The sequence below is a fragment of the Streptomyces chryseus genome, from assembly GCF_014650755.1.
GTDB lineage: Bacteria > Actinomycetota > Actinomycetes > Streptomycetales > Streptomycetaceae > Streptomyces > Streptomyces chryseus.
This window is the reverse complement of record NZ_BMVO01000019.1, coordinates 1-56,241: the sequence shown is the minus strand read 5'-3', so window position 1 is coordinate 56,241 and position 56,241 is coordinate 1. Positions and strand designations below refer to the sequence as shown.

At 72.1% G+C, this 56,241-nt stretch carries 50 protein-coding genes, 2 tRNA genes and 1 riboswitch (1 of these 53 only partly in view); of the genes, 34 read left to right on the top strand and 18 right to left on the bottom strand.

The features are described from left to right. The 7 genes from IE185_RS24190 to IE185_RS24160 all read left to right on the top strand — a co-directional run. Window positions 1-786: the 3' portion of an extracellular solute-binding protein gene (locus IE185_RS24190; RefSeq protein WP_138895474.1), read on the top strand. Its footprint begins 519 nt before the window's first position; 786 of the gene's 1,305 nt are visible here — the last part of the coding sequence; its start codon lies off the left edge, out of view; it ends in the stop codon at window positions 784-786. Then, window positions 783-1,685, top strand: coding sequence for a carbohydrate ABC transporter permease (locus IE185_RS24185; RefSeq protein ID WP_229843668.1), 903 nt, complete (start codon window positions 783-785; stop codon window positions 1,683-1,685). The genes IE185_RS24190 and IE185_RS24185 overlap by 4 nt, the downstream gene beginning before the upstream one ends. Beyond that, window positions 1,682-2,515: a carbohydrate ABC transporter permease gene (locus IE185_RS24180; RefSeq protein WP_138895475.1), complete on the top strand. Its 834-nt coding sequence runs from the start codon at window positions 1,682-1,684 to the stop codon at window positions 2,513-2,515. Before IE185_RS24185 ends, IE185_RS24180 begins: the two co-directional genes overlap by 4 nt. Window positions 2,516-2,519: 4 nt before the next feature. Beyond that, window positions 2,520-4,181: a beta-N-acetylhexosaminidase gene (locus IE185_RS24175; RefSeq protein ID WP_138895476.1), complete on the top strand. Its 1,662-nt coding sequence runs from the start codon at window positions 2,520-2,522 to the stop codon at window positions 4,179-4,181. A 283-nt stretch (window positions 4,182-4,464) separates the two neighbouring features. Beyond that, window positions 4,465-5,358: an FAD binding domain-containing protein gene (locus IE185_RS24170; protein WP_167519005.1), complete on the top strand. Its 894-nt coding sequence runs from the start codon at window positions 4,465-4,467 to the stop codon at window positions 5,356-5,358. Beyond that, entirely contained in the window at window positions 5,355-6,797 is a 1,443-nt protein-coding gene (locus IE185_RS24165) for a 2Fe-2S iron-sulfur cluster-binding protein (protein WP_229843667.1), read from the top strand. Before IE185_RS24170 ends, IE185_RS24165 begins: the two co-directional genes overlap by 4 nt. Beyond that, window positions 6,794-9,121, top strand: coding sequence for a xanthine dehydrogenase family protein molybdopterin-binding subunit (locus tag IE185_RS24160; RefSeq protein ID WP_189715997.1), 2,328 nt, complete (start codon window positions 6,794-6,796; stop codon window positions 9,119-9,121). The genes IE185_RS24165 and IE185_RS24160 overlap by 4 nt, the downstream gene beginning before the upstream one ends. A gap of 25 nt (window positions 9,122-9,146) precedes the next feature. Here the strand turns inward: IE185_RS24160 and IE185_RS24155 are convergent, their stop codons facing one another. The 3 genes from IE185_RS24155 to IE185_RS24145 are packed head-to-tail and all read right to left on the bottom strand — an operon-like array spanning window position 9,147 to window position 14,383. Next, entirely contained in the window at window positions 9,147-11,225 is a 2,079-nt protein-coding gene (locus IE185_RS24155) for a protein kinase domain-containing protein (protein WP_189715995.1), read from the bottom strand. 13 nt (window positions 11,226-11,238) lie between these two features. Continuing rightward, window positions 11,239-13,455: an outer membrane protein assembly factor BamB family protein gene (locus IE185_RS24150; RefSeq protein WP_189715993.1), complete on the bottom strand. Its 2,217-nt coding sequence runs from the start codon at window positions 13,453-13,455 to the stop codon at window positions 11,239-11,241. Window positions 13,456-13,462: 7 nt separating this feature from the next. Further along, complete coding sequence (locus IE185_RS24145; protein ID WP_189715991.1) at window positions 13,463-14,383, bottom strand: protein kinase family protein; 921 nt, start codon at window positions 14,381-14,383, stop codon at window positions 13,463-13,465. Between the two features lie 229 nt (window positions 14,384-14,612). Here IE185_RS24145 and IE185_RS24140 point away from each other — a divergent pair, with 229 nt between their 5' ends. After that, window positions 14,613-15,878: a lactonase family protein gene (locus IE185_RS24140; protein WP_189715989.1), complete on the top strand. Its 1,266-nt coding sequence runs from the start codon at window positions 14,613-14,615 to the stop codon at window positions 15,876-15,878. A gap of 30 nt (window positions 15,879-15,908) precedes the next feature. Here IE185_RS24140 and IE185_RS24135 read toward each other — a convergent pair. Then, window positions 15,909-15,980, bottom strand: a tRNA-Cys gene (locus IE185_RS24135). 178 nt (window positions 15,981-16,158) lie between these two features. Here IE185_RS24135 and IE185_RS24130 point away from each other — a divergent pair. The 4 genes from IE185_RS24130 (at window position 16,159) to IE185_RS24115 (ending at window position 21,461) form a co-directional block, all read left to right on the top strand. Further along, a complete protein-coding gene (locus IE185_RS24130) occupies window positions 16,159-17,622 on the top strand; it encodes an MFS transporter (protein WP_138897283.1) in 1,464 nt (487 codons plus the stop codon). 145 nt (window positions 17,623-17,767) lie between these two features. Next, window positions 17,768-19,549 carry a DEAD/DEAH box helicase gene (locus IE185_RS24125; RefSeq protein ID WP_138897284.1) on the top strand — a complete coding sequence of 594 codons (1,782 nt, stop codon included), beginning with the start codon at window positions 17,768-17,770 and terminating at the stop codon, window positions 19,547-19,549. A 326-nt stretch (window positions 19,550-19,875) separates the two neighbouring features. Then, window positions 19,876-20,517, top strand: a complete 642-nt coding sequence (locus IE185_RS24120; protein WP_138897285.1) for an IclR family transcriptional regulator — start codon at window positions 19,876-19,878, stop codon at window positions 20,515-20,517. A gap of 152 nt (window positions 20,518-20,669) precedes the next feature. Continuing rightward, window positions 20,670-21,461, top strand: coding sequence for a S16 family serine protease (locus IE185_RS24115; protein WP_138897286.1), 792 nt, complete (start codon window positions 20,670-20,672; stop codon window positions 21,459-21,461). On the opposite strand, the gene IE185_RS24110 is transcribed toward IE185_RS24115, so the two are convergent. From IE185_RS24110 to IE185_RS24095, 4 genes are all read right to left on the bottom strand, one after another. After that, window positions 21,397-22,707, bottom strand: coding sequence for an MFS transporter (locus IE185_RS24110; protein WP_189715987.1), 1,311 nt, complete (start codon window positions 22,705-22,707; stop codon window positions 21,397-21,399). The two genes, IE185_RS24115 and IE185_RS24110, sit on opposite strands and share 65 nt — an antisense overlap. After that, window positions 22,704-22,904, bottom strand: coding sequence for a hypothetical protein (locus IE185_RS24105; protein ID WP_189715985.1), 201 nt, complete (start codon window positions 22,902-22,904; stop codon window positions 22,704-22,706). Before IE185_RS24105 ends, IE185_RS24110 begins: the two co-directional genes overlap by 4 nt. A gap of 15 nt (window positions 22,905-22,919) precedes the next feature. Next, a complete protein-coding gene (locus IE185_RS24100; protein WP_189715983.1) occupies window positions 22,920-23,522 on the bottom strand; it encodes an ArsR/SmtB family transcription factor in 603 nt (200 codons plus the stop codon). Window positions 23,523-23,646: 124 nt separating this feature from the next. Next, window positions 23,647-24,132, bottom strand: a complete 486-nt coding sequence (locus IE185_RS24095) for an Lrp/AsnC family transcriptional regulator (RefSeq protein ID WP_138897649.1) — start codon at window positions 24,130-24,132, stop codon at window positions 23,647-23,649. A 144-nt stretch (window positions 24,133-24,276) separates the two neighbouring features. On the opposite strand from IE185_RS24095, the gene hppD reads away from it, so the two are divergent. Both hppD and IE185_RS24085 read left to right on the top strand, forming a co-directional pair. Next, entirely contained in the window at window positions 24,277-25,425 is a 1,149-nt protein-coding gene (gene hppD, locus IE185_RS24090) for a 4-hydroxyphenylpyruvate dioxygenase (protein ID WP_138897650.1), read from the top strand. 138 nt (window positions 25,426-25,563) lie between these two features. Beyond that, a complete protein-coding gene (locus IE185_RS24085; RefSeq protein ID WP_229843666.1) occupies window positions 25,564-26,445 on the top strand; it encodes a phage baseplate protein in 882 nt (293 codons plus the stop codon). Window positions 26,446-26,500: 55 nt separating this feature from the next. On the opposite strand, the gene IE185_RS24080 is transcribed toward IE185_RS24085, so the two are convergent. Then, complete coding sequence (locus IE185_RS24080) at window positions 26,501-27,892, bottom strand: tetratricopeptide repeat protein (RefSeq protein ID WP_138897652.1); 1,392 nt, start codon at window positions 27,890-27,892, stop codon at window positions 26,501-26,503. A gap of 97 nt (window positions 27,893-27,989) precedes the next feature. Here IE185_RS24080 and IE185_RS24075 point away from each other — a divergent pair, with 97 nt between their 5' ends. Then, a complete protein-coding gene (locus IE185_RS24075; RefSeq protein ID WP_138897653.1) occupies window positions 27,990-29,357 on the top strand; it encodes an FAD-binding oxidoreductase in 1,368 nt (455 codons plus the stop codon). 14 nt (window positions 29,358-29,371) lie between these two features. Here the strand turns inward: IE185_RS24075 and IE185_RS24070 are convergent, their stop codons facing one another. Further along, window positions 29,372-29,848, bottom strand: coding sequence for an SsgA family sporulation/cell division regulator (locus IE185_RS24070; RefSeq protein WP_138897654.1), 477 nt, complete (start codon window positions 29,846-29,848; stop codon window positions 29,372-29,374). Between the two features lie 304 nt (window positions 29,849-30,152). On the opposite strand from IE185_RS24070, the gene IE185_RS24065 reads away from it, so the two are divergent. Further along, window positions 30,153-31,955, top strand: a complete 1,803-nt coding sequence (locus IE185_RS24065; RefSeq protein ID WP_189715981.1) for an RDD family protein — start codon at window positions 30,153-30,155, stop codon at window positions 31,953-31,955. A 70-nt stretch (window positions 31,956-32,025) separates the two neighbouring features. After that, a complete protein-coding gene (locus IE185_RS24060; protein WP_189715979.1) occupies window positions 32,026-32,802 on the top strand; it encodes an RDD family protein in 777 nt (258 codons plus the stop codon). Here IE185_RS24060 and IE185_RS24055 read toward each other — a convergent pair. After that, complete coding sequence (locus tag IE185_RS24055) at window positions 32,791-33,138, bottom strand: hypothetical protein (RefSeq protein ID WP_138898349.1); 348 nt, start codon at window positions 33,136-33,138, stop codon at window positions 32,791-32,793. The genes IE185_RS24060 and IE185_RS24055 overlap by 12 nt on opposite strands. 431 nt (window positions 33,139-33,569) lie before the next feature. Between IE185_RS24055 and IE185_RS24050 the strand changes: the two genes are divergently transcribed. Then, window positions 33,570-35,927, top strand: coding sequence for an immune inhibitor A domain-containing protein (locus IE185_RS24050; RefSeq protein WP_138898352.1), 2,358 nt, complete (start codon window positions 33,570-33,572; stop codon window positions 35,925-35,927). 144 nt (window positions 35,928-36,071) lie between these two features. Next, complete coding sequence (locus tag IE185_RS24045; protein WP_138898350.1) at window positions 36,072-36,386, top strand: hypothetical protein; 315 nt, start codon at window positions 36,072-36,074, stop codon at window positions 36,384-36,386. 43 nt (window positions 36,387-36,429) lie between these two features. Here IE185_RS24045 and IE185_RS24040 read toward each other — a convergent pair whose 3' ends face one another. Then, window positions 36,430-37,014 carry an isochorismatase family protein gene (locus IE185_RS24040; protein ID WP_138898351.1) on the bottom strand — a complete coding sequence of 195 codons (585 nt, stop codon included), beginning with the start codon at window positions 37,012-37,014 and terminating at the stop codon, window positions 36,430-36,432. Between the two features lie 174 nt (window positions 37,015-37,188). Continuing rightward, on the bottom strand, window positions 37,189-38,517 hold the full coding sequence (locus tag IE185_RS24035; RefSeq protein WP_138896766.1) for a nicotinate phosphoribosyltransferase: 1,329 nt from the start codon (window positions 38,515-38,517) through the stop codon (window positions 37,189-37,191). A gap of 81 nt (window positions 38,518-38,598) precedes the next feature. Here IE185_RS24035 and clpS point away from each other — a divergent pair, with 81 nt between their 5' ends. From clpS to IE185_RS23990, 10 genes are all read left to right on the top strand, one after another. Next, entirely contained in the window at window positions 38,599-38,913 is a 315-nt protein-coding gene (gene clpS, locus IE185_RS24030; protein WP_138896765.1) for an ATP-dependent Clp protease adapter ClpS, read from the top strand. Next, a complete protein-coding gene (locus IE185_RS24025) occupies window positions 38,913-39,524 on the top strand; it encodes a DUF2017 domain-containing protein (RefSeq protein WP_138896764.1) in 612 nt (203 codons plus the stop codon). The genes clpS and IE185_RS24025 overlap by 1 nt, the downstream gene beginning before the upstream one ends. A gap of 336 nt (window positions 39,525-39,860) precedes the next feature. Further along, entirely contained in the window at window positions 39,861-41,312 is a 1,452-nt protein-coding gene (locus tag IE185_RS24020; RefSeq protein ID WP_138896763.1) for an amino acid permease, read from the top strand. Between the two features lie 89 nt (window positions 41,313-41,401). Further along, window positions 41,402-41,818 (top strand): M67 family metallopeptidase, encoded by a 417-nt coding sequence (locus IE185_RS24015; protein ID WP_138896762.1) that lies wholly within the window; start codon window positions 41,402-41,404, stop codon window positions 41,816-41,818. A 115-nt stretch (window positions 41,819-41,933) separates the two neighbouring features. After that, a riboswitch (cobalamin riboswitch) is annotated at window positions 41,934-42,057 on the top strand. Between the two features lie 41 nt (window positions 42,058-42,098). After that, on the top strand, window positions 42,099-43,082 hold the full coding sequence (locus IE185_RS24010) for an ABC transporter substrate-binding protein (RefSeq protein WP_138896761.1): 984 nt from the start codon (window positions 42,099-42,101) through the stop codon (window positions 43,080-43,082). A gap of 8 nt (window positions 43,083-43,090) precedes the next feature. Beyond that, complete coding sequence (locus IE185_RS24005) at window positions 43,091-44,149, top strand: FecCD family ABC transporter permease (protein ID WP_138896760.1); 1,059 nt, start codon at window positions 43,091-43,093, stop codon at window positions 44,147-44,149. Beyond that, window positions 44,146-44,919 (top strand): ABC transporter ATP-binding protein, encoded by a 774-nt coding sequence (locus IE185_RS24000; protein WP_138896759.1) that lies wholly within the window; start codon window positions 44,146-44,148, stop codon window positions 44,917-44,919. The genes IE185_RS24005 and IE185_RS24000 overlap by 4 nt, the downstream gene beginning before the upstream one ends. A gap of 69 nt (window positions 44,920-44,988) precedes the next feature. Beyond that, window positions 44,989-45,099 (top strand): putative leader peptide, encoded by a 111-nt coding sequence (locus tag IE185_RS34030; RefSeq protein WP_341870216.1) that lies wholly within the window; start codon window positions 44,989-44,991, stop codon window positions 45,097-45,099. A gap of 103 nt (window positions 45,100-45,202) precedes the next feature. Continuing rightward, window positions 45,203-45,490: a MoaD/ThiS family protein gene (locus tag IE185_RS23995; protein WP_138896758.1), complete on the top strand. Its 288-nt coding sequence runs from the start codon at window positions 45,203-45,205 to the stop codon at window positions 45,488-45,490. Beyond that, a complete protein-coding gene (locus IE185_RS23990) occupies window positions 45,490-46,440 on the top strand; it encodes a PLP-dependent cysteine synthase family protein (RefSeq protein WP_138896757.1) in 951 nt (316 codons plus the stop codon). Before IE185_RS23995 ends, IE185_RS23990 begins: the two co-directional genes overlap by 1 nt. Before the next feature lie 157 nt (window positions 46,441-46,597). On the opposite strand, the gene IE185_RS23985 is transcribed toward IE185_RS23990, so the two are convergent. After that, window positions 46,598-47,116: a type II toxin-antitoxin system PemK/MazF family toxin gene (locus IE185_RS23985; RefSeq protein WP_189715977.1), complete on the bottom strand. Its 519-nt coding sequence runs from the start codon at window positions 47,114-47,116 to the stop codon at window positions 46,598-46,600. Window positions 47,117-47,289: 173 nt separating this feature from the next. On the opposite strand from IE185_RS23985, the gene IE185_RS23980 reads away from it, so the two are divergent. After that, complete coding sequence (locus IE185_RS23980) at window positions 47,290-48,042, top strand: MBL fold metallo-hydrolase (protein ID WP_138897416.1); 753 nt, start codon at window positions 47,290-47,292, stop codon at window positions 48,040-48,042. Between the two features lie 72 nt (window positions 48,043-48,114). Here the strand turns inward: IE185_RS23980 and IE185_RS23975 are convergent, their stop codons facing one another. Beyond that, entirely contained in the window at window positions 48,115-49,380 is a 1,266-nt protein-coding gene (locus tag IE185_RS23975) for a PTS transporter subunit EIIC (RefSeq protein ID WP_138897417.1), read from the bottom strand. A gap of 236 nt (window positions 49,381-49,616) precedes the next feature. Further along, window positions 49,617-50,888: a PTS transporter subunit EIIC gene (locus IE185_RS23970; protein WP_138897415.1), complete on the bottom strand. Its 1,272-nt coding sequence runs from the start codon at window positions 50,886-50,888 to the stop codon at window positions 49,617-49,619. Between the two features lie 163 nt (window positions 50,889-51,051). Here IE185_RS23970 and IE185_RS23965 point away from each other — a divergent pair, with 163 nt between their 5' ends. The 4 genes from IE185_RS23965 (at window position 51,052) to rdgB (ending at window position 53,341) form a co-directional block, all read left to right on the top strand. Further along, window positions 51,052-51,342, top strand: a complete 291-nt coding sequence (locus IE185_RS23965) for a PTS sugar transporter subunit IIB (protein WP_268245854.1) — start codon at window positions 51,052-51,054, stop codon at window positions 51,340-51,342. A gap of 123 nt (window positions 51,343-51,465) precedes the next feature. Further along, on the top strand, window positions 51,466-52,197 hold the full coding sequence (gene rph, locus IE185_RS23960) for a ribonuclease PH (RefSeq protein ID WP_138897414.1): 732 nt from the start codon (window positions 51,466-51,468) through the stop codon (window positions 52,195-52,197). Window positions 52,198-52,328: 131 nt separating this feature from the next. After that, entirely contained in the window at window positions 52,329-52,727 is a 399-nt protein-coding gene (locus tag IE185_RS23955) for a hypothetical protein (RefSeq protein WP_138897413.1), read from the top strand. An 11-nt stretch (window positions 52,728-52,738) separates the two neighbouring features. Then, on the top strand, window positions 52,739-53,341 hold the full coding sequence (gene rdgB, locus IE185_RS23950) for an RdgB/HAM1 family non-canonical purine NTP pyrophosphatase (protein WP_138897412.1): 603 nt from the start codon (window positions 52,739-52,741) through the stop codon (window positions 53,339-53,341). 39 nt (window positions 53,342-53,380) lie between these two features. Here rdgB and IE185_RS23945 read toward each other — a convergent pair. Then, window positions 53,381-53,464 (bottom strand) — tRNA-Leu (locus IE185_RS23945). 48 nt (window positions 53,465-53,512) lie between these two features. Next, complete coding sequence (locus IE185_RS23940; RefSeq protein WP_138897411.1) at window positions 53,513-54,511, bottom strand: HNH endonuclease; 999 nt, start codon at window positions 54,509-54,511, stop codon at window positions 53,513-53,515. Window positions 54,512-56,241: the final 1,730 nt, after the last annotated feature.

Below are 56,241 nucleotides of genomic sequence, written 5' to 3'. Positions count from 1 at the left end.
AAGCCGCCGAAGACGCAGGCCGAACTCGTCGCCACCGCGAAGCGGATCCGCGCGGAGAAGCCCGAGCTGTACGGGCTGGCGGTCGGCGGCGCGTACACGTACGGCGCGATGCCCTTCATCTGGGCCCACGGCGGCGAACTCGCCGAGGAGAGCGGCGGAACGTACACCTCCGCCATCGACAGCCCGGCCGCTCGCAAGGGCATCAAGGCGTACACCTCGCTCTTCGGTGACGACAACTGCCCGGCCGCCAAGTGCGCCGAGATGGGCGGCAACGACACCGTCACCGCCTTCGCGTCCGGCAAGGCGGGCATGGCGATCGGCGGCGACTTCAGCCATGCCGCCGTCGAGGCCGGCACGGTGAAGGGCAAGTACGCGGTGGTGCCGCTGCCGGGCGTCAGGGCCGGGGAGATCGCGCCCGCCTTCGCGGGCGGCAACAACCTCGGCGTGCTCAAGAGCAGTTCGCACCGCACGCTCGCCGTCGACCTGATGAAGGAACTGGCCGGCAAGAAGACGCAGGGAGAGCTCTTCGACGCGATGGGCTTCCTGCCGACGTACACCGACGTGCGCGAGACGGCGGCGGAGAAGGAGCCGTTCATCGAGCCGTTCATCAAGACGCTCGCGGCGGGCGCCAAGGCGGCTCCGGCCTCACCCGGCTGGGCGCAGATCGACTCCTCGCTGGTGCTGCCGACGATGTTCCAGGAGGTGGTCAGCGGCCGCAAGGACGTCGCGGCGGCCTCCGGCGACGCGGCGGAGAAGATGAACGACGCGTTCGGCGCGGCACGTTGAGCGGTACGACCGCGGCCGCACGGCGCACCGGCGGCTGGACGCCGTGGCTCTACCTCGCGCCCGCCCTCGTCGTGCTCGGCGGCCTCCTCGTCTACCCGATCTACCAGCTCGGCCTGATCTCCTTCCTGGAGTACACCCAGGCGCAGGTCAGCGGCGGCGAGCCGACCACCTTCAAGGGCCTGGGCAACTACGCGACCCTCTTCGAGGACCCGCAGTTCTGGCAGGTCCTCCTCGCGACCGTCGTCTTCGCGGCGGCCTGCGTCCTCGCCACGCTGTCGCTCGGCTGCGCGCTGGCCGTGCTGCTGACGCGCGTACGGGCCGTGCCCCGGCTCGCGCTGATGATGGCCGCGCTCGGCGCGTGGGCCACTCCGGCGATCACCGGTTCCACCGTCTGGGTGTTTCTCTTCGACCCGGACTTCGGACCCGTCAACCAGGTGCTGGGGCTCGGCGACCACTCGTGGACGTACGGCCGCTACAGCGCCTTCGCGCTCGTCCTCCTCGAAGTCGTGTGGTGCTCGTTCCCGTTCGTGATGGTGACCGTGTACGCGGGCATCCGGGCGATCCCGGGGGAGGTGCTGGAGGCGGCGTCGCTCGACGGCGCCTCGCAGTGGCGGATCTGGCGGTCGGTCATGGCGCCGATGCTGCGGCCGATCCTGGTGGTCGTCACCATCCAGTCGGTCATCTGGGACTTCAAGATCTTCACCCAGATCTACGTCATGACCAACGGCGGCGGCATCGCCGGCCAGAACCTCGTGCTCAACGTCTACGCCTACCAGAAGGCGTTCGCGTCCTCGCAGTACAGCCTGGGCTCGGCGATCGGCGTCGTCATGCTGGTGATCCTCCTCGCGGTCACGCTCGTGTACCTGCGGCTGCTGCGACGTCAGGGAGAAGAGATATGACCTTCGTACGCCGTCCCTGGCGGCTCGCGGCGGAGGCGTCGGCGCTGCTGATCGCGCTGATCGTGGCTTTCCCGCTGTACTGGATGGTGCTTTCCGCGTTCAAACCGGCGGGCGAGATCCAGTCGGCCGAGGCCAGGCCGTGGACGCTTTCCCCGTCGCTCGACTCCTTCCGGCGGGTCTTCGAACAGCAGGAATTCGGCCGCTATTTCCTCAACAGCCTGCTCGTGGCATCGGTCGTGGTGATCGCCTCGGCGCTCATCGCATTCCTGGCGGCCACGGCGGTCACCCGGTTCCGCTTCAGGTTCCGCACCACCCTCCTGATCATGTTCCTCGTCGCGCAGATGGTGCCGATCGAAGCGCTGACGATCCCGCTCTTCTTCCTCATGAGGGACTTCGGACAACTCAACACGCTCGGCTCGCTGATCCTGCCGCACATCGCCTTCTCGCTGCCCTTCGCCGTGTGGATGCTGCGCGGCTTCGTGAAAGCCGTACCCGAGGCGCTGGAGGAAGCGGCGTACATCGACGGCGCGAGCCGCTCCCGCTTCCTGTGGCAGATCCTTTTCCCGCTGGTCTTCCCGGGCCTCGTCGCGACGAGCGTCTTCTCCTTCATCTCCACCTGGAACGACTTCCTCTTCGCCAAGTCCTTCATCATCAGCGACACCTCGCAGTCGACACTTCCGATGGCGCTGCTGGTTTTCTTCAAGCCCGAGGAGAATGACTGGGGCGGGATCATGGCAGCGTCGACGGTGATGACCGTCCCGGTGCTGGTCTTCTTCGTACTCGTACAGCGACGCCTGGTCTCGGGGCTGGGCGGAGCGGTTAAGGACTGACGCCATGCTCGATCTGGTACCGGCTCCCGGAGCCGCTCCCTGGGCGCCTCCCGCCCAGGGCCACTACCCCCTCGGCCACGACACCGCCCTGTTCGCCCGGCCCGGCACCGAGGGCGTCGCCCGCTGGCTGCGCGCCACGGTGGGCGCCGCCACCGGACTGCCCCTGCCCGACGGCACCGGCGCCGACACCGAACGCGACAGCGGCGGCAACCGCATCGAACTGCGCGTCGACCCCGGGGTCGAGCAGGACCTCGGCCCGGAGGGCTACCGCCTCGTCGTGGACGGCTATCTGGTCCTCATCGAGGGCGGAGGCCCGGCGGGCGTCTTCTGGGGCGCGCAGACGCTGCGTCAGCTGCTCGGACCGGACGCCTTCCGGCGGGCGCCCCTCGACCCGGCCCGTCAGTGGTCCGTACCGATGGTGGCCATCGAGGACAGGCCGCGCTTCGCCTGGCGCGGCCTGATGCTCGACGTGGCACGCCACTTCATGCCCAAGGACGGCGTGCTGCGCTATCTGGACCTGCTCGCCGCGCACAAGCTCAACGTCTTCCACTTCCACCTCACCGACGACCAGGGCTGGCGCGTCGAGATCAAGCGCCATCCGAAACTGACCGGGACCGGCGCGTGGCGGGCGCGCACCAAATACGGCCACCGGGCATCGGACCTGTGGACCGAGACGCCGCACGGCGGTTACTACACGCAGGACGACATCCGCGAGATCGTCGCGTACGCCGGCGAGCGGCACATCACCGTCGTCCCCGAGATCGACATCCCGGGCCATTCGCAGGCGGCCATCGCCGCGTATCCGGAACTCGGCTGCGCGGACGCCCCCCTCTCCGTCTGGGACACCTGGGGGATCAGCCAGAACGTACTCGCCCCCACCGACCACACCCTGCGCTTCTTCGAGGGCGTCTTCGAGGAGGTCCTCGCGCTCTTCCCCTCCACCTTCGTCCACGTCGGCGGCGACGAGGCGCTGAAGGACCAGTGGAAGCGGTCCCCGGCCGTCCAGGCGCGGATGGAGGAACTGAGCCTGGCGGACGAGGAAGAACTCCAGTCCTGGTTCGTCCGGCACTTCGACACCTGGCTCACCGAGCGCGGCCGCCGCCTGATCGGCTGGGACGAGATCCTCGAAGGCGGCCTCGCGCCGGGGGCGGCCGTCTCCTCCTGGCGCGGTTACGCCGGCGGGATCGCCGCCGCCCGGGCCGGGCACGACGTCGTCATGTGCCCCGAGCAGCAGGTCTACCTCGACCACCGCCAGGACGGCGGCCCCGACGAGCCGATGCCCATCGGGTACGTACGCACGCTGGAGGACGTCTACCGCTTCGAGCCCGTGCCGCCGGAGCTGACGCCCGCGGAGGCCCGGCACATCCTGGGCACCCAGGCCAACGTCTGGACCGAGGTGATGGAGAACCAGAGCCGGGTCGACTACCAGACGTTCCCCCGTCTCGCCGCGTTCGCCGAGGTCGCCTGGGCGGACCTGCCGGCACCCGCCGAACGTGACTTCGCCGGGTTCGAGGCGCGCATGGCGGCCCATTACAAGCGGCTTGACGCGCTCGGAGTCGACTACCGGCCACCGGGCGGCCCGTTGCCCTGGCAGCAGCGGCCGGCGCCCAACGGCGATCCGGCGAGTCTCGGACGCCCGATCGAGGGGTCGCCCCCAAACGTGTGAGCCGGACGGCAAGGAGCGTGCCGCACCGTGCCGGGCCTGGGACCGTGGAGACGCCCCGGCTCGGCACACGTCGTAAGCAAACCAACTGAAGAGCAGCAATTCACCCTCACCGCCCATGGGGTGTGAAAGCGGACCTATGCCCTGGCCGGGGACGAGGGGTCCCCAGTGGACCCTCGCGTCGGTCGGTTCGCAAGATGTGCCAGAGTTGCCTCGTCCGGGCTGTGAGCACGTACCGTACGGCGCAACAGCGGGACAGCCGGGACACCGGGAAGGGGCAGCTGGGTTGACCACGCACGCACCGCAGGCGGCGCAGTTCGTGACGCTCCCGGCCTCGCTCGACGAGGCCGTGGCGGCACTCACCGCCATGCCTGCCGCCGTGCCCGTCGCGGGCGGCACGGATCTGATGGCATCCGTGAACTCCGGGCAGCTGCGGCCCGCCGCACTGGTCGGGCTCGGCCGGATCAGCGAGATCAGGGGCTGGCAGTACCAGGACGGAAACGCGCTGCTCGGCGCCGGTCTCACGCACGCCCGGATGGGACGGCCCGACTTCGCGGCCCTCATCCCGGCGCTCGCGGCGGCCGCGCGCGCCGCCGGCCCGCCCCAGATCCGCAACGCGGGCACCCTCGGCGGCAACATCGTCACCGCCGCGCCCACCGGCGACACCCTGCCCGTACTGGCCGCGATGGAAGCGACGCTGGTGATCGCGGGGCCCGGCGGCGTACGCCGTGAGACCCCCGTCTCGCACCTCCTCGCCGGCCGCGACCTGCTGGGCGCGGGCGAGCTGATCGGCTTCGTGCGCGTACCGCTGCTGCACGCCCCTCAGGTCTTCTTCAAGGCCACCGGCCGCACCGGCCCCGGCCGCGCCACCGCGTCCCTCGCCCTGGTCCTCGACCCGGCGCGGCGCGAGGTGCGGTGCGCCGTCGGCGCCATCGCGCCGATGCCGCTGCGGCCGCTGGAGGCGGAGCGCTGGATCGCCTCGCTGATCGACTGGGACGCGGACCGCAAGCTGGCCCCGGACGCCTGCGCCGCCTTCGGCGAGTACGTCGCCGCCGCCTGCATCCCGGACCCGGCGCCGGTGGACGGCGCCGAGGCCGCCGCTCTGCCACCCGCTGTACTGCACCTGCGGCGCACGGTCGCCGCACTGGCCCGACGAGCGCTGGGGAGGGCACTGGCGTGAGCGAGAACGAGACCCCCGGGGCGCCGGACCCCGGCGGCTGGCAGCCGACCCCGCAGGGCGGCGAGTACGACGCCGAGGCGACGGCGTTCGTCCACCTGCCCGAGGGCATGACGGACTTCGGCGCGTACGGCGACCCCCTGGCGGCGCCCGGCCACGACTACGTACCGCCGCGGATCCCGGCCGCGAGCGACCCCGCTGCGACCGGCGCCTGGTCCCCGGCGCCGGGCGAGACGCGCTGGCCGGAACCGCAGAGCGCGCAGCCGCACGACGCCGGGGCGACCGGCCAGTGGAACTTCGAGACGGCCCCCGAGCCGACACCGTCCGTGGCGTCCGAACTCACCGGCCAGTGGACGATCCCGGTGGCGCGGGGCGACCTCCCGGACGAGTCGGGCGAGTTCACGACCTCCGCCCTGGCGTCCCACTGGAACACCGGCCGGCCTCCCGCGACGCTGCCCGGCGGCGCGCCCGCCCCCTGGGCGGACACCGCCGAGGCGGCCCGGACGCTGCCCGGCGGGGCCGCCGCCCCCTGGGCGACGCAGCCCCCGGCGGAAGCCGACGCACCGCCGCACGACTTCCCCGCCCACCCCGCGCCCGGCTTCGAGCCGCAGCCGGAGCCCGCCCCGGTGCAGGACGCCCCCGAAGCCGCCCCGCAGCACCTCGCGGAGCCGGCGGGGGACGAGCCGGGGCGCCCCCCGCGGGACGCCGGACACGACCACCCCGAGGAGACCGGCGTACCCGAGGGGCCGGCCTCCGAGGAGAGGACCCGGCGCGTCGCCGGCCCGGAAGCCCCCGAGGCCGCGCCGCCCGGCGGCGACCCTCAGGCCGCCCCGCAGGACGACCACAGCGAGCACCCGCACGCCTCCTACGTCCTGCGGGTGAACGGCGCCGACCGCCCCGTCACCGACGCCTGGATCGGCGAGTCACTGCTCTACGTCCTCCGCGAGCGCCTCGGCCTGGCCGGCGCCAAGGACGGCTGCTCCCAGGGCGAGTGCGGGGCCTGCGCCGTCCAGGTCGACGGCCGCCTGGTCGCCTCCTGCCTGGTGCCCGCCGCCACCGCCGCCGGCAGTGAGGTCCGTACGGTCGAGGGCCTGGCCACCGACGGCGAACCGTCCGACGTACAGCGCGCCCTCGCGAACTGCGGCGCGGTCCAGTGCGGTTTCTGCGTACCCGGCATGGCGATGACGGTCCACGACCTGCTGGAGGGCAACCACGCCCCGAGCGACCTGGAGACCCGGCAGGCCCTCTGCGGCAACCTCTGCCGCTGCTCGGGCTACCGCGGCGTACTCGAAGCCGTCCGCGAGGTCGTCGCCGAGCGCGAGGCGACCTCCGCCGCCGAGGAAGCCCGCATCCCGCACCAGGCGCCCCCCGGCGCGGGCGGCGTCCACCCGCATCCCCACGGAAACCCGCACGAGCACCCGCACGACGGAGGGATGGCGTGAGCAACGACGCGGCCACCGCGACCAGCGCGACGGCGGTCGACGGCGCCCAGACCGAGCGCCACCCGGATGCGCCCGCCCACGGCCTCGGCGCGTCCCTCCCGCCGGCCGACGCGCGCGCGAAGACCGAGGGCACCTTCCCGTACGCCTCCGACCTCTGGGCGGAGGGCCTGCTCTGGGCCGCCGTGCTGCGCTCGCCGCACGCCCACGCCCGCATCGTCGCGATCGACACGTCCGCGGCGACCGGCATGCCCGGCGTACGGGCCGTGGTGACCCACCAGGACGTGCCCGGCGATCCCTCGCACGGCCGCAGCGTCGTCGACCGCCCGGTGTTCGCCTCCGACGTGGTGCGCCACCACGGCGAGGCGATCGCCGCCGTGGCCGCAGACCACCCCGACACGGCCCGGCTGGCCGCCGCCGCCATCGCCGTCGAGTTCGAGGTCCTCGAACCGGTCACCGACCCGGAGCAGGCCTTCGCCGCCGAGCCGCTGCACCCCGACGGCAACCTGATCCGTCACATCCCGCTGCGCTTCGGCGACCCCGATGCCGCCGGCGAAGTGATCGTCGAGGGCCTGTACCGCATCGGCCGCCAGGACCCGGCGCCCATCGGCGCCGAGGCCGGTCTCGCCGTGCCCCGCCCGGACGGCGGCGTGGAGATCTACACCGCCTCCACCGACCCGCACACCGACCGCGACCGCGCCGCCGCGTGCTTCGGCCTGGAGCAGGAGCGCGTGAAGGTCGTCGTCACCGGGGTCCCGGGCGCCACCGGCGACCGCGAGGACGGCAGCTTCCAGATCCCCCTCGGCCTGCTGGCCCTGAGGACCGGCTGCCCGGTCAAACTGGCCGCCACCCGCGAGGAGTCGTTCCTCGGCCACGCCCACCGCCACCCGACCCTCCTGCGCTACCGCCACCACGCGGACGCGGAGGGCCGCCTGGTCAAGGTCGAGGCGCAGATCCTCCTGGACGCGGGCGCGTACGCCGACGCCTCGTCCGAATCACTCGCGGCGGCCGTCTCCTTCGCCTGCGGCCCGTACGTGGTCCCGCACGCCTTCATCGAGGGCTGGGCGGTCCGTACGAACAACCCCCCGTCGGGCCACGTGCGCGGCGAGGGCGCCCTGCAGGTGTGCGCGGCGTACGAGGGCCAGATGGACAAGCTCGCGGCGAAGCTGGGCCTCGACCCGGCGGAGCTGCGCCTGCGCAACGTCCTGGCCACGGGCGACCTGCTGCCCACCGGCCAGACGGTGACCTGCCCCGCCCCCGTGGCCGAACTGCTGCGCGCCGTACGCGACTACCCGCTCCCCACCCTCCCCAAGGACACCCCGCAGGACGACTGGCTGCTGCCCGGCGGCCCCGAGGGCGCGGGCGAGCCGAGCGCCGTACGCCGCGGCGTCGGCTACGCGGTGGGCATGGTGCACATGCTGGGCGCGGAGGGCGCGGACGAGGTCTCCACGGCGACCGTGAAGGTCCACGACGGCGTGGCGACGGTGATCTGCGCGGCGGTCGAGACCGGCCAGGGCTTCACCACGCTCGCGCGCCAGATCGTGCAGGACGTCCTGGGCGTCGATGAGGTCCACGTGGCTCCGGTGGACACCGACCAGCCCCCGGCGGGCGCGGCGACGCACGGCCGCCACACCTGGGTCTCGGGCGGCGCGGTGGAACGCGCGGCGAAGATGGTCCGCACCCAGCTGCTCCAGCCCCTGGCGCACAAGTTCGGGATGTCGACCGAGCTGCTCCAGATCGCCGACGGCAAGATCACGTCGTACGACGGGGTGCTGTCCACCACGGTGACGGAGGCGATGGACGGCAAGGAACTCTGGGCCACCGCCCAGTGCCGCCCGCACCCGACCGAGCCCCTCGACGACGCCGGGCAGGGCGACGCGTTCGTGGGCCTGGCGTTCTGCGCGATCCGCGCCATCGTGGACGTCGACATCGAGCTGGGCTCGATCCGCGTGGTGGAGATGGCGGTGGCCCAGGACGTGGGCCGCGTCCTGAACCCGGCCCAGCTGGCGACCCGTATCGAGGCGGGTGTCACGCAGGGCGTGGGCGCCGCGCTGACGGAGAACCTGCGGACCCCCAGGGGCCTCGTCCGCCACCCCGACCTCACCCACTACGCGCTCCCGACGTCCCTGGACGCCCCGGACATCCGCATCGTGAGCCTGGTGGAGGAGCGCGACGTGGTCGCCCCCTTCGGCGCGAAGCCGGCCAGCGCGGTCCCGGTGGTCACCTCGCCCGCCGCGATCGCCTCGGCGGTCCGCGCGGCGACGGGCCGCCCGGTCAACCGGCTGCCGATCCGCCCGCAGGCGGCGGTGGCCACTCCCTCCGCGTAGCGGGTTCCGGGCGGGGCCGGGGGCGCTAGCGGCGCACGGGCAGGGCGACCACGGAGCCGTCGTGCGTGGCGAAGAAGCGGTTGCCGTCGCCCGCTGTCGTGTAGGCGGCCGTGTCGCCGAACCGGTACCCCTCGACGTCGTCGCCCGTGCGCGCACTGACGGCGGTGAGGCCGTAGCCCTTCGTCTCGGCGACCCACACGGTGCCGCCCTGGACGACGGGCAGCGACCGGGTGCCCTCGTAGCTCCGCAGGTAGGTCTTCCACTTCCGTTCGCCGTCGCCCGCCCCGTAGCGGTGGAGGTCCAGGTAGTCGACGGCGTACACCTCGTCGCCCCGGACCGCCGGGGGTCCCCAGCCGCCGGAGTCCTGCCCGACCTTGCTCTCCGCGTCCACGGACCAGAGCTCGTTGCCGGTGGCGAGCGAGAGCGCGCACAGGGTCCTGCCCCCGAAGAACACCGTGCCCTTGCTGATCGCCGGACGGAGGGCCGCCGTGCCCTGGTCGGGGATGTCCCACACCGTCCCGCCGGTGGTCGTGTCCACGACGACCACATGACCGTCCGAGGGGAAGAGGACCAGACGCCCCTGGCCGGTCGCCGCCGCGGGCGGCTCCAGCGCCGTCGTCCGCACGGGCGTCGACCGTGACCACAGCACCTTGCGCGTCGCCGTGCTGACCGCGCGCAGCTGCCGCTCCCGGGTCATCACGTAGACCGTGCGGGCGTCCGCCGCCAGGAGCTTCTCCGCGTCGGCGTCCGGAGCCGTCCAGGCGCGCCTGCCGCTGGAGGCGACGAACGCGTGCAGGGCGCCTTCCGCGTCCGCGGTCACGACCAGCCGGTCGGAGACCGTCACGTAACCGGCGGACGCCTTCACGCCGGAGGCCAGCCACTTCTGCCGGCCGTCCGTCACGTGGTGCGCCGCCAGGCCGCCGTTGGGTGCCTCCAGGAGTACGACGTCGCGCACCGGCAGCGGGGCCGGGGTGCGCGGACCGGCCAGCGACTCGGGCCCCCACAGCGGCGTCATGCCCGCCGTGGACGCCAGGAGCGCCGCCTCTGGCGTCCTGGCCGCGGGCGGCACCACCACGGGCTTCGGCGCGGCCTTCGGGCCGCCGCCCTTGAGCCACCAGGCGGTCGTGCCACCGCCGGCGGCCAGGACGGCGCCGCCCGCCGCGAGGGTGGTGACCAGACGGCGGCGGGAGGGGGAGGGCGCGGTGGGCTCGGCCGGGAACGTCGCCGCCAGTTGCCGGGCGGTGGCCTCCCGCCGGCCGATGTCGGCGGCCAGCGGGCCCTGCCGCCAGACCTTGCCGGCCCCCCGCGCGGGGGCGAACGCCTGCGCGATCCGCGCGGGTTCGGGGCGCTGCGCCGGATCCTTGGCTAGGCAGGGCAGGACAAGGGCCCGGACGTGCTCCGGCACGGCGCTCACGTCGGGCTCGCCGTGCACGACCTGGTACTGCACGCCGGCCACGTGCGGGCCGTCGTAGGCGCGGCGCCCGCCGGCGGCGTACGCGAGGACCGCGCCGAGCGAGAAGACGTCGGCGGGCGGGCCGACCCGCTGCCCGAGGACCTGCTCGGGTGCGCCGTATCCGGGGGTGACCGGGATCTGCCCGGTGGTGGTCAGCGTCAGACCGTGCTCGGGGCGGGCGATGCCGAAGTCGATGACGCGGGGGCCGCGCGACGTGAGCACGATGTTGGCCGGCTTGAGGTCGCGGTGGACGAGTCCCGCGGTGTGGATGTCCTGGAGGGTGCGGGCGAGGGCCGCCGCGAGGGCCCGCAGGGCGGCGTCGTCCAGCGGACCGTACGCCGTCACGGCGTCGTCGAGGGTGGGTCCCGCCAGGAACTCGGCCGCGATCCAGGGCCGTCCGCCCTCGGTCTGCGCGCCGAGCACGCGGGCGACGCCTTCACCGGTCACGGCCTGCGCGGTCTGCGCCTCGCGCACGAACCGCCGGGCCAGGTTCTCGTCGTGCGCGAGCTCCGGGCGCAGGACCTTGACCGCCGCCGCGTCGCCCGCGCCGTCCCGTCCGAAGTAGACCTTGCCCATACCTCCTTCGCCGAGCACGCCGAGGAGGCGGTACGGGCCGAGACGCAGGGGATCGCCGGTGCTGAGGGGGAGCATGGTGGAGGCTTTCTCACTCGAAGGGCAGGGCGGTCACGGTGGTGGTGTCGGCGGCGATGAGCTGCCCGGCCGCCGCGTGCGCCACGAACCGGATCGCGGGCGTCGAGTAGGTCCAGACGGATCGGTGGGTACGGCGGTCGACGGCGCTGATGCCGTCGGTGAGCGGGGCGTAGACGTGCTTCTCGCCGACGATCGGGGGCCTGTCGAGGCGCGGCGTGTCGTCCTTCGTCAGGTCCTCCTTCTCCTCCCACAGGAGCTTTCCCGTGTCCGCGTCCAGGGCGACCAGGCCCCGGCTGCCCTCGGCGGCGTACACGACCGAGTCCCGGACGGCCGGGGGGCCGTAGCGCCGCCCGTTCTGCTCGATGTCACCCGTATTGCGGTCGTCCCCGAACACCCACGCCACCTTGCCGTCGGAGAGCCGCAGGGCCCAGACGCGTCCGCTGCTGACGTAGACGTGCTTGCGGTCGGCGGCCAGCTGGCCCGGGATGAGGAACGAGGTGTCGAGACGCTCCCGGGGGATGTCCATGCTCCAGAGGCGTTCGCCGGTGCCGAGGTCCATGGCTCCGACGCTGTAGTCGGGCGTGGCGGCCCCCTTCCCGGCGGCGATCAGGCGCTTGCCGACGGCCTTGGCGCTGATGGCCAATGAGCCGTTGGCCGGGTAGACGACGCCGGTGGACCGCTGCCACAGCTTCTTCCCGGTCCGCAGGTCCACCGCCAGCAGGCGCCAGTCCTTGGCCTGGGCGGTGTAGTCGGTGGACGAGGCGCCTTTCTGCCGGGCGGCCAGGTACAGCACGCCCCCGGCGGCGGCGATCATCTCCGCGTCGTTCACCGTGCCGTTGAAGTCGGCGAGCCGGGCGACGCGGCGGCGCATGGTGCCGTCGTCGGGCGAGAAGGCGTGCAGCGACAGGCCCTTCCCCTCGTCGTAGTCGGGGAGGAAGCCGTAGACCGCCTTCCCGTCCGTGGTGATCTGCTGCCCGCTGGACAGCAGCGGGTACGACCACACCTCATTGCCCGTCTTGGCGTCCAGGCCCAGCAGCGCGTCGTCCGACAGCGTGGCGACCACCTTGCCCAGGGGCATCGGGAGTTGGCGCTGCCACTTGTCGGCGACATCGGCGCGCCACAGCGGCTCGGGCCCGTCGGCGGCGGACGCGGGGGGCTTGCCGCGCCTGCCGCCCGTGCTCCTCCCGTCGAGCCACGCCCACGTACCCGCCCCCGCCGCAGCCAGGCCCAGCACCGAACCGCCGCCCACCGCGAGCAGCGTGCGGCGCGACAGGCCACCGGGGGCGGGCGCGCCGGTGGCCGGGGTGGGGGGTTCGTGGGTCTCGGGCGGGGCCGGCAGCCGGGGCGGGGCGGGCTGCCAGACCTCCGCCGCCCGGCGGGAGATCTCGCCGAGCAGCGGCGGCGGCAGGTGGTCGGCGAACTCCCCGTGCCCGTCGTGGAGTTCGGCCGCCAGCTCGCCGGTGGTGGGGCGCCGCGCCGGGTCCTTGTCCAGGCAGCGGGCGAGGACCGGGGCGAGGGACGCCGGTACGCCCGACAGGTCGGGGTCCGCGTAGCGGACGCGGTAGAGCAGGTCCGCGGGCCGGCCGCTGCCGAACGGTCCGTGGCCCGCCGCCGCGAAGACCAGGACGCCGGCCAGCGCGAACACGTCGCCCGCCGGGGAGTGTTCCCTCCCGGTGGCCTGCTCGGGCGACATGTAGGCGGGGGTGCCGGCCGCCGTGCCCGTGCGGGTCAGGCGGTCGTCCCCGAGGGCGCGGGCGATACCGAAGTCGATGATCTTGGGGCCGTACGCCGTGATCATCACGTTGGACGGCTTGAGGTCACGGTGCACGACGTCGGAGCGGTGCAGCTGGGACAGGGCGCCGCACAGCGCCGCGCCCAGGGCGCGGACGGACGGTTCGGGCAGGGGGCCGCAGAGGGAGACCGCGTCGTCCAGGGGCGGGCCCAGGACGTACTCCGTCGCCATCCAGGGGGTTTCGGCGAGCGGGTCGGCGTCGAAGACCGCCGCGCCGTGCAGGCCGCCGATGACGCGTGCGGCGTCCGTCTCCAGGCGGAAACGGGTGCGGAAGGCGGGGTCGGACGCGATGCGGGCGTGCACCGTCTTCAGCGCGACCCTGCGGCCGCCGGCGGTGCGCGCCAGGTAGACCGTACCCATGCCGCCGCTGCCCAGCCGGGCGATCAGTCGGTACGCGCCCAGGGTCTGCGGGTCGTCGTGCGTGAGGGGCGTCGGCATCGCTCAGTCAGTGGTTTCCGTGGGCAGGGACGGGGAGTTCGGCGGCGAGAACGACGGCCGACTGACGGGCGACGGCGGCCACCAGGCGGCCCGGCAGCCAGCCCGCGGGGAGGTACGGGGCGGTGGCGGGGGAGTCGAGCACCGTCGCGCCCGGGCCGGGGGCCGGGGCGCTGGGCGCGAGCTGCTCCAGGAGCCGGACCGCCTGGGGGCGGGCGGCCGGGTCCCTGGACAGGCACGCCGTGACCAGCGGGCGCAGGGACGCGGGGAGTTCGTCGCGGTCCGGCACGGTGTGACCGGTGCTCGCGTACGAGAGCACCGCTCCGAGGCCGTAGATGTCACCCGGGGGGCGCGGGCGTCCGCCGCTCGCCTGCTCGGGTGCGAGCGAGCCCGGGTCGAGGCCGGGGAGGCCACCGCGGTGTTCGCCGTCCGGTCCCGCCGCACGCACCGCTCCGAAGCAGGTGAGGCGCGGCCCGTCGCCGGCCAGCAGTACGGCGGCGGGGGACACGCCGGCGTGGGTCGTGCCCGCCGCGTGCGCGATCGCCAGCGTCTCGGCGAGCGCCGCGCCCAGCGCGCGCACGGTGTGCTCCGGCAACGGCCCGCCGTACACCGCGAGCGCCGTCGCGAGCGGCAGCGCGGGAAGGTACGGACGGGCGTGCCAGGGGAAGGGGGAGGGGCCGGAGCACTCGGTCACGGGAGCCGCCCACGGGCCCAGCAGATAACGGGCGGCCTGGGCCTCGACCACGAAACGCCCCGGGTCCACGCCGTCCAGCGGCGCGCTCACCAGCACCGTACGGTCGCCGTCCGCGCTCCGGGCGATGAAGCGGTGCTCCGGGACGGGCGGGGCGCCGGACCCGCCGGCCGAGTCGAGGCGGGTGATCAGGGTGTACGGGCCGATGCGCCGCCCGTTGCCCGGGCGTGGCCGTTCCATCTGAAAGATCCCCCTTGGTGTGGCATGAGCAGGACGAGCCTACTCACCCTCCGCGTGGACGGTGCTGGTCGGTGCCCGACGACGGCGCCGGCCGCTACGCCGGGCGACGGGAGCGGGAGCGCCCCGGAGCGCGGCCCCTTGTCCCGGCGCACCGGTCCGCGCCACCATGCGACGCGACGACTGCCGCACGACCGGCCGGCGCCGGCCGGCCAGAAGCACGAGGGGCTCCATGGGCGACACGCGTACGGCGACGGGCGGGAACCCGGGCACGGGCACGGACGCCGACGAGGGCGCGGTGGCGCGCGCCCGCACGCCCCCCGCCCACACGGCCCCAGCCGCACCCGGCCTGACCCGCCGTCGGTTCGGCGCGCTGGCCGGCGCCGGGGCCGCGGCGGCCACCCTGGCGGTGCCCGGCAGCGCGCGGGCCGCACCAGGGCCGCGCCGCGCCTACGTGGGCACGTACACCACCCAGCCCGGCGGCGGCACCGGCATCGGCCTCGCCTCGTACCGGCCGCGCACGGGACACCTGGCCTCCACCGGTGTGCTGGCCGGCGTGCGCAACCCCTCCTACCTCGCGCTCGCGCCGGACCGCCGCACCCTGTACGCCGTCGACGAGCGGCCCGACGGCGCGGTCACCGCCGTGCGGGTCGGGACCGGGGCGCCGCCCGGGGTGCTGGGGCGGCCCCGCGCCACCGGCGGCGCGGACCCCTGCCACCTCTCGGTGCACCCCGGCGGACGGTTCCTGCTGACGGCGAACTACACCGGCGGCAGCGTCTCGGTGCACCCCGTCGGGCGCGACGGGGCACTCGGCGAAGCCACCGACGTCGTACGGCACACCGGCTCGGGACCCGACCCCGAGCGGCAGGAGGGCCCGCACGCGCACATGGTGGTCACGGACCCCGGCGGGCGGTACGTCGTCGCCGTCGACCTGGGGACGGACACCCTCCACACCTACCGGCTCGACCCGCGCACCGGGACCCTGCGGGAGCACGCCCGCGCCGCGACGAGGCCCGGCGCGGGACCGCGGCACCTCGCCTTCCACCCCTCCGGGCGGCACGCGTACGTGGTCAACGAGCTGGACAGCACCCTGGTCGCCTGCGGTTACGACGCGCGCGAGGGCATCCTGACCCCCGGCACCCCGCACCCGACCGTGCCGCGCACCGGGCTGGCCGCGCCCACGGAGCGCAACTACCCGGCGGGCGTGGTGGTCTCGCCCGACGGGCGCTTCGTGTACGTCTCCAACCGGGGCCAAGACAGCATCGCGCTCTTCGCCGCCGAGTGCGGCGGCGCGGCGCTGCGGCCGGTGTCCGTCACCCCGTCCGGCGGCTCGTACCCCCGGCACATCGCCCTCGATCCCTCCGGCGGGCTGCTGTTCGCCGCCAACCAGAAGTCGGGCACGGTGACGGCGTTCCGGGTGAACAGGCGCACGGGCCGCCTCACCCCGGCGGGCGCGGCGCTCGCGGCGCCGGTCCCGGTGTGCGTACTGCCGGTGTAGCGCGGGCCGGGAACGTGTCCCGGACGAGGGAGGCCGTGGCGGGAATCGAACCCGCGTAACTCGCTTTGCAGGCGAGTCCCTGAACCACTCGGGCACACGGCCGTGTGCTGATGTCATGACCGTAGGGCGGCGGGGAAAGGCCCTACAAGGGGTCGGCCCGTGCCGCAACGCGACTGCCACACGGCGTTCATGAACCGCCCTCGGTCGTAGGACCAAAGGCCCACCGCCTTCCCGCCGAACGACAGGGTCCATCCAGCGTTTCGCCCCTTACTCTGGGCGAATGACCGCCCTGGAGCCACGCGACGCCGAGGTCGCGCCCGCAGCAGACGAGATACCCGGCGTACCCGAGGAACAGAGCGGCGTTCTCGGCAGGAGCCACCGCGCGCTGAGCGTCGGCATCATCGCCGTCGTCCTGCTGATCGCGTTCGAGGCGACCGCCGTCGGTACGGCCATGCCCGTCGCCGCCCGCGAGCTGAACGGCGTCTCCCTCTACGCCTTCGCCTTCTCCTCGTACTTCACCACCAGCCTCTTCGCCATGGTCCTGTCCGGGCAGTGGGCCGACCGCCGGGGGCCGCTCGCCCCGCTCGCCACCGGCATCAGCGCCTTCGGGGCCGGGCTGCTGCTCTCCGGCACGGCGGACGCGATGTGGCTGTTCATCCTCGGCCGCGCGGTCCAGGGCCTCGGCGGCGGACTCGTGATCGTCGCGCTGTACGTCGTCGTCAGCCGCGCCTACCCGTCCCGGCTGCAGCCCGCGATCCTGGCCGCCTTCGCCGCGAGCTGGGTGGTGCCGTCCGTCGTCGGCCCGCTGGTGTCCGGGACGGTGACCGAGCACCTCGGCTGGCGGTGGGTGTTCGTCGGCATCCCCGCCCTGGTCGTCTTCCCGCTCGCCATCGCCCTGCCCGCGATACGCCGCACGGCCTCCGGCCCCGCCGACCCGGGCGCACCCGTCCCCGCCTTCGACCGCCGCCGCATCCGGCTCGCGCTCGGCATCTCGCTGGGCGCCGGGCTGCTCCAGTACGCGGGCCAGGACCTGCGGTGGCTCTCCCTGCTCCCGGCGGCGGTGGGCGGCGCGCTGCTGGTGCCCGCCGTGCTCGGACTGCTGCCGCGCGGCACGTACGTCGCGGCGCGCGGGCTGCCGTCGGTGGTGCTGCTGCGGGGGATCGCCGCGGGGTCGTTCATCGCGGCGGAGTCCTTCGTCCCGCTGATGCTGGTCACCCAGCGCGGGCTGTCGCCGACGCTGGCCGGGTTCTCGCTCGCGGCCGGCGGGGCGACCTGGGCGCTGGGTTCGTTCGTACAGTCCCGGCCGCGCGTGGAGCCGTACCGCGAGCGGCTGGTGCCCGCCGGGATGGTGCTGGTCGCGGCGGCCATCGCGGCGGCGCCCAGCGTCCTGATCGCCGCCGTGCCGGTGTGGGTGGTCGCGGTCGCGTGGGGCGTCGGCTGCTTCGGCATGGGTTTGGTCATCGCCTCGACGAGCGTGCTGCTGCTCAAGCTGTCGGCCCCGCACGAAGCGGGGTCGAACTCCGCCGCCCTGCAGATCTCCGACGGCCTGTCCAACGTCATGCTCCTGGCCGTCGGCGGCGCGGTCTTCGCGGCCCTGGGCGGCGGCACGGTCGGCGCGGCGCACACGGCGGCCGCCACGTCCGCGTCCCACCCCGCGGCCTTCGCGGCGGTGTTCCTGCCGATGGCGGGGGTCGCGCTGGCCGGAGCGTGGGTGGCGACCAGACTGCGGACGCGGGACGGGTGAAACGCCTCCCGCACGCGTGTGAGGTAGGTCCCACCGGCGGGTCGCCCGGCGGCGTTCGTGGGAGCAGCCGGGCGGGCCGCCGGTAGGGTGGCCCGGTTGCCGTACGTGCCCCCTGTGACCCCGAGAGCCCCGCGAACCGGAGACCGTGACTACTACCGCCTCCCACCACCTCTCACCCGCCTTCCCCGGCCGCGCCCCCTGGGGCACCGCCAACAAGCTGCGCGCCTGGCAGCAGGGGGCGCTGGAGAAGTACATCCAGGACCAGCCGCGCGACTTCCTCGCCGTCGCGACGCCCGGCGCCGGAAAGACGACCTTCGCGCTGACGCTCGCCTCGTGGCTGCTGCACCACCACGTCGTGCAGCAGATCACCGTCGTCGCGCCCACCGAGCACCTCAAGAAGCAGTGGGCGGAGGCAGCGGCCCGTATAGGCATCAAGCTCGACCCGGACTACAGCGCCGGTCCGCTCAGCAAGGAGTACCACGGCGTCGCCGTCACCTACGCGGGTGTCGGCGTGCGCCCGATGCTGCACCGCAACCGGTGCGAGCAGCGCAAGACGCTGGTGATCCTCGACGAGATCCACCACGCCGGTGACTCGAAGTCCTGGGGCGAGGCATGCCAGGAGGCGTTCGACCCGGCGACCCGGCGCCTCGCGCTCACGGGTACGCCGTTCCGGTCCGACACCAACCCCATCCCCTTCGTCGCGTACGAGGAGGGGAACGACGGAATCCGGCGGTCCTCCGCCGACTACACCTACGGCTACGGCAACGCCCTGGCCGACGGCGTCGTGCGGCCCGTCATATTCCTCTCCTACAGCGGCAACATGCGGTGGCGCACCAAGGCCGGCGACGAGATCGCCGCCCGGCTCGGCGAGCCGATGACCAAGGACGCCATCGGGCAGGCCTGGCGCACGGCCCTCGCGCCGACGGGCGAGTGGATCCCGAACGTGCTCGCCGCCGCCGACACCCGGCTGACCGAAGTACGCAAGGGCATCCCGGACGCCGGCGGCCTCGTCATCGCGTCGGACCAGGACACCGCCCGCGAGTACGCCAAGATCCTCAAGAAGATCACCGGCGACCGGCCGACCGTCGTCCTGTCCGACGAGAAGGCCGCCTCGAAGAAGATCGACCAGTTCAGCGCGGACGACTCCCGGTGGATGGTCGCGGTCCGGATGGTGTCCGAAGGCGTCGACGTGCCGAGGCTCGCCGTCGGGGTGTACGCCACGACCATCTCCACGCCGCTGTTCTTCGCCCAGGCCGTCGGGCGCTTCGTACGATCGCGCAGACGCGGCGAGACCGCGTCGGTGTTCGTTCCCACCATTCCGATGCTCCTCGAATTCGCCAACGAGATGGAGGTCGAGCGGGACCACGTCCTCGACAAGCCCAAGAAGGGCAGTGACGAGGAGAACCCGTTCGCGGAGGAGGACAAGCTCCTCGCCGACGCCGAGAAGCTGGAGGACGAGGAGACCGAGGACCAGCTGCCCTTCGAGGCGCTGGAGTCCGACGCCGTCTTCGACCGCGTGCTCTACGACGGCGCCGAGTTCGGCATGCAGGCCCACCCGGGGAGCGAGGAGGAGCAGGACTACCTCGGCATCCCCGGCCTGCTGGAGCCGGACCAGGTGCAGCTCCTGCTCCAGAAGCGCCAGACCCGGCAGATCGCGCACAGCCGCCAGAAGCCGGCCGCCGATGCGGATCTGCTGGAGAAGCCGGCCGAGGCGCGGCCCGTCGTCACGCACAAGCAGCTGCTGGAACTGCGCAAGTCGCTCAACACCATGGTCGGCGCGTACGTCCACCAGACCGGCAAGCCGCACGGCGTGATCCACACCGAGCTGCGGCGCGTCTGCGGCGGCCCGCCGAGCGCCGAGGCCACGGCCGGGCAGCTCCAGGAGCGGATCAAGAAGGTCCAGGAGTGGGCCACCCGGATGCGGTGACGTCCGTACGAACGACGCGAGCGGGGCCCGGAGGATCGTCTCCGGGCCCCGCTCGCGCGTACGGGGCGGAACCTCCAGATCCACCGCCGCCCGCCTCCCGTGCCCCTGTGGATCAACTCCGCGATGCGCGCCCGGATTCTGGACGAGGTCTTCCGCTGAGCGGAGTCCGTCGCTACCTTTCCCGCAACGCATACGCCCCGTGGCAGAGCCGCCCCGGAGCGCAGCCGGTGCCATGGCCTGCCGGCGGCCTCTGCGCGCGACGCCGAAGGGACCGGCGGCGCACAGCGTGAGAGAGCCGCCGCACTCACCACAGAGGAGTGGGCGTCGTGACCGCGGAAACCTCCCAGACGCTCGACCGGGGACTTCGTGTCCTCAAGCTGCTTTCCGACACGGACCACGGTCTGACCGTCACCGAGCTCTCCAACAAGCTCGGCGTGAACCGCACCGTCGTCTACCGGCTGCTCGCCACCCTGGAGCAGCACGCGCTCGTACGCCGCGACCTGGGCGGACGTGCCCGCGTCGGCCTCGGCGTGCTGCGCCTGGGCCGTCAGGTCCATCCGCTCGTACGGGAGGCCGCCCTGCCCGCGCTGCGCTCGCTCGCCGAGGACATAGGCGCCACCGCGCACCTGACCCTGGTCGACGGCACGGAGGCGCTCGCGGTCGCGGTCGTCGAGCCGACGTGGACGGACTACCACGTGGCCTACCGCACCGGCTTCCGCCACCCCCTGGACCGGGGCGCGGCCGGCAAGGCCATACTCGCCGCCCGCCAGGGCGCGCTCGCGGTCGACGGTTTCACCCTCACCCACGGCGAACTGGAGGCGGGCGCGAGCGGCGCGGCGGCTCCGCTGGTCGGCATCACCGGCCTCGAAGGCAGTGTCGGCGTGGTCATGCTGGCCGATTCGGTGCCCGAGCGCGTCGGCCCGCGCGTGGTCGACGCGGCCCGCGAGGTCGCCGACGCCCTGCGGTGAGCCCCGCCGCCCGCCGGCCGGAGACCACCGCAACGGCTCGCGGCCCGCGCGGTGGTGCCGGCGGCGTACGCGGGAGACTCCGCCCCACGGTGGGGGCGGCGGTGCGAGAGGTGCACGCGGGGAGAAGAGCACGCGCCCACTAGATTGGGGGCGTGCTCTCACGTCTCTCCCGTCCCCGTGCCCTCGCCGTCTGCGCGGCCCCCGTGCTCGCGCTCCTCGCCGTGGCCGTCTTCGCGCCGCTGCCGTACGTCCTGGCGCAGCCCGGCAGTACCGCGAACGTCCTGGGTGACGACAAGGGCAAGCCGGTGATCACCATTTCCGGGGCCCCGGTCCGCGAGACCACCGGGCAGCTGCGGATGACCACGATCGTGGCGACCGGCCCGTCCGTCGACATCGACCTGGGGCAGGTCGTCGACGCCTGGTTCAGGACCGACCGGGCCGTGCTGCCCAAGGAGGCGGTCTACCCCACCGGCGGCACCGACGCCGAGATCGAGAAGCACAACGTGGCGGAGATGGAGCAGTCGCAGGAGACCGCCGTCGACGCGGCACTCGGCTACCTCGACAAGAGTCCCGACCGGGTGAAGGTCGATCTCAACCTCGCCGACATCGGCGGTCCGAGCGCCGGCCTCCTCTTCTCCCTCGGCATCGTGAACAAGCTGGACGGAAACGGCGCGGGCGGTGACCTCACCGGCGGACGCACCATCGCCGGTACGGGCACGATCACCTCCGGCGGGGACGTGGGCCCGGTCGGCGGCGTACCGCTCAAGACGCAGGCGGCCGGGCGCGACGGGGCCACGGTCTTCCTCGTACCGAAGGACGAGTGCGCGCAGGCCGAGGCCGAGAAGCCCGCGGGGCTGCGGCTGGTGCCGGTGACGACCCTCAAGGACGCGGTGCGGGCGCTGGTCGCCCTGGAGACGAAGGGCGCGAAGGTTCCGAGCTGCTGAGCGGCCCGCCGGCCGGTACGGCGTCCATCGCCCGCCAGGACGGGAAGAGCGCCGGGCTCAGCGTGGCCAGGAAGTACGCCCCGCCCACGACCAGCAGCGCCGTGACCAGCCCTGCTTCCTCGACCAGCAGGCCCGCCGCGAGACCGCCCAGCGGCATCGTCAGCTCGCAGCCGGCCGTGGTCACGCCGCCGACGCGGCTGCGCAGCTCCTGGGGGACGCGTTCGTACGTCACCGTCGTCAGGATGGGGTTGAGCATCCCGGCGGCCAGACCGCCCGCCGCCATCGTGACGGCCAGCGCGGCCGTCCCGTCCACCAGTGCGGCGACGACGAAGCGCGGCAGCCCGCAGACCAGGAACGCGACGGTGAAGACGGCCCGGCGCGGGAAGCGCTCGCCGACCGCGCCGTAGAGCAGGGCGCCGAGCAGCGCGCAGCCGCCGAAGATCGCGGTGAGCATGCCGAGGTCGCTCGCGCCGCCCAGGTTCTCCTTGGCGTGGACGGGCAGGAGCACCGAACTCCAGCCCTGGTCGAGGCCGTTGGTGAGCATCACCATCAGGACCACGGCCAGCAGGAGGCGGTGGCGCAGCAGGAAGACGTACCCCTCGCGCAGTTCCGTGCGGTACGTCGTGAACGACACCGGCGCCGCGGCTTTTTGCGGCTCGGCCGCCCGTACGCCCCGCACTCCGCCCGCGACCAGCAGCGCCGACACGGCGAACGTCACCGCGTCGAGCAGCAGTACCGCCTCCGCCCCGAGCACCGCGATCAGTACGCCGGCGAGCGCGGCGCCGATCATGCGGGCCCCGCGCGAGACGCCCTCGAAGAGACTGGCGGCGCGGGCGAGGGTGGTGCCGGCGTGGGCGGCGAGGTCGGGGACCAGGACGTAACGGGCGGTCATGCCGGGTGTGTGGGCGAGGCCGCCCAGCGCCATCAGGGCGCACAGCATCCAGAACTCCAGCGCCCCGGCCCAGTGCAGCAGTGGGATCGCGCCGACGGCGAGCCCGCACACCAGGTCGGAGGCGACGGAGACCCGGCGGCGGCCGATCCGGTCGATGAACGGTCCGCCGACGAGCGCGGAGACGACGACCGGCAGCGTCGCGCAGAAGGCGACGACGCCCGCGCGGCCGGCGCTGCCCGTGGTGTCGAGGACGAACCACGGGACGCCGATCATCGTGAGCGAAGTGCCGGCGATGGAGACCGTGTTGGCGGCCAGTACGGCCGCGAATGGTTTTCGTCCCCCCTGAGCGGTCATGCGATACGGGCGGGCCGGGCGGGCGGGTGCTGGGCGAGGCGCAGGCCCAGCTCGACCATGGTCCAGCCGAGGCGGGTGCGCAGGGTGCGCAGGGCGCGGCGGGACTCGGGGCGGGAAGCGCGGGCGTACTCGGCGGCCTGGGCGTGCAGTTCGCCGGCGCGCTGGTGGTGGAGGCGCAGGTGCGTGTCGGGGTGCATGGCGGGCGGTTCCTCTCAGTCCGTGGGGCGGCGGGGGAACGAGTGGGTGTGCAGGCGGACTTGGGCGGAGCCCTCGTCGGACAGTCCGTGGTAGCTGACGATGAGCGCGTGCATCTTCTCGTTCAGCTCCCTCAGCTGCTCGGGGGTGAGCTGGAGCGTGAAGTCGCTCATGTCCGAGCTGCCGGCCCATTCCTCGGGCCATTCGCGCGAGGTGGCGAGCCAGGTGCCGAGCTCCTGGGTGTGGATGTTCGCGATCTCGTGCAGGAAGAGGTCGGCGGCGCCGCGCACCGCCGGATCGGGGCTGTTGTGCAGTTCCCTGCTGAAGGTGGTCCCCTCCTGCGCCGCCTTCCACCACCGCTCGCGGCCCTTGCCGCGCTGCGGGTCGTCCTCGACGAAGCCGTGGGCAGCGAGCTGGCGCAGGTGGTAGCTGGTGGCGCCGCTGGACTCGCCGAGGCGCTCGGCCAGTTGGGAGGCGGTGGCGGGGCCGTCGTGGCGCAACGACTTCAGGAGCTGGATGCGCAGGGGGTGGGCGAGGCCGCGCAGGGAACGGGCGTCCAGGACGCGGGACTTGGCCGCCTCCGGGTCGGTGCGCGGGTCGGGTCCGGGCTCGGTGGGCATGCCACGACCCTAGGCTTGCAAAGACAGCTTTGCAAGCACTTCATTGCAACCTCTTCTTTGCATGTCCCGCGATGCGGGCGGTGTGGGTGGTGCCCGGTGCTGCCCGCGCCCGCCGTCCCGCGCCTCAGCCGGCCCCGTCCACCGCGGCCTGCTCGACCAGCGGGATGATCCGCAGCGGCACGGGGTTCTCCATGACGATCGCCGTGGAGGCCCGCACGATGCCCTCGAAGCCGACGACCCGGTCGATCACCCGCTGCAGATCGGCGTTCGAGCGGGCGACGAGGCGGCACAGCATGTCGCCGTGCCCGGTGGTGGTGTGCAGCTCCAGCACCTCGGGCACCGTCGTCAGATGCGCCCGTACGTCGGCCCCCTGGCCCTGCTTGATCTCCAGGGTCGCGAACGCCGTCACCGGATAGCCGAGCGCGGCCGGGTCGACGTCCGGCCCGAAGCCGCGGATCACCCCGTTGGACTGAAGCCGGTCCATCCGTGCCTGCACGGTCCCGCGCGCCACCCCGAGGCGGCGCGAGGCCTCCAGCACGCCGATGCGCGGCTCGCGCGCCAGCAGCACGATGAGCCGGCCGTCGAGTTCGTCGATACCGTCGGTGGGCATGGGCGCCGCCTGCTTCCCGGAACCTCGCGATGACTCTGGTCATCCTGTACAGATCGCCCCTTCATTCTGGCGTTCCGGTAGGCAGATTGCCCAGTGGTTCCGCGAACTATTGCGCAGCTTGCGATACGGAGAGAGTCTGCCGCCATGACTGAGACCACGCAGCACACCACCCCCAGCACCGCGCGCGAGGCCGACCCCTTCCCGGTCAAGGGAATGGACGCGGTCGTCTTCGCCGTCGGAAACGCCAAGCAGGCCGCGCACTACTACTCGACGGCCTTCGGCATGAAGCTCGTCGCCTACTCCGGACCGGAGAACGGCAGCCGCGAGACCGCGAGTTACGTCCTGACCAACGGCGCCGCGCGCTTCGTCCTCACCTCCGTCATCAAGCCCTCCACCGACCGGGGCCGTTTCCTCGCCGACCACGTCGCCGAGCACGGCGACGGCGTCGTCGACCTGGCCATCGAGGTCCCGGACGCCCGTGCCGCGTACGCCTACGCCGTCGAGCACGGGGCGCGCGGCATCGAGGAGCCGCACGAGGTCAAGGACGAGCACGGCGTCGTCGTCCTGGCCGCGATCGCGACGTACGGCAAGACCCGGCACACCCTCGTCGACCGATCCGGTTACGACGGCCCGTACCTCCCCGGCTTCGTCGCCGTCGATCCGATGGTCGAGCCGCCGGCCAAGCGCACCTTCCAGGCGATCGACCACTGCGTCGGCAACGTCGAGCTCGGCAAGATGAACGAGTGGGTCGCCTTCTACAACAAGGTCATGGGCTTCACCAACATGAAGGAGTTCGTGGGTGACGACATCGCCACCGAGTACTCCGCCCTCATGTCGAAGGTCGTCGCGGACGGCACCCTGAAGGTGAAGTTCCCGATCAACGAGCCCGCGATCGCGAAGAAGAAGTCGCAGATCGACGAGTACCTGGAGTTCTACGGCGGCGCGGGCGTCCAGCACATCGCGCTCGCCACGAACGACATCGTCGCGACCGTGCGCAGCATGCGGGCCAACGGGGTCCAGTTCCTGGACACCCCCGACTCGTACTACGACACCCTCGGCGAGTGGGCCGGCGAGACCCGGGTGCCGGTGGAGACACTGCGCGAGCTGAAGATCCTCGTCGACCGCGACGAGGACGGCTACCTCCTGCAGATCTTCACCAAGCCGGTCCAGGACCGGCCGACCGTCTTCTTCGAGATGATCGAGCGGCACGGCTCGATGGGCTTCGGCAAGGGCAACTTCAAGGCCCTCTTCGAGGCGATCGAGCGTGAGCAGGAGAAGCGCGGCAACCTCTGAGACCGCGCCGCGCGTGCTTCCTGTGCCGCGTGTGCGGCTCCGCGCGCCCCTGACGGGGGGTGCGCGGGGTCGCTATCGTGAGTCATGGCCATGACTAGTGTCAGTGCGAGCACGAGTGATGAGCGCATCGACTTGGCGGTGCCGTCGAAGAGATGGCACTGGAAGAAGAGGCTCGGACACACCACCGTCCTCCAGTCCTTCGCCTTCGACGACTCCCGGCAGCGGCTGTACGTCCTGCAGGTCATGCAGGGCGGCATCAGGCTCCCCGGCGAGTCCCGCGCGTACACCGGCACGGAGCGGCGCCGGCGCGGCGACATGTGCCTGAACCGGCTCGACCTCAAGGGCGCCCGGCTGGGGCACATGTACCTGCTCGGCCACGGGCACGGCGTCGGCATGGGCGTCGAGCGGGACGCGGCCGGCGCGACCTGGATCTGGACCGAGTCGGACGGGCGGGCGGCGGACAGCGGGGCCTTCGGGCGCGGCATCACCCGGTTCCGGTTCAAGGACCGGCAGGTGCGGCGCGGTTCGGCCGAGACCACCCGCTACCCGGTCCCCGGCTCGACCGCGAACCAGCCGTCCGTCGACATGAGCCGCAAGCGGATCGCCGTCCGCCACCGCGTCGACGGCGAGGTCCGCTACCGCGTCTTCCCGCTGGCCCGCGCCGTCGCGGGCGACTTCTCCGAGCCCCTGCACGACTTCGCACAGGCCCCCGCGCACCCCGACCCGGACATCGACTTCCAGGGCTTCGCGCTGTACGGCAACTACCTCTACCAGCTCGCCGGCGAACCGTACGGAACCGGCAACCCCCGCTCCGGCCACGGCAACGCGTACGTCTCCTGCGTCGACGTCCGCACCGGCGAGATGGTCCAGCGGACCCGTACGAAGGCCGGCTACTCCCTCGACTACCGGGAGCCGGAAGGTCTCGCCGTACGGCGCACCGGCAAGCCCCGGCTCTGCATGGGCTTCGCCTCGGGGGAGGCGGGCGCCCGCCGGTACTCGATCTACTACAAGCAGGGATGACCGCACCGGCTCCGCCCGCCACGGCCGCCCCGGGGACGCGGCACGCGCGGCCGGCTCAGCGGCGGGTGCCCCGGTGCGGGGGGTCGCCGAGGGCGTGCAGCATCTCGCGGGCCTTCGGCGCCAGCAGCGGGGAGAACGCCGGGTTGATCCGCAGCGCCTCCTCCAGATGCCGCCGCGCCGCGCCGTACTTGCGCACCTCGCGCTCGATCATGGCCAAGTGGCAGAAGAACCGGGCGTCGCGCAGGCCCTGCTCCGTCGCCTCGCGGGCGTACTTCAGAGCCTCCTTGTTGTTCTTCGCGCCGCCGCTGCGATGCAGCGCCCACGCCAGGCCGTCCGCGACATGCGCGTTCGGGTGGCGCCGCCACTCCGCCCGCAGCCGCCGCACCGCCGCGGCCGGATCACCGTGGTCCGCGTCGAGCCGTGCCAACAGCAGTTCGTCGCGCCTGCCGCCGAGCTTGCGGCGCAGCGCCACGGCTTCCCGTACGAACGCGTACTGCTCCTTCGCCTCGCCCTCGCGGCCCTGGGACTCCAGCAGTTCGCCGTACTCCAGGTGCAGTTCCGGCAGGGGTACGTCCGCGAGCGCCGCACGGTAGTCGACCTCCGCGTCGGCCGGCCGGCCCAGCGCCGCCATGACCCGCGCGCGGCCCGCCCGCGCCCTGCCGTAACCGGGATCGGTGCGCAGAGCGGCCTCGTAGTGGCCCAGAGCCTCCTGCGGCTCGCCGCGTTCCCACGCCAGCTCGCCCAGGGCGTGCAGCCCCGTCACCCGCTCCGCGGCGGAGCCCGCCAGAGCCGTCGCGTCGGCCAGCGTCGCCGCCGCGTCCTCCCGCCAGCCCCGGCTGCGGTACACCTCCGCCGCCAGGCGCCGCGCCGCGGCCCCCGGGCGCAGCGCCGTCAGCTTCTCCACCGCTTCGGCGGCGGCGGCCTGTTGGCCGAGCTGCGTGTACGCGCCGATCAGGACCGGGTACACCGTCCAGCGCCTCGGTGACCGCTTGCGGACCGCCTCGCCCCACTTCTTCGCCGCGCGGTGGTCGCCACGGGCGTGGGCGAGCGCGGCGAGGCCGACGAGGGCGTCGGGGTTCGCCTTCGGGCGTACGGACAGCGAGTGCCGCAGCGCCATCTCCGCCCGGGGGAAGTCGTTGGCGTCGGCCGTCCAGCGGCCCCGCTCCAGGTACGCGGAGCCGAGCACCGACCAGGAGCGCTCGTCCTCGGGGTGCGCGCGCAGCCAGGACTCGCGCTCGCCGATGAGCGCCGTCAGGTCGGCGGGGGAGGCGGGCGCCCCGGCACCCACGGCCTCGACGGCGGCCATCGCCCGCCCCACCGGCCCCGGCGCCGGCGGCGGACGTTCGCCCAGCCACTGCGCGGTGAGCACCCCCGCGACGACCAGCACCGCCACGCCCGCGAGCACGGCGCGCGGCCACCGCCGCTTCGCCCGCTGTTCGGTCTCCATGCCGCTCACTGTGCGCCAGTACTACGAGCGCGTCCGGACCCGCGAAGCGGATCGGCGACGGGTTCACACCGATGGCCCCGAGTGACACGCTGGGACCATGGACGATCTTCTCGAACGGCTGCGCGCGGGCCTCCCGGCAGAGACGCTGATCACCGATCCGGACGTCATGGCGTCGTACGTCCACGACATGGCGGGATTCTGCGCGGCGGGCACCCCCGCCGTCGTGGTCCTGCCGCGCACCGTCGAGCAGGTCCAGCACGTCATGCGCACCGCGACGGCGCTGCGCGTGCCGGTGGTGCCGCAGGGCGCCCGGACGGGGCTGTCCGGCGCGGCGAACGCGAGCGACGGCTGTGTCGTGCTGTCGCTGGTGCGGATGGACCGGATCCTGGAGATCAGCGCGGTCGACCGGATCGCCGTGGTCGAGCCGGGTGTGATCAACGCGGTCCTGTCGCGGGCCGTGGCCGAGCAGGGTCTCTCCTACCCTCCCGACCCGTCCAGTTGGGAGATGTGCACCATCGGCGGGAACATCGGCACCGCCGCGGGCGGGCTGTGCTGCGTGAAGTACGGCGTGACCGCCGAGTACGTGCTGGGACTGGACGTCGTACTCGCCGACGGCCGGCTCCTGCGCACGGGGCGCCGCACGGCCAAGGGCGTCGCGGGCTACGACCTCACCCGGCTCTTCGTCGGCGCGGAAGGCACCCTCGGCATCGTCGTCAAGGCGGTGCTCGCGCTGAAGCCCGCCCCGCCCCGGCAGCTCGTCCTCGCCGCCGAGTTCCCGTCCGCGGCCGCCGCCTGCGACGCGGTGTGCGCGATCATGGCGCGCGGTCACGCCCCCTCGCTGCTGGAACTCATGGACCGTACGACCCTGCGCGCCGTCAACAAGATGGCCAACATGGGCCTGCCCGAGTCCACCGAGGCACTCCTGCTCGCCGCCTTCGACACCGCGGACCCGGCCGCCGACCTCGCCGCCGTCGGGGAGCTGTGCACCGCCGCCGGCGCGGTCGCGGTGGTCCCCGCCGACGACGTCGCCGAGTCCGAACTGCTGCTCCAGGCGCGGCGGATGTCCCTGACGGCGCTGGAGGCGGTCAAGTCCGCGACGATGATCGACGACGTGTGCGTGCCGCGCTCGAAGCTCGGCGCGATGCTTGAGGGCACCGCCGCCGTCGCGGAGAAGTACGACCTGGTCATCGGCGTGTGCGCGCACGCGGGCGACGGCAACACGCACCCGGTGGTCTGCTTCGACCACCTGGACGAGGACGAGTCGCGGCGCGCCCGCGAGTCCTTCGACGAGATCATGGCGCTCGGCCTGGAACTCGGCGGCACCATCACCGGCGAGCACGGAGTCGGCGTACTGAAGCGGGACTGGCTGGCCAGGGAACTGGGGCCGGTCGGACTGGAGTTGCAGCGGTCCGTCAAGGCGGCCTTCGATCCGCTCGGCCTCCTCAACCCGGGCAAGGTCCTCTGAGCCCCGGCGCCGCCTCACGCCTCGCCCCCGCCGGACTCGTCCGACGGCCACGGTTCGCTCAGCCACAGGTCGTCGGCCGGGGTCGGCGTCAGCAGCCGGGCCAGCGCCTCGTCCATGCCGAGCCGCCCGGACTCCGTCCCCGGCGGGACCGCCAGCAGCGTCCGCTCCAGCCAGGCGGACACGACGGGGGACGGCGCCTCCAGCAGGGCGTCCCCGTCGGGCGACGTCAGCGCCACGCAGACCACGCTGCGCGCGTCGATCTTGGTGGGCCAGATCCGTACGTCGCCGTGGCCGCACGGCCGGAACACCCCCTCGACCAGCAGCTCGCGGGCGAACGTCCAGCCGACCGGGGCGTCCGAGCCGACGTGGAAGGTGATGTGCACGGCGTACGGGTCGTCCGTGCGGTAGGTCAGCCGGGCCGGCACGGGGATGCTGCGCTCGGGCGAGAGCACCAGGTTCAGTTCGAGTTCGCGTTCCACCACGGTGTGCATCGGATCGTCCGTTCCTCTCCGGTCGGGCGGCCCCTTGGGCGGGCCTCACCGGGAGAGAGCGGCCAGGCGTGCGTTCATTACGCGACTTCGGGAGACGAGTTCGGCCTGCTCCTTGCGGAGGGAGAGGAGACGAACGACGATGCGGAGGTCGCGGAGGCGCGGGGAAGACGGCGGGCATACCACGGAGAGGCCCCGGGGATGCCCGGAAAGAGGTGCTTCCCCTGGGACGGGCCCGGCGCGTCGCGGCGGTCTGATAGATGTGGACCTCGATAACGAGGCCATCGACTAGATACGGGACACGGTGATGAGCGCCCCCACCCCGGCCAGCGGCGACAGCAGCCCCACTCCTGGCTACTATCCCGACCCGTCCATCCCCGGCTACGTCCGGTTCTGGAACGGGGCGTCCTGGGTGCCCGGAACCAGTCGCCCCGCCCCGGCGGACAGCGAGGGAATGCCAGCCGCGCCCGCCGGCGCGGCGGCGCCCGCCCCCGCCCCGGCCCCGGTGCCCGCCGTCGAGGAGACCGGTCCGGTCTTCTTCGACGAGGAACCGGAAGGCGCGCACCTGCACGGCAACACCCCGGAACCGGCGTCCGCCTGGCAGGCGGACACGTCCCGCCAGACCGGCTTCGGCGGCGACCGCGACCGCCGCGTCTCCTGGGGCTCCACCGCGACCCCGGCCGCCGACGGCACCGCGCCCTCCGCGTCCGGCGACAGCGGCGGTACGTCGGGTTCCGCCCCCGGCGGCTCGGCGGACCCCCGGCGCGCCTCCGGGGACCAGCGTCGCGGGGCCGGCGGGGTCGACCTCCGGCGTACGGGCGGCTCCGCGCCGGAAGCCGCGCCGGGAGCGGCCGGTGAACGTGACCCGCGCGGCACCGGGGACGACCCCAGCGGCGGCGCGCTTCCCGGCGTCCGCCGGCCCGGCCGGGCCTCGCCTCCCGACGACGGCACGGTCACCATCCGGTCCCTGCGCCGGGGCGGCGCGGAGTCCCCGCGCACGACCCAGGCCGACGGCACGATGGCCATCCGCACCATGACCCCGGGCGCCAACCGCCCCCAGCTCCCGGACCAGAACCGCCCCCGGACCCCGGGCCAGACCCAGCCCTCCGGCCAGGGGCACGCGGCGGGCCAGGGACGCGCCGCCACCCAGGGCCGGACCCCGGGCCAGACCCAGGCCCCCGGCCAGGGCCAGACGCCCGGCCAGGGCCAGACGCCCGGCCAGGGCCACGTGCCCGGCCAGGCGCAGCCGTCCGGCCAGGGCCAGGCCCCCGGCCGTCCGCAGCCCACGGGCCAGGGCCACGCGCCCGCGCAGGGCCACGTCTCCGCGCAGGGGCAGGTTCCGGGCCAGGCGCAGCCCTCCGCGCAGGTGCCGCACGCCGCCGGCCAGGGGCACGCCGCCGCGCAGGGCACGCCCTCCGCGCAGGCCGGCGGGCCGGGGCTGCACGCCGGGCAGGGCGCTGCCGGGGCCGCCCCTGTCTCCGCCGGGGCCGGTGGCGGGGCCGCCTCCTGGGCGCAGCAGGTGCACCGGCTGGCGCAGCCGGACCAGGAGGAGGGCGCGTCGCCCGTCGTGCCGTGGAAGCCGCCGGTCAGCGACCCGTTCCTCCAGGCCGCCCAGGCGCAGGCGGCGGCCAGGCCCGCCGGCCTCGCCAAGCGGCTGGCCGCACGGCTGATCGACACCGTCGTCCTCGGCGGCGCGGTCGCCGCGATCGCCGTACCGCTCGTGTCGGCGGCGCTCGCGCACATCGACGACAAGATCGAGGCGGCGAAGCTGTCCGGCGAGACCGTGACCGTATGGCTGCTCGACGGAACCACCGCCGGCTACCTCGGCATCGTGCTCGGCGCGTACCTCCTCATCGGAGTGGTGTACGAGGTGCTGCCGACGGTCAAGTGGGGCCGTACGCTCGGCAAGAAGCTGTGCCGCATGCACGTACGGGACATCGAGGCGCACGAGCCCCCGACGTTCGGCCCGGCGCTGCGCCGCTGGCTCGTGTACGGCGTGCTCGGCGTCCTCGCGATCGGGATCGTCAACGCCGCGTGGTGCCTTTTCGACCGCCCGTGGCGTCAGTGCTGGCACGACAAGGCGGCGCGTACCTTCGTCGCGGGGGACTGACGGGCAGCCAGGTCCCCCGAACGGCACCCGACCGGATGCGGGCGGCGGGCGGGCGCGGTCGACTGCCGTTATGAGCACTGACCAGCCGCCGCCCGGCCAGCCGTCCGATGACGACCCGTTCCGCAAGAAGCCCCCGCCGGACCAGCCGCCGTCGACGCCCCCACCACCGCCACCCCCGTCCGGCGGCGGCCCGTACGACACCGGCGGACCGGGCGGACCCAGCGGCCCGGGCGGACCGGGCGGACCGGCCGGCCCCGGTGGTCCTGGCGGCCCCTCCGGCCCCGGCCCCGGTGGCGGATCGCCGTACGGCGACCCCTACGGCGGCGGCCCGTACGGCTCTCCGCCCCCGCCCTACAGCGGCGGCGCCGCCGACCCGCTCGCCGGGATGCCGCCGCTCGCGCCCACCGGCAAGCGGATCGCGGCGCGGCTCGTCGACATCCTCATCGTCGGTGTGCCGCTGGGGCTCATCGGCTGGCTGCTCGGCATGTTCGACAGCTACAACAGCGACGACTGGGACGAAGTCTCGACCATGTCGGACGGCAAGTCGCTGATCTGGCAGCTCGTGACGATGGTCGTGTACATCGGCTACGACACCTACTTCACGGCCAAGGACGGCCGGACCGTGGGCAAGCGGCTGATGAACCTGCGCGTCGCCATGCTCAACAGCGGGATGATCCCCGAGACGAACGCGTCGCTGCTGCGCGCCGTCGTCCTGTGGGTGCCGGCGCTGATCTGCTGTTTCTGCCTGTGGTGGATCATCAACCTGGTGATGATCCTGGTCGACAAGCCCTACAAGCAGGGCCTGCACGACAAGGCGGCCAAGACGGTGGTGGTGTCAACCACGTAGCGAGTGCCCGCCGACCGCCGAGTGGGCCCGCGAGGACCGCGCGGAGACGGAACGCGGGCCGGGCACCCGGGCGTCGGCGGCGTCCGGCCCGGCGGACTCGGGCCGGGCACCGGTGGGCGTCGTGGAGGCGGCCGCGTCGTTCGCATCGCGAACCGTGCGCGCCGCCTTCGCCGTGGGCACCGTCAGCGAGACCAGCAGGCCCAGGGCCAGCGCCGCGAGTGCGATGACGGCGACACCGATGCCGGCCGCCGTCCCGGACAGCAGCAGCATGGCGATGGTCGAGAACACGACGGTGGCTGAACCGTATGCGAACTGTGCGGCAGTCGGACGCGGCATGGCGATTTCCGTCCTCGGAGCAGCGGTAGGGGTGGCAGTCTCAACCGGGTCGCACTTCGGGCGACTCTACGACGGTGAATGCCCGCACGGAACCGGTAGTAAGCGTGACCTAACCCACGGTGCCGGTGCATCAGGGGCGCACGGAGTCATTCCGCATCCCGTCTGGTGGGATCGACGCGCCCTGCCGGCGGCCGGCGACTGATCCGAAAGCGTCCGGTATCCGGAACTGCGCTTCTGCATAGTGCAATTGAGCTGTCCAAGTCAAGATCTGTCTTTTCTTCGGCAACTCCGGTCGAATGTCGTCACTTGAGACGCGCGCCGCGCCCGGAATACCCCTCACCCTCTTCCGTGCTGACGCGGCCCGCGGGGGAGGACATCATCAAGTGACCACCAACCGAGGGCGGATCAGAGCCGCTGCCGTAGTCGTGGCCATGGCCGCGACCGCCGCGACGGCCTCCGCGTTCGCCACCGCTCAGGCTGACGAGAAGCCTGTGAGCGCGGCGGACAAGGCCGGGATCGAGCGCCGCGACCCGGCGCCCGCCAAGGGGCACGTCGAGCACGACCTCGAAGGACCGTTCAGCAAGCAGCAGGAGCTGGAGCGCAAGGCCGCGCTGGAGCAGGTCGTCGCCGGGGATGCGACCGTGCAGAAGCGCGGCGCGTCCAAGGTCGTCAAACTCGACGACAAGAAGTACGTCGAGCTGGGCCGCGAGAAGACCGACAAGATCTTCACGATCCTGGTGGAGTTCGGCGACAAGGTCGACGACACGACCATGTTCGACCCGGACGGCGACGGCCCCGAGCCGCCCGTCAAGAAGTACGGCGGCGAGCCCGGCCCCGCGCACAACCGGATAGCCGAGCCGGACCGTTCCGAGGACAACTCGACGGCCTGGCAGAAGGACTACGACCAGAAGCACTTCCAGGAGCTGTACTTCGGCGAGGGCAAGGGCAAGGACTCCCTCAAGACGTACTACGAGAAGACCTCCTCCGGCCGCTACTCGGTCGACGGCGAGGTCTCCGACTGGGTCAAGGTCGACTACAACGAGGCCCGTTACGGCTCCAACTACTGCGGCGACAGCAACTGCGCCAACGTCTGGGACACCGTCCGCGACGGCGTCACCGCCTGGTCCGCCGACCAGAAGGCCAAGGGCCGGACGGACGCCCAGATCAAGTCGCAGCTCGCCGGTTACGACCAGTGGGACCGCTACGACTTCGACGCCGACGGCAACTTCAACGAGTCCGACGGCTACATCGACCACTTCCAGATCGTCCACGCGGGCGAGGACGAGTCGGCGGGCGGGGGCGCCCAGGGCGAGAACGCCCTGTGGGCGCACCGCTGGTACGCGTACGGCACCGACGCCGGCAAGACCGGCCCGGCGAACAACCCGGCCGGCGGCACCCAGATCGGCAGGACCGGCATCTGGGTCGGCGACTACACGATGCAGCCGGAGAACGGCGGCCTCGGCGTCTTCGCCCACGAGTACGGCCACGACCTGGGCCTGCCCGACCTGTACGACACCTCGGGCAAGGGCGAGAACGGCGTCGGCTTCTGGTCGCTGATGTCGGCCGGCTCCTGGCTCGGCAAGGGCAAGACCGAGATCGGCGACCTGCCCGGCGACATGACCGCCTGGGACAAGTTCCAGCTGGGCTGGCTCGACTACGACGAGGCCAAGGCCGCGACGAAGTCGAAGCACAAGCTGGGCGTCTCGGCGTACAACACCAAGAACCCGCAGGCGCTCCTCGTCGAGTTGCCCAAGAAGCCCGTCACCACGACTGTCGTGAAGCCCGCCGAGGGCTCCAAGCAGTGGTGGAGCGACATGGGCGACGACCTCAAGAACACCCTGACCCGTTCCGTGGACCTGACCGGCAAGGCCAAGGCCGAGCTGTCGCTCCAGGGCTGGTGGGACATCGAGGCCAACTACGACTGGCTGTACGCCGAGGTCTCGACCGACGCGGGCAAGACCTGGAACGCCGTCGACGGGACCGCCGACGGCAAGGCGCTCCCGCGCGACGCCGCCGACAAGCCGGGTCTGACCGGTGTGGGCGGCACGTACAAGAAGCTCGCCTTCCCGCTCGACGCCTACGCGGGCAAGAAGATCGACCTGCGCTTCCGCTACCAGACGGACGGCGGCGCGGGCGGCAAGGGCTTCGCGGCCGACGCGATCACGGTGACCGCCGACGGCAGGCCGGTGTTCACCGACAGCGCCGAGGGTGACGACAACGGCTGGACGGCGAAGGGCTTCTCGCGCATCGCCGAGTCCTTCACCAAGGACTACGGGCAGTACTACCTGGCCGAGAACCGTCAGTACGTGTCGTACGACAAGACCCTGAAGGTCGGCCCGTACAACTTCGGGTTCGCTCCCGACCGGCCGAGCTGGGTCGAGCACTACCCGTACCAGAACGGCCTGATGATCTGGCTGTGGGACACCTCGCAGAAGGACAACAACACCAGCGCCCACCCGGGCAAGGGCCTGATCCTGCCGGTCGACGCGCACGCCGAGCCGCTGAAGTGGGCGGACGGCAAGCTGCTGCGGAACAAGATCCAGTCCTACGACGCCACCTTCAGCAAGTACCGCACCGACCGCTTCACGCTGCACAGCGCGAACGTGCCGCTGAAGCTCGCGTCGCAGAAGGGCGTCCCGGTCTTCGACGACCGCAAGGGGACGTACTGGTACAAGGAGAACCCGACCGGTGGTGTGGACGTTCCTGACACCAACACCCGGATCTCGATCGTCAGCGAGCCCAAGAGCGGCTCGACGATCACCGTGAAGGTCGGGCCCTCGACCAAGTAATTCGGCCACTCGTTCGAGAAGAAACGCAACACCGCAGGTCAGAGCATGATCGGCCGTCGCCCTCTAGCGGGCGGCGGCCGTTCGCGTTTAGATGCCTCTTGACCAGCTCTTGTTGACACGACGTCTTATGGGGGATTGATCGGCATGTCCGGTGGAGGTTTCGTACGGTTGCCCGGCGGCAGCGTGGTGGTGGCACTGACGCTGCCCAGCCCGGAGTCCGAGGGCCGCAAGGTCCGCGTCCTGGTCCACTCGGTGAACCGTGCCCGCGCCCTGACCAGGCTGCGGAACCACGGTCTGCGGGCCGTCTACCTGCGGGGCAACGCCCACCCGCCGACGCCGGACGAGATCACCGCCGTACTGCACCACCCGGACGGCCTGCTGTGGCGTACGGCGCCGCAGGAGACGGTGGAGCTCTGGCACCCCATACGGGCGCTGCTCAGACCCGTACGCCCGGCGTGAGCGGGCGGGGGGCCGCCGCCGGGCCGCACCGGCGGCCCGTCCGCTAGACCACCGGCTTCCCGGACAGCTCCACGCCCGCCTCGCGCATCTGCTCCAGGGCCCGCTCCGTCGTCGCCTCGGCGACGCCGGCCGTGAGGTCGAGCAGGACGTGGGTGGTGAAGCCCTCGCGGACCGCGTCCAGGGCCGTCGCCCGGACGCAGTGGTCCGTGGCGATGCCGACCACGTCGACCTCGGTCACCCCGCGCTCCCGGAGCCAGACGGCCAGCCCCGTCCCGTTCTCGTCGGTTCCCTCGAAGCCGCTGTACGCCGCCGCGTGGGCGCCCTTGTCGAAGACCGCGGCGATGGCGCCCGAGGCGACGGCCGGCGCGAAGTTCGGGTGGAAGCCCACGCCCTCCGTACCGGCTACGCAGTGCACCGGCCAGGAGTGGACGTAGTCCGGGTTGGCGGAGAAGTGGTCGCCGGGGTCGACGTGGTGGTCGCGGGTGGCCACGACATGGCGGTACCCGGCCGGGGCCTCGCCGATCAGCTCGGTGACGGCGGCGGCGACGTCGGCGCCGCCCGCCACCGCGAGGCTGCCGCCCTCGCAGAAGTCGTTCTGAACGTCCACGACGATCAAGGCGCGGTGCATGGCGGGGGCCCTTCGGTGGGGATTCGGCGGCGGGGGGTTCGTGTTCTGTTGTGCGGGTGTTGGTTCGAGAGTAGAGATTCCAACGGCCTTGCGGCAGGGGGCCTTTGGCTGCTAGGGGCACGCGTCGGGCCGGACGCCCGCCCTCAGCCTTGCCGCTGCCCGCTCACCCCCCGTTCATGCGTACTCCGTGGGGATCACCGGCTCGCCCCTGGACAGCTGCACCGCCGACATCGGCAGGCCCGCGCGCGCCGCGATGTGCCGCTGCCGTACGTCGTCCAGCGGCTCGCGCGCCACGACCGCGCCGCTCTTGATCAGCTCGATCTGCAGCTGCCGGTCCACCAGCTCCGGCGGTACCGGCCCGGTGCCCACCACCTCGGCCTCGGCGATGCCGTACGCGTCGGGGCGGCGGGCCGCCCACTTGCGGCCGCCGATGGAGGTCTTGCCGCCCGTCGACTTCTTCGCCACCGGCAGGAGCGGGGCCGCCGGGTCGGCCGAGCCGGCCCGGGCGACCAGCTTGTAGACCATGGAGCAGGTGGGGTGCCCGCTGCCGGTGACCAGCTGCGTGCCCACGCCGTACGCGTCGACCGGAGCCGCCGCCAGCGAGGCGATGGCGTACTCGTCCAGATCGCTGGTCACCACGATCCTCGTGCCGGTGGCGCCCAGCTCGTCCAGCTGGTCGCGCACCCGGTGCGCGACCAGCAGCAGGTCCCCGGAGTCGATGCGGACGGCCCCGAGGTCCGGCCCGGCGACCTCGACGGCGGTACGGACCGCCTCGGCGACGTCGTACGTGTCGACCAGGAGCGTCGTGCCGCTGCCGAGCGAGGCGACCTGCGCCCGGAAGGCGTCGCGCTCGCTGTCGTGCAGCAGCGTGAAGGCGTGCGCGCTGGTGCCGACGGTGGGGATGCCGTACCGGAACCCGGCCGCGAGGTCGGAGGTGGAGGTGAATCCGCCGACGTACGCCGCGCGCGACGAGGCGACGGCGGACAGTTCGTGCGTCCGGCGGGCGCCCATCTCGATCAGCGGCCGGTCACCCGCGGCGGAGGCCATCCGGGAGGCGGCGGCCGCGATGGCGGAGTCGTGGTTGAGGATCGAGAGGATCACGGTCTCCAGGAGCACGCACTCGGCGAAGCTGCCCTCGACCCGCAGGACGGGCGAACCCGGGAAGTAGACCTCGCCCTCCGGGTAGCCCCACACGTCGCCCGTGAAGCGGTACGAGGCGAGCCACTCCAGCGTCGGCTCGTCGACGATCGCGTGCTCCCGCAGGAAGCCCAGCACGCCGGCGTCGAAACGGAAGTTCTCCACGGCGTCCAGGACCCGCCCGGTGCCCGCCACGACGCCGTACCGGCGTCCCTCGGGGAGCCTGCGGGTGAAGACCTCGAAGACGGAGTGCCGGTCGGCGGTGCCGGCCCTGAGGGCGGCCTGGAGCATCGTGAACTCGTACTGGTCGGTGAAGAGCGCTGTCGACGGCACATCCACCGGCAGGCCAAGATCCGCAGTGTTCATGGCAAAGATGCTACCGCCAATCTCGTCAGAGTGACGATTTCTACGTGGCCGTTTGTGCGACGGCACCTCCCGGGTGGCACCATGGGACAAGTGAGTACGGCTCCCGCAGAGATCGAACGCCCGGAATCGGCCGAGGAAACCTTCGCCGTCCCCGAACCCGACGTCCCCTGGGTGACGCTGGTCCACAACGACCCCGTCAATCTCATGAGCTATGTCGCGTATGTCTTCCAGACGTACTTCGGCTACTCCAAGGACAAGGCGCACAAGCTGATGCTGGACGTTCACCACAAGGGCCGCGCGGTCGTCTCCAGCGGCAGCCGCGAGGAGATGGAGCGCGACGTGCAGGCGATGCACGGCTATGGGCTGTGGGCGACCCTCACGCAGGACCGCGGCTGATGGCCGGGCTCTTCGAGGAAATCCCCGGCGGCGGCGTGGCCGTCGCGCTCGACGAGGTCGAGATCTCGATCCTGCGCAGCCTGGCCGTACAGCTCCTCGAACTCGTCGGGCCCGGCGACCAGCCGGCGGCCGGCGAGGACCCGCTGGCGGCGCTGTTCGCGGAGGGGCCCAGCGAGGCGCCGTCCGACCCCGCGCTCGCCCGGCTCTTCCCCGACGCGTACGGCGATCCGCAGGCCGATCCCGAGGACGCGCACGAGCGCGCGGTGCGGGCCAACTCCGCCGAGTTCCGGCGCTTCACCGAGAACGACCTGCGCGAGCGCAAGCGCGAGGACGCGCTCGCCGTCGTACGCAGCCTCGACGCGCTCGTCACCGGGGGCGGGAGCGGCGCCGTGCTCAAACTGGCGGACGACGAGTGCAGGCGCTGGCTCGGGACGCTCAACGACTTGCGGCTGACCATCGGCACGCGCCTGGAGGTCACCGACGATGACGACGCCGCCGAGAACGGGGAGCTCTACCGGCTGCCGGACTCCGACCCGCGCAAGCCGATGGTGATGGCGTACCTGTGGCTCGGCGCGCTCCAGGAGAGCCTCGTCGAAACGCTCATGCCCTGACCTGTCAGGACATATCGATCTCGGCGTTCGCTCAACGGACACTCAAATCCGGATAACGATCGCATTAACGCCCGGGGGCCCTTTGGGGCCTCGGGCGTTATTTGTCCCATTTTTCCCGTGGGGTGCGCCACATTGGGCGCAGTGGATCACTGTTGCGGGCGTGATAAATCTTCACGACCGCCCGGGGACGCCACCCCTGTCCCCGGGGGCGCTGACGCCGGCTGACCCCGGCACGCAACTCCATTCCACATCCGGGGGCCGAGCCCCTCAAAGGATCGTCACAGTCGATCCGAGCCGTTCAAGGCCGGATCGGCATGGAGAAAGGCGCGACACACCATGACCTCAGTGCAGGTCGACAAGCAGCACGACGGCAGTGAGGCCGAAGGCGCGACATCCGGCGAGGGTTACCAGCGCGGACTCGGGGCCCGTCAGATCCAGATGATCGCGATCGGCGGCGCCATCGGCACCGGCCTCTTCCTCGGCGCGGGCAAGGGCATCTCCATCGCCGGCCCCAGCCTGATCCTGGCCTACGCCATGGCCGGCCTCGTCATCTTCTTCATCATGCGGGCGCTCGGCGAGCTCCTCATGTACCGCCCGGTCTCCGGTTCCTTCTCGGAGTACGCCCGCGAGTTCGTCGGCCCCTTCGCGGGCTTCGTGACCGGCTGGACGTACTGGCTCTTCTGGGTCGTCACCGGCATCACCGAAGTCACCGCAGCCTCCGAGTACATGCAGTACTGGACCAAGGGCACCGACGGCTGGACCGATCAGCCGCAGTGGGTCTTCGCCCTGATCTTCACGGTGCTCCTCTTCTGCGTGAACCTGATCTCCGTCAAGCTCTTCGGCGAGCTGGAGTTCTGGTTCTCGATGATCAAGGTCACCGCGATCGTCGGCATGATCCTGATCTGCGCCGGCATCCTCACCCTCGGCTTCTCCGACGCCGGCGACACCGCCTCGGTCACCCTGCTCTGGGACCAGGGCGGCTTCTTCCCCAACGGCATCGGCCAGACGCTGATGACCCTCCAGCTGGTCATGTTCGCCTTCCTCGCCGTCGAGCTGGTCGGCGTCACCGCGGGCGAGGCCAAGGACCCGCAGACGGTCCTGCCCAAGGCCATCAACACCGTCCCGTGGCGCATCGCCGTCTTCTACGTCGGCGCGCTGATCATGATCCTGTCGGTCGTCCCGTGGACCCACTTCCAGCCGGGCGTCTCGCCGTTCGTGGCGGCCTTCGAGAAGATGGGCCTCGGCGTCGGCGCGGCCATCGTCAACTTCGTGGTCCTCACCGCCGCCCTGTCCTCCTGCAACTCGGGCATGTACTCCACCGGCCGCATGCTGCGCGACCTCGCGCTCAACGGCCAGGGCCCGAAGTTCTTCACCAAACTGACCAAGAACGGCCTGCCCCTCGTGGGCACGTCCTTCTCCGCCGCCCTGATGCTGGTCGGCGTGTGGATCAACTACCAGTGGCCGGGCGAGGCGTTCAACTACGTCGTCTCCTTCGCGACCATCTCCGGCATGTGGGCCTGGATCATGATTCTGGTCAGCCAGATCCGCTACCGCGCCAAGTCCGACCGCGGCGAGCTGCCGAAGTCCTCCTTCCGGGCCCCGGGAGCGCCGTACACGAGCTGGTTCGCCCTGCTCTTCATCGGCATGGTCATCGTGATGATGGGCATCGACAAGGACGCGCGGATCTCGCTGTACTGCGCGCCGCTGTGGGCGCTGCTGCTGGGCGTCTCCTGGCTGGTGCTGAAGAAGCGCGCGACGGTGTCGCAGAGCGTCCCGCCGAAGGCCTGATCCCTTCCGGGCCCTGCCCGGTCCCAGCATGTGGTCCCGCCCGTACCATCCCTCGGTACGGGCGGGACCCTTTGCTTATCCTGGGGCCCATGCTGACCCTTTCCCAGGCCCTGTACGACCAGATCGTCGCGCACGCCCGCGCGGACCACCCCGACGAGGCGTGCGGCGTGGTCGCCGGTCCGGCCGGGTCCGGGCGCCCCGAGCGCTTCATCCCGATGCTGAACGCCGCCCGCTCGCCCACGTTCTACGAGTTCGACTCCTCGGACCTGCTCAAGCTCTACCGCGAGATGGACGACCGGGACGAGGAGCCCGTCATCATCTACCACTCGCACACGGCGACCGAGGCGTACCCGTCCCGCACGGACATCAGCTACGCGAACGAGCCGGGCGCCCACTACGTCCTCGTCTCCACCGCCGACACGGACGACGCCGGCCCCTTCCAGTTCCGCTCGTTCCGCATCGTGGACGGCGTGATCACCGAGGAAGAGGTCAAGGTCGAGGCGTAACCGCCACCGGCCACCGCGCATGCGCGCGGCGTACACGCACGGGGCCCCGGGGCGCCGGGCGAGGGCAACTGACCCCGGCCGGACGACGATGCCCCGCGGCCCAGTGACACACTGTGCAACGACCCGGGCGGCAGGACCCAGGAAGCCGGTGCGAATCCGGCACGGTCCCGCCACTGTGACCAGGTCATGGCCGTCGCCATGCCTGGAAGCCAGGAACTGACCTGCCGCCTCCCGCACCACCGACCAGGGGACGAGGACATCCCCCGGAGGAGGCACCACCGTGTTCCGTTCCAGGCGTACCCGCCGCGCCCTCGCAGCCGCCGCCCTCCTCTCCCTCACCGCCTGCACCACGGCCGGCGAACAGCCCCGGCCCGCGCCGAAAGCGGCACACGGCTTCCCCTACACCGTCACCAACTGCGGCGTGAAGACGACGTACATGGCGCCCCCCTCCCGCGTCGTCACGATGAACCAGCACGTCACCGAAGTCATGCTGGAACTCGGCCTCGCCAAGTCCCTCGTCGGCACCGCCTACCTCGACGACAAGGTCCTGCCCGCGTACGAGAAGGACTACGAGGCCACCCCGGTGCTGGCCGAGGAGTACCCCTCGTACGAGAAGCTGCTCGCCGCCAACCCCGACTTCGTGTACGGCGGTTACGCCTCCGCGTTCTCCGCCGGCGACGGCCGCAGCCGCGAGACGCTGAAGAAAGCCGGCATCGACTCCCGCCTGAACATGGAGTACTGCGCCGACGGCAAGACCTCGATGGACGCCCTCTACCAGGAGATCCGCGAAGTCGGCCGCACCTTCGGCGTCTCCGCGCGCGCCGAACGCTGGGTCGAGAAGGCCAAGAAGGGGAACGCCGCCACCGAGAAGAAGCTCGCGGGCGCCGACCCCGTCCGGGTCTTCGTCTACGACGGCGGCGACAAGACCGCCTCCACCATCGGCGGCGCCGGCATCGGCCACGAGATGGTCAGGCGGGCCGGCGGCGAGAACGTCTTCGCCGACCTCCCCAAGCCGTTCGCCGACACCTCCTGGGAGACCGTCGTCGACCGCGCACCCGAGGCGATCGTCATCCTCGACTACGGCACCACCACCGTCGCCCAGAAGAAGCGGCGGCTCCTCGACGACCCGGCCCTCGCCGACGTCCCCGCCGTCAAGAACAAGCGCTTCGCCGTCCTCCCGCTCTCCGACATGGTCCTCGGCGTACGCGCCCCGGCCGCCGTCGACAAACTCGCGCGCCGGCTCCACCCCGAGCTCGAGAAGTAGCGGCAGCCGTGACCTGCGAGACCCCCGCCGCACGCGGGCGGCTGCGCTACACCCTGCTCGTCGCCGCGCTCGCCGCCGTGCTCGTCTGCGCGGCGGTCGCGGGACTCGTCCTCGGCTCGGTACGCATCCCCGCCCCACAGGTGCTGCGGACCCTCACCGGCGCCGCCGAGCCCGGCCCGTACCGCACGATCGTCCTCGACGTGCGGCTGCCCCGCGTCCTGCTCGGAGCCGTCGTCGGCGCCGGGCTCGCGGTCATCGGCACCGTCCTGCAGGCCCTCGTGCGCAACCAGCTCGCCGACCCCTTCCTCCTCGGCGTCTCCTCCGGCGCGTCGGTCGGCGCGGTCGGCGCCATCGTGCTCGGCATCGGCGCGGGCGCGGGCATCGCCACCACCGTCACCGTCCCGCTGGCCGCCTTCGCCGGCGCACTCGGCTCGCTCGTCCTCGTGTACGGGCTCGCACGCGGCGGCGGCGCCCTCACCACCGGTCGGCTCCTGCTCGCCGGAGTGGCCGTCTCGTACATCCTGTCCGCCCTGACCAGCCTCCTGATGGTCACCTCGGCCCGCGCCGACCACCTGAAGGAGATCCTCCACTGGACGCTCGGCGGCCTCGGCAGCGCCCGCTGGGAGATGCTCGCGCTGCCCACGGCCGTCCTCGCCGTCGGCACCGCCGTCCTCCTCACCCTCGCCCGGCCGCTCGACCTCCTCCTGGTCGGAGAGGAGGGCGCCACCGTCCTCGGCCTCGACACCGGCCGCTTCCGGGCCGCCGTCTTCGTCCTGGCCTCCCTGCTCACCGGCGTACTCGTCGCCTTCAGCGGCGCGATCGGCTTCGTCGGCCTGATGGTCCCGCACGCCGCCCGCACGGCCGTCGGCGCCGGACACCGCAGGCTGCTGCCCGTCGCCGCGCTCGGCGGGGCGGCCTTCCTGGTCCTGGCCGACCTGGCGGCCCGTACCGTCGCCGCGCCCCAGGACATACCCGTCGGCGTACTGACCGCCCTCACCGGCGGCCCGTTCTTCCTGTGGATGCTGCGCCGCCGGCCCTACGGAACGACCGCGGGAGCCGCCGCATGACAAGCCTCACCACCGAGGGCCTCTCGTACGGCGTCGACGGCCGCCACCTCGTCGACGACGTCACCCTGACCGCCGCCGACGGCGAGACCGTCGGCCTGGTCGGCCCCAACGGGAGCGGCAAGACGACCCTGCTGCGCTGCGTGTACGGAACCCTGCGCCCCAGCCACGGCCGGGTCCTCCTCGACGGCGAGGACCTGCACGCCATGCGTCCCAAGGCGCGCGCCCGGCGCATCGCGACCGTCCCGCAGGACAGCGCGGCCGTCTTCGAACTGACGGTCCGTGAGGTCGTCGCCATGGGCCGCTCCCCGCACAAACGCTTCTGGGAACAGGACACGGACGCCGACGACACCCTCGTACGCCTGGCCCTCGCCCGTGTCGGCATCACGGACCTCGCGGACCGCGCCTTCCCGTCCCTCTCCGGCGGCGAACGCCAGCGGGCCCTCACGGCCCGCGCCCTCGTCCAGCAGCCGTCCCTCGTCGTCCTCGACGAACCGACCAACCACCTCGACATCCGCTACCAGCTGGAGATCCTCGGCCTGGTGCGCGACCTGGGCACCACGAACCTGCTCGCCCTGCACGACCTGAACCTCGCGGCGTACTACTGCGACCGGATCTACGTCCTGGACCATGGCAGGGTCGTCGCGTCCGGGCCGCCGAAGGACGTCCTGACGGTGGACCTCCTGCGGACCGTCTACGGAGTGAGTGCCGAGGTCAGCGCCCATCCGACGACCGGCGCGCCGACCGTCGTCTACCTGCCGGTGTCCACGTGACGAGCACTTTTCGACCACCATGTGAGATCACATACCGGCAATCGGGCCGGGAATCTATACGATGACCGCATGGTTCCCCACGACGTGAGTGAGACGACGCCGAGCACCGTGCTGCTCGTGGCGCGCCTGCACGTCGACCTGTGCCGGCTCGCCAGCGCAATCTGTACGCCTACGGCCTGAGCCACGGGCCAACCAGCACTCGTACACGCACACGCTTGCCCCTGCGCGGGGGACGAACTGCCGCGCGCCTTTCACGCCACCCTCCTGACAGGAGTCGAAAGCCATGGCCATCGAGGTCCGCATCCCGACCATCCTCCGCACCTACACCGACGGCGCCAAGGCCGTCCAGGGCGACGGCGAAACGATCGCCGACCTCTTCGCGGACCTGGAAGCCCGGCACACCGGCATCCAGGAGCGACTCATCGACCACGCGAACAACGGCCAGCTGCGCCGCTTCGTGAACGTCTACCTCAACGACGAGGACGTCCGCTTCCTCGACGGCATCTCCACCAAGCTCGCCGACGGCGACAGCGTCACCATCCTCCCGGCCGTAGCCGGCGGCATGGTCTGATGCGGTACGACTCCCCACTGGCGGCGGTCGGCAACACGCCGCTCGTCCGCCTCCCGAGGCTCTCCCCGTCGGACGACGTCCGCATCTGGGCCAAGCTGGAGGACCGCAACCCGACCGGCTCGATCAAGGACCGCCCCGCGCTCCACATGGTCGAACAGGCGGAGAAGGACGGCAGGTTGACGCCGGGCTGCACCATCCTGGAGCCCACCAGCGGCAACACCGGCATCTCGCTCGCGATGGCGGCCCGCCTCAAGGGCTACGACATCGTGTGCGTCATGCCGGAGAACACCTCCCAGGAGCGGCGCGACCTGCTCGCCATGTGGGGCGCGAAGATCATCTCCTCCCCGGCGGCGGGCGGCTCCAACACGGCCGTACGGGTCGCCAAGGAGCTCTCGGCGGAGAACCCCTCCTGGGTGATGCTGTACCAGTACGGCAACCCGGACAACGCGGGGGCGCACTACGCCACCACCGGCCCGGAGATCCTCGCCGACCTCCCGACCATCACGCACTTCGTGGCGGGCCTCGGCACCACGGGCACGCTCATGGGCGTGGGCCGCTACCTGCGCGAGAACCTCCCCGACATCAAGATCGTCGCCGCCGAGCCGCGCTACGACGACCTGGTGTACGGCCTGCGCAACCTCGACGAGGGCTTCGTCCCCGAGCTGTACGACGCGTCCGTCCTGACCACGCGCTTCTCGGTCGGCTCGGCGGACGCCGTCACGCGGACCCGCGAACTCCTCCAGCAGGAAGGAATCTTCGCCGGCGTCTCGACGGGCGCCGCGCTGCACGCGGCGATCGGGGTCGGGAAGAAGGCGGTCAAGGCGGGGGAGCGGGCGGACATCGTCTTCGTCGTCGCGGACGGCGGCTGGAAGTACCTGTCGACGGGCGTGTACACGGCACCCACCACCGAGGCGGCCATCGAAACCCTCCAGGGCCAGCTCTGGGCATGACGCCGACACCGCCCCGGACAACGGACACCGGACGGGGCGGCCGGGCCCGCTGAACAGAATCCTCCCGCTCGGCGGGCCCCACGGTACTCAGGGGCCGCACGTGAGCGGCGAACCCACTGCGCGGCCGCCCGCTCATCCGCCACCGCTTGCCCCGCCGTCAGCGAGCCAGATGCCGGACCCGCTTCCAGACCGCGCGGTCCGCGACCCCGACCCGCCGCCGGAACCCCCGCACCCCCACGTCCCGCAGCTCGTCCGTCTCCAGGAAACTCGGCCGGCCCCGCGCGTCCCCCACCGCCCCCGGCGGCAGCGCGATCACCCCGGGCCGCTCCTCGTGGTGCTTGCTGGTGATCTTCGCGATCAGCGCACTGTCGCCCCGTACGGACAACACCAGGCACGGCCGGTCCTTGGACCCGGGCCCGTCCTCGTACGGCACATCGGCCCACCAGATCTCCCCGGCCCGGGGCACCCGCACCCCCGACGGTCCCCGGGGCTCGCGGGTCGCCCGGGGCCCCCGTTCCGGCCGCCCCGCCCCCAGCGGACGCCCCGGGGGCCGCGCCCGCCCCCCGCGCCGGTCCCCGGGCCGCCGCCTTGGCGAGCGACCCCGCCCGTCCACGACAGCCGCGACCAGCGCGAGCACCACCACGGCGACCAGCGCCACCCACCAGGACGTGTCCATCCCCCGACCGTACCGGCGCGCCGCCCGCCCCGCGCGCGCCGCCCGAACCGGTGACAACGCAGGTGAGTTCCCCCACAACGCCCCGCCATCAAGGAGCGACCGGCTCCGTCGCGCCTTACGCTCGACGAACCCGCACGAACCCTCCCCGTCCCTGTCACGGAGGTTCACGCTCCATGAAGCTCACCGTCGTCGGCTGCTCAGGGTCGTTCCCGTCCGCGGAATCGGCCTGCTCGAGCTACCTCGTCGAGGCCGACGGCTTCCGGCTGCTTCTCGACCTGGGCAACGGCGCCCTCGGCGAGCTGCAGCGCCACGTCGGTCTCTACGACATCGACGCTGTCTTTCTCAGCCACCTGCACGCCGATCACTGCATCGACATGTGCGGCTACTTCGTCGCGCGCTACTACCGCCACGAGGGCGGCCGCGCCCCCGCGATCCCCGTGTACGGCCCCGAAGGCACCGAGCAGCGCCTCACGACGGCGTACGCCGACACGCCGACCGAGAAGTCGATGGCCGAGGTCTTCGAGTTCCACACGCTGAAGCCCGGCGTGTTCGACATCGGCCCCTTCTCGGTCCGCACGGAGAAGGTGGCGCACCCGGTCGAGGCGTACGGCATCCGGATCGAGCACGGCGGCAGGTCCCTCACGTACTCGGGCGACACCGGCGAGTGCGCGGCCCTGCGGGAACTGGCCGACGGCGTCGACCTGTTTCTGTGCGAGGCGTCGTTCACGTACGGCAAGGAGGACATCCCGGGCCTCCACCTGAACGGCCGCGAGGCGGGCGAGTGCGCCGAGCGGGCGGGCGTGGGCCGGCTGGTCCTCACGCACATCCCGCCGTGGACGGACCCCGAGGTGAACCTGGCCGACGCGCGAGCGGTGTACACCGGCCCGGCGGAACTGGCGGTCGCGGGCGCGGAGTACGAGATCTGACGTACCCGGGACACGGCAGAGGGCCCCGGACCAGTGAGCGGTCCGGGGCCCTCGCGCGCGTACGGCCCGGGCCTACTTCGCCTCGGCCTTCTGCAGCTCGGCGATCTCCTCGTCGGACTCGCGGCCCGGCGTCGGCAGGTTGAACTTCGTGATCGCGAAGCGGAAGACCACGTAGTAGACGGCCGCGAAGCACAGGCCGACCAGGAGCAGCGTCCACGGCTTCGTCGCGATGCCGATGTTCAGGCCGAAGTCGATCGCGCCGGCCGAGAAGCCGAAGCCGTCCTTCATGCCGAGGCCCCAGGTCAGGGCCATGGAGACACCGGTCAGCACCGCGTGGATCGCGTACAGCACCGGCGCGATGAACATGAACGTGAACTCGATCGGCTCGGTGACGCCCGTGAAGAACGACGTCAGCGCGAGGGAGAGCATCATGCCGCCGACGACCTTGCGCCGCTCGGGACGGGCGCAGTGCACGATCGCCAGGCAGGCTGCCGGGAGGGCGAACATCATGATCGGGAAGAAGCCGGTCATGAACTGTCCGGCCGACGGGTCGCCGGCGAGGAAGCGGGCGATGTCGCCGCTCTTGCCCTCGTACGTACCGGCCTGGAACCACGGGAACGAGTTCAGCAGGTGGTGCATGCCGACCGGGATCAGCGCGCGGTTCGCGACGCCGAAGATGCCCGCGCCGACGGCGCCGGAGCCGACCAGCCACTCACCGAAGTTGTGCAGACCCGTGCCGAGGACCGGCCAGATGAAGCCGAAGACGATGCCCACGACCAGGCCGGCGAAGGCGGAGAGGATCGGGACGAGACGGCGGCCGCCGAAGAAGCCCAGCCAGTCCGGCAGCGTCTTGCGGTAGAACTTCTGGTACAGCAGGGCGACGACGATGCCCATGACGACGCCGCCGAGCACCTTGGCGTCGACCGGGGCCTCCGTCATGACGATCTTGTTCTCGACCACCTTCGCCACCTTGGGCAGGTTGGGGTCGGTGAAGGTCGCCAGGACGTTCTTGAAGACGAGGTAGCCGGTGACGGCCGCGAGCGCGGTCGAGCCGTCCGACTTCTTCGCGAAGCCGATCGCGATGCCCACGGCGAACAGCAGCGCCATGTTGTCGAGGATCGCGCCGCCGCCGGCGGCCATGTAACCCGCGATCTTGGTGATGAACTCGGGGAACGATTCGCGGCCGAGCATGTCGGCGTTGCCGAGCCGGACCAGGAGCGCCGCCGCGGGCAGCACCGCGACGGGCAGCATCAGGCTGCGGCCGATGCGCTGCATGACAGCCATCGCGCCGGCGCCCTTCTTCTTGGGGGCCGCGGGGGCGGCGGTGTCCGTGGACATCATTTCCTCCATGGGGCAAGGCGCCGCCAGGGGGAACCGGGGGACGGCGGCGTCTCGGGGCACATCGCGGCGCATCGCCACGTGGTCTACACCACTCAGTGGTGTAGACCTGTTTTAGCATGGTGAAGGACGGATAAGGAACCCGCGATTCCCGTGCTCCGGAACACATCCGGTCAGGCACGGCGAAAGCCCCCGGACCGGACGGGTCCGAGGGCCTCGCGCGGGGGCGGGGAGGGCTACTTGACGCTCTCCTCCTCCGCCTCCTTCTCGATCTCCTCCGGTTCGCGGCCCGGCGTGGGGATGTTGAACTTCGTGATCACGAACCGGAAGACCACGTAGTACACGACGGCGAAACACAGGCCGATCGGGATGATCAGCCATGGCTTGGTGCCCAGATGCCAGTTGACGACGTAGTCGATCAGACCGGCCGAGAAGCTGAAGCCCGCGTGCACGCCCAGCGCCCATGTGATCGCCATCGAGGCGCCCGTCAGCAGCGCGTGCAGCCCGTACAGCAGCGGCGCCGCGAACATGAAGGAGAACTCCAGCGGCTCGGTCACACCCGTGACGAACGAGGTGAGACCCACCGAGATCATCAGGCCCGTCACCCGCTTGCGGTGCTCGGGGCGGGCGCAGTGCGCGATGGCCAGGGCGGCGGCCGGGAGGCCGAACATCATGATCGGGAAGAAGCCCGACATGAACTGGCCGGCCGAGGGGTCCTCGGCGAAGAACCGCGTCAGGTCGCCCTGGACGATCTTGCCGTCCGCCGCCCGGTACTCACCGGCCTGGAACCAGAAGAAGGTGTTCAGGAACTGGTGCATGCCAATCGGGATCAGCAGCCGGTTGGCGACACCGAAGATGCCCGCACCCCACGCGCCCAGGTCGATCAGCTGCTTCGAGAACCAGGTCAGCGCGTCACCCACCGGCTCCCACAGCAGCCCGAACAGCACCCCGAGGATCACGCAGAGGAACGCCATGATGATCGGTACGAGCCGCCGGCCGTTGAAGAAGCCGAGCCAGTCCACGAGCCGGGTCCGGTGATAGCGCTGCCAGACCACCGCGGTCAGCAGCCCGATGAGGATGCCGCTCAGTACGCCCGGATTCTGCGGCGTCCCCTCCGGCACCAGCTTGGTGACCGAACCGTCGACGGGGAAGGCCTTCAGCACGCTGTTGTAGACCAGGAACCCCGCGACCGCCGCGAGAGCCGTCGAACCGTCGGCCTTCTTCGCGAAGCCGATCGCGACCCCGATGCAGAACAGCAGCGGCAGACCGAACGCCCCGTCCAGGATCGACGTGCCGCCCAGCGTCAGGACCTTGGCGGTCTTGTCCCAGAACGCGCCGTCCAGATACGCCGAGAACAGGTTGCCGAGGCTGACGAGCAGACCGGCCGCCGGGAGGACCGCGACCGGCAGCTGGAGGCTGCGGCCGACCTTCTGCAGTCCTTGGAAGAGACCGTTCCACCACGTGCGCCGCCGCTTCTGTCCCGGCGCGGCCCCGGCGTCTGAACTCATCGGCGTCCTCCCGGAACAAGCCAGGTTTGGCGGGCGTCGCATACTGGTGTAGACCAGTTGCGGTACGGTCCGGAGCTCGGCCGGAAGACAGGGCACCGGTGATCGCCATCATTCGGTACAGGGCGGTTACGCGCCCGAGAAGTTGGGCCAACCGTGAGTTACCGTGGCAAAGCGGCCACGGTCGGCCGAGACTTCCGCTTGGAACAACAGGGAGAAAGACATGGCCAGCAAGGCTGAGAAGATCGTCGCCGGGCTCGGCGGTATCGACAACATCGACGAGATCGAAGGCTGCATCACCCGCCTGCGCACCGAGGTCCACAACCCGGACCTCGTCGACGAGGTCGCCCTCAAGGCCGCCGGCGCCCACGGCGTCGTCAAGATGGGCACCGCGATCCAGGTCGTCATCGGGACGGACGCCGACCCCATCGCCGCGGACATCGAAGACATGATGTGAGTCGCCCGTGACTCCGCCGTGAGGGGCCCCGACCGGACACCCGCGCCATTCCAGCCAAGCGCGGACCCCGAACCGGAACGGGCCCCTCACGCATGGGCGCGCCCGGCCGCTAGGCTCCACCCCATGTCTCGAATCGACGGCCGCACCCCCGAACAGCTCCGCCCGGTCACCATCGAACGCGGATGGAGCAAGCACGCCGAGGGCTCCGTCCTCATCTCCTTCGGTGACACCAAGGTCTTCTGCACCGCCTCCGTCACCGAAGGCGTCCCGCGCTGGCGCAAGGGCAGCGGCGAAGGCTGGGTCACCGCCGAGTACTCGATGCTGCCCCGCTCGACCAACACCCGCGGCGACCGCGAATCCGTACGCGGCAAGATCGGCGGCCGTACCCACGAGATCAGCCGCCTCATCGGCCGCTCGCTGCGCGCCGTCATCGACTACAAGGCACTCGGCGAGAACACCATCGTCCTCGACTGCGACGTACTCCAGGCAGACGGCGGCACCCGCACCGCGGCCGTCACCGGCGCCTACGTCGCCCTCGCGGACGCCGTCGCCTGGGCCCAGACCAAGAAGATCGTCAAAGCCGGACGCAAGCCGCTCGTCGGCACCGTCGCCGCCGTCAGCGTCGGCATCGTCGACGGCGTCCCGCTGCTCGACCTCTGCTACGAGGAAGACGTCCGCGCCGAAACCGACATGAACGTCGTCTGCACCGGAGACGGCCGCTTCGTCGAGGTCCAGGGCACAGCCGAAGCCGAGCCGTTCGACCGCAAGGAACTGAACGCCCTCCTCGACCTCGCGAGCGGCGGCTGCGCCGACCTCACCGCCATCCAGACCCAAGCCCTCGCCGGAACCCTCTGACTGCCGCGCGCCGCGAGCAACCGCGGAGACCCGTTCCGGCGTCTCCCACAGCACGGGCGTACGGGCCGAACCGTACGCCCGTCCGCACACCCGTACCCGCACACCCGTTGAACCTGGGGGAGGACCGCTCCATGCGCAGTCGCCGTAGCAGCCGTACCAGTCGTGTCGCACTCGCCGTCGCCACCGCCGCGGCGCTCACCGGACTCGTCGCCGGCTGCGGAGCCCTCGACAAGGCGATGGACTGCGTCAAGACCGCCGACGCCATCGCCACGAGCGTCGACAAGCTGTCCACGGCCGTGTCCACCGCGGCCGACGACCCCACCCAGCTCAACGAGGCGCTCAACGACATCGACAGGGAACTGACGAACCTCGACGACACCACGGACAACGCGGACCTCTCGAAGGCCGTCGACGACCTGAACAAGGCCGTCGACAACGTCCGCACCGCCGTCGAGAAGGGCGACGAGACGCCCGACATCGGACCCGTCACCGACGCGGCCACCGAGATCGGCAAGGTCTGCACCCCGTAGATACTGGGAGCATGACCCGCCTGATCCTCGCCACCCGCAACGCCGGGAAAATCACCGAGCTGCACGCGATCCTCGCCGACGCAGGTCTCGACCTCGACCTCGTCGGCGCGGACGCCTACCCCGAGATCCCCGACGTCAAGGAAACCGGCGTCACCTTCGCCGAGAACGCGCTCCTGAAGGCCCACGCCATGGCCCGGGCCACCGGCCTGCCGGCCGTCGCCGACGACTCCGGCCTGGCGGTCGACGTCCTCGGCGGGGCCCCCGGCATCTTCTCGGCCCGCTGGTCGGGCACCCACGGGGACGACAAGGCGAACCTCGACCTCCTCCTCGCCCAGCTCGCCGACATCGACGCCCCGCACCGCACGGCCCACTTCGCCTGCGCGGCGGCCCTGGCCCTCCCCGACGGCACGGAACGCGTGGTCGAGGGCCGCCTCCACGGCACCCTGCGCCACACCCCGGCCGGCACGAACGGCTTCGGTTACGACCCGATCCTCCAGCCGGACGGCCACACGGTGACCTGCGCGGAACTGACCCCGGCGGAGAAGAACGCCATCAGCCACCGAGGCAAGGCATTCCGAGACCTGGCCCCGGTGGTGCGGGAGCTGCTGGGCTGAACGCAGAAGGGCCGCCCGGTGGGGCGGCCCTTCACTCTGTGCGGCCGGTGGGATTCGAACCCACACGGGATTTCTCCCACGGCGATCTAAACGCCGCTCGGCTGCCAGTTACGACACGGCCGCCAGCCGCCTGCCATCCTACTGGGCAGGCGGCCGCGATGGCATGGTGCCTTACTGACGTACGGGCTGGCGTCTGCCTCCTCGACACCAGGTGCTCGTGACCGCGTGGCAGTTGGGGCACAGGTAACGCAGATTCTCGGCTCGGTTGTCGAGCCAGTCGCCGCTCACGTGGTCGATCTGGAGGGTGATCGGGCTTCCCTGCCACTCGCCGGCATTCCCGCATGATGTGCAGCGGTACGGGACGCCGATTTCCTGGAGCGCCCGGTGGAGGCGGGTGTGGTTCGCTCGAGGAGAGCCCTTCGGCATCACGACGAGGACGTGTGCTGCGATGGGCTTCTGCTCGGGCACCCGCACGGCGCCCCACGTCCGGCGTTTGAAGTGGCTTGTGTCGAGGCCGATTTCGGCGACCTTGCGGCGTACGCGCCGGTGGTTCGTGTCATGCACGGCGAGGCCGAGGGCGCGCATGACGTCGGCGCAACTCGTGGCGGCGGGAACGGCCGCACGCAGAGCGTGCTCGGAGATCGCCAACCGCGCGTTGCGGAAGTGGCTGGTGTCGATGCCTCGCCGCTTCATCAACGATGCGAGAGCCGCGCGTGACCGACTGTCGTCCGGCACTCCGAGGTGGCGAGCCACGCCTCGGACACTGCTGTTGGAGGCCGCCGCTGCCGCGAGTTCTTCCGTGGTGAACAAGGTGCTGAACGATGCACGACTCATGCCGGGGAAGTGGCTGGTGTCGATGCCGGCGGCTGCTATTCGGCGGCCGATGTGCGACACGGTGCCTGTGGCAGGCGCGGCCCCAAGCTTCGCGACGACTTCACGCAACGTCGTCGAGGAGGCTACGGCGGCAGCGATGGCCTCGTCCGTGTACTTGCGCCAGGGGCTGCGCTTCTTGAAGTGGCTCGTGTCCAGTCCATGCTCCGCCACCTTCTCCTGAAGGGCGCGACGCCGACCGGCGCTTTCGTTGAGCCCAAGTCGACGCATGAGGTCGACCCAGCATGTGGCCTTGGCCACCACCGGAGCCAGTTGTTCTCGTCCGTAAAGCTCAGACACGGATCTCCTCCGGCACGTACCTCATCGGCTTGAGCCCCCTCCGTATACGGCTGCGTGTTCGCGGACTCGCACGGATCAACGAACCGGTTATCGGATGGTTACGTATGAAATGCGGAACGTGGTGCGCCACTTGGGGGTGGGCGGGGCGGGGTACGGGGCTGCGGCGGGTGTGGGGGTCGGGGTGGGGGGTGGGTGCGGGGGCGTTGGTGGGTCGGGGGCGGTGGTTGTTTCTGGTGTGGGGCCGCCTTTTGCGGAGTGTGGCGTCGGAGGCCCGGCCGTCAAGGGCGCTCCTGCGTCGCGTCGCCTTCGGCGATTGCGCTTCGCTTTGACCCTTGACCGCCGAACCTCCGACGCATTGCTTCAGGGGGGCGGCCCCCGGAAGGAAGCCCACGGGGGAGGTTCGGGGAGTGGTCGCGCGCCGTTGCCGGGCGGAGGGTGTGGGGTGGGGGCGCGGTCGGTCTAGGGGTGGTGCGGCCCCAGTCTCAGCGACTTGCGGCGACGGTTGTTGGTGCGACACCACCGTTCCGACGTACACGTGCACACAGGGGGGTGGGCGGCCGGGCTGTCGGGGCGACCTGCGGATCGTGCTGTCTGCGGGTGGGGCGCGGTAGTGGAATGGGGTGACTCGGGCCGGTTCGGCGTCCACCCCCACCGGAAACCGCCCGGACCACAAGCACGGTGCTGGGGTGCGTGGGTGGAGAGCCACCGTCACCCGCACCGGCGGCATCGGAGTAGTGGGCAGCGCTTGGGGGTGGCGGGCAGTGATGGGGCGTGGTTGCACGGCGGCGCGGAGGGTCATCAAACCGCCGCCCCGTGGAGCCGTCGAGCCGTGATGAACCAAAACTCACAGATGACGAACGGAAGCCGTACGGGTGTGACTGACGGGGTGGGAGAGGCGTCGGCTTTCATCAACTGTCGGGATGGGTCCATTTCGGCTCTCTGCGACAACCGTTGAAGCGACCACGACCGCCCGTCCTGCCGTCGCGCGGCGCGACGGCAGGACGGCAGGACGGACAACGGTCATCTTCGACACCCGGGCGTCCGGTGGGACGGATACGGTCGATGTGACGGCCGGAATGGTCGCCTGGCGGGCCGAGCGGGACGGCTCGAGCCGTGACGATCCCTGTCGATCCCTGTCTGCGTGCTCGTGTGGAGCTAACCCGACAGTTGACGCGCACCCACCCCTCCGTAATGGGGGTAAGTCGGGCATTGTGGGCGCAGGGGTTCGTCTTCTGTTGGTTTTGGTTCATCGCGTCCGCGCAGGGACGGCTGACCGCCCCGCTGGTACGGGTCGACAGGTGTCTTCGGCCGGCTCGGCCCTCCGGGCCGTCGGCAGGCCCCCTCCTCCTCCCACTCCCTGGGTGCCCTTCCGCCCACTCACCCCAGTACCGTGCCTGCGCTCCGGGCGGTCTCCGGTGGGGGTGGACGCCACACCACCCGAGTCACCCCACCCCACTCTCGCGCCCCACCCGCAGGCAGCACGGTCCGCAGGTCGCCCCGACAGCGCGGCCGCCCACCGGCCTGGGTGCATGTGTACGTCGGAATGGTGGTGTCGCACCAACAACCGTCGCCGCACCCGCTGAGACTGGGGCCGCACCACCCCCGGAAGCTACCGCGCCCCACCCACACACCCGACAGCCACCAAACCCACCCGCACCGACAGACCCGCTGCCGTGCTGGGCGTTTCTTCTTGGGCCGTCCCCTGTTGAGCGTCAGCGGTGGGCCGGGGT

What these genes read in the sequence shown, in the direction of transcription:
- IE185_RS23955 (WP_138897413.1), top strand. Translation starts at nt 52,329, where the DNA reads ATGCGCAGTCGCCGTAGCAGCCGTACCAGTCGTGTCGCACTCGCCGTC.
- IE185_RS23990 (WP_138896757.1), top strand. Translation starts at nt 45,490, where the DNA reads ATGCGGTACGACTCCCCACTGGCGGCGGTCGGCAACACGCCGCTCGTC.
- IE185_RS24000 (WP_138896759.1), top strand. Translation starts at nt 44,146, where the DNA reads ATGACAAGCCTCACCACCGAGGGCCTCTCGTACGGCGTCGACGGCCGC.
- IE185_RS24155 (WP_189715995.1), bottom strand. Translation starts at nt 11,225, where the DNA reads ATGCTCCCCCTCAGCACCGGCGATCCCCTGCGTCTCGGCCCGTACCGC.
- IE185_RS24080 (WP_138897652.1), bottom strand. Translation starts at nt 27,892, where the DNA reads ATGGAGACCGAACAGCGGGCGAAGCGGCGGTGGCCGCGCGCCGTGCTC.
- hppD (WP_138897650.1), top strand. Translation starts at nt 24,277, where the DNA reads ATGACTGAGACCACGCAGCACACCACCCCCAGCACCGCGCGCGAGGCC.
- IE185_RS23975 (WP_138897417.1), bottom strand. Translation starts at nt 49,380, where the DNA reads ATGTCCACGGACACCGCCGCCCCCGCGGCCCCCAAGAAGAAGGGCGCC.
- IE185_RS24040 (WP_138898351.1), bottom strand. Translation starts at nt 37,014, where the DNA reads ATGCACCGCGCCTTGATCGTCGTGGACGTTCAGAACGACTTCTGCGAG.
- rdgB (WP_138897412.1), top strand. Translation starts at nt 52,739, where the DNA reads ATGACCCGCCTGATCCTCGCCACCCGCAACGCCGGGAAAATCACCGAG.
- IE185_RS24015 (WP_138896762.1), top strand. Translation starts at nt 41,402, where the DNA reads ATGCTGACCCTTTCCCAGGCCCTGTACGACCAGATCGTCGCGCACGCC.
- IE185_RS24095 (WP_138897649.1), bottom strand. Translation starts at nt 24,132, where the DNA reads ATGCCCACCGACGGTATCGACGAACTCGACGGCCGGCTCATCGTGCTG.
- IE185_RS24020 (WP_138896763.1), top strand. Translation starts at nt 39,861, where the DNA reads ATGACCTCAGTGCAGGTCGACAAGCAGCACGACGGCAGTGAGGCCGAA.
- IE185_RS24175 (WP_138895476.1), top strand. Translation starts at nt 2,520, where the DNA reads ATGCTCGATCTGGTACCGGCTCCCGGAGCCGCTCCCTGGGCGCCTCCC.
- IE185_RS24050 (WP_138898352.1), top strand. Translation starts at nt 33,570, where the DNA reads ATGGCCGCGACCGCCGCGACGGCCTCCGCGTTCGCCACCGCTCAGGCT.
- IE185_RS24110 (WP_189715987.1), bottom strand. Translation starts at nt 22,707, where the DNA reads ATGACCGCTCAGGGGGGACGAAAACCATTCGCGGCCGTACTGGCCGCC.
- IE185_RS23985 (WP_189715977.1), bottom strand. Translation starts at nt 47,116, where the DNA reads ATGGACACGTCCTGGTGGGTGGCGCTGGTCGCCGTGGTGGTGCTCGCG.
- IE185_RS23970 (WP_138897415.1), bottom strand. Translation starts at nt 50,888, where the DNA reads ATGAGTTCAGACGCCGGGGCCGCGCCGGGACAGAAGCGGCGGCGCACG.
- IE185_RS24150 (WP_189715993.1), bottom strand. Translation starts at nt 13,455, where the DNA reads ATGCCGACGCCCCTCACGCACGACGACCCGCAGACCCTGGGCGCGTAC.
- IE185_RS24140 (WP_189715989.1), top strand. Translation starts at nt 14,613, where the DNA reads ATGGGCGACACGCGTACGGCGACGGGCGGGAACCCGGGCACGGGCACG.
- IE185_RS24035 (WP_138896766.1), bottom strand. Translation starts at nt 38,517, where the DNA reads ATGAACACTGCGGATCTTGGCCTGCCGGTGGATGTGCCGTCGACAGCG.
- IE185_RS24105 (WP_189715985.1), bottom strand. Translation starts at nt 22,904, where the DNA reads ATGCACCCCGACACGCACCTGCGCCTCCACCACCAGCGCGCCGGCGAA.
- IE185_RS23980 (WP_138897416.1), top strand. Translation starts at nt 47,290, where the DNA reads ATGAAGCTCACCGTCGTCGGCTGCTCAGGGTCGTTCCCGTCCGCGGAA.
- IE185_RS24065 (WP_189715981.1), top strand. Translation starts at nt 30,153, where the DNA reads ATGAGCGCCCCCACCCCGGCCAGCGGCGACAGCAGCCCCACTCCTGGC.
- IE185_RS24100 (WP_189715983.1), bottom strand. Translation starts at nt 23,522, where the DNA reads ATGCCCACCGAGCCCGGACCCGACCCGCGCACCGACCCGGAGGCGGCC.
- IE185_RS24055 (WP_138898349.1), bottom strand. Translation starts at nt 33,138, where the DNA reads ATGCCGCGTCCGACTGCCGCACAGTTCGCATACGGTTCAGCCACCGTC.
- clpS (WP_138896765.1), top strand. Translation starts at nt 38,599, where the DNA reads ATGGGACAAGTGAGTACGGCTCCCGCAGAGATCGAACGCCCGGAATCG.
- IE185_RS24130 (WP_138897283.1), top strand. Translation starts at nt 16,159, where the DNA reads ATGACCGCCCTGGAGCCACGCGACGCCGAGGTCGCGCCCGCAGCAGAC.
- IE185_RS24025 (WP_138896764.1), top strand. Translation starts at nt 38,913, where the DNA reads ATGGCCGGGCTCTTCGAGGAAATCCCCGGCGGCGGCGTGGCCGTCGCG.
- IE185_RS34030 (WP_341870216.1), top strand. Translation starts at nt 44,989, where the DNA reads ATGGTTCCCCACGACGTGAGTGAGACGACGCCGAGCACCGTGCTGCTC.
- IE185_RS24070 (WP_138897654.1), bottom strand. Translation starts at nt 29,848, where the DNA reads ATGCACACCGTGGTGGAACGCGAACTCGAACTGAACCTGGTGCTCTCG.
- IE185_RS23995 (WP_138896758.1), top strand. Translation starts at nt 45,203, where the DNA reads ATGGCCATCGAGGTCCGCATCCCGACCATCCTCCGCACCTACACCGAC.
- IE185_RS24060 (WP_189715979.1), top strand. Translation starts at nt 32,026, where the DNA reads ATGAGCACTGACCAGCCGCCGCCCGGCCAGCCGTCCGATGACGACCCG.
- rph (WP_138897414.1), top strand. Translation starts at nt 51,466, where the DNA reads ATGTCTCGAATCGACGGCCGCACCCCCGAACAGCTCCGCCCGGTCACC.
- IE185_RS24145 (WP_189715991.1), bottom strand. Translation starts at nt 14,383, where the DNA reads ATGGAACGGCCACGCCCGGGCAACGGGCGGCGCATCGGCCCGTACACC.
- IE185_RS24075 (WP_138897653.1), top strand. Translation starts at nt 27,990, where the DNA reads ATGGACGATCTTCTCGAACGGCTGCGCGCGGGCCTCCCGGCAGAGACG.
- IE185_RS24180 (WP_138895475.1), top strand. Translation starts at nt 1,682, where the DNA reads ATGACCTTCGTACGCCGTCCCTGGCGGCTCGCGGCGGAGGCGTCGGCG.
- IE185_RS24045 (WP_138898350.1), top strand. Translation starts at nt 36,072, where the DNA reads ATGTCCGGTGGAGGTTTCGTACGGTTGCCCGGCGGCAGCGTGGTGGTG.